Origin of the sequence: Mucilaginibacter sp. UR6-11 (assembly GCF_020880695.1) — a bacterium.
GTDB lineage: Bacteria > Bacteroidota > Bacteroidia > Sphingobacteriales > Sphingobacteriaceae > Mucilaginibacter.
Map to the genome: position 1 here is coordinate 230,686 of NZ_JAJIWO010000006.1, position 57,671 is coordinate 288,356.

General features: G+C 43.5%; 40 protein-coding genes (2 of these 40 only partly in view). 13 read left to right on the plus strand and 27 right to left on the minus strand.

The window, feature by feature from the left end; translation table 11 throughout:
• The 4 genes in view from LJ658_RS15220 to LJ658_RS15235 are tightly spaced (at most 49 nt apart) and all read right to left on the minus strand, a layout consistent with a single transcriptional unit that may run on beyond the window.
• Positions 1–1,176, minus strand: partial view of a UxaA family hydrolase gene (locus LJ658_RS15220; RefSeq protein WP_230547384.1) — the 5' portion only. Its footprint begins 483 nt before the window's first position; 1,176 of the gene's 1,659 nt are visible here — the first part of the coding sequence; its start codon is at positions 1,174–1,176; its stop codon lies beyond the left edge, outside the window.
• A 12-nt stretch (positions 1,177–1,188) separates the two neighbouring features.
• Entirely contained in the window at positions 1,189–2,775 is a 1,587-nt protein-coding gene (locus LJ658_RS15225; protein WP_230547385.1) for an aldehyde dehydrogenase (NADP(+)), read from the minus strand.
• Between the two features lie 18 nt (positions 2,776–2,793).
• On the minus strand, positions 2,794–5,370 hold the full coding sequence (locus LJ658_RS15230) for a GH116 family glycosyl hydrolase (protein ID WP_230547386.1): 2,577 nt from the start codon (positions 5,368–5,370) through the stop codon (positions 2,794–2,796).
• 49 nt (positions 5,371–5,419) lie between these two features.
• Positions 5,420–6,610, minus strand: a complete 1,191-nt coding sequence (locus tag LJ658_RS15235; protein WP_230547387.1) for a glycoside hydrolase family 172 protein — start codon at positions 6,608–6,610, stop codon at positions 5,420–5,422.
• 383 nt (positions 6,611–6,993) lie between these two features.
• On the opposite strand from LJ658_RS15235, the gene LJ658_RS15240 reads away from it, so the two are divergent.
• The 3 genes from LJ658_RS15240 to LJ658_RS15250 are packed head-to-tail and all read left to right on the plus strand — an operon-like array spanning position 6,994 to position 11,849.
• On the plus strand, positions 6,994–9,198 hold the full coding sequence (locus LJ658_RS15240) for a GH92 family glycosyl hydrolase (protein ID WP_230547388.1): 2,205 nt from the start codon (positions 6,994–6,996) through the stop codon (positions 9,196–9,198).
• A 3-nt stretch (positions 9,199–9,201) separates the two neighbouring features.
• A complete protein-coding gene (locus LJ658_RS15245; protein ID WP_230547389.1) occupies positions 9,202–11,451 on the plus strand; it encodes a GH92 family glycosyl hydrolase in 2,250 nt (749 codons plus the stop codon).
• Positions 11,452–11,486: 35 nt separating this feature from the next.
• Positions 11,487–11,849 (plus strand): hypothetical protein, encoded by a 363-nt coding sequence (locus LJ658_RS15250; RefSeq protein WP_230547390.1) that lies wholly within the window; start codon positions 11,487–11,489, stop codon positions 11,847–11,849.
• 28 nt (positions 11,850–11,877) lie between these two features.
• Here LJ658_RS15250 and LJ658_RS15255 read toward each other — a convergent pair whose 3' ends face one another.
• The 5 genes from LJ658_RS15255 to LJ658_RS15275 form a co-directional block, all read right to left on the minus strand.
• The gene (locus LJ658_RS15255; RefSeq protein WP_230547391.1) at positions 11,878–13,035 is read right to left on the minus strand and encodes a glycoside hydrolase family 130 protein; all 1,158 of its coding nucleotides are present in this window, start codon (positions 13,033–13,035) and stop codon (positions 11,878–11,880) included.
• Between the two features lie 14 nt (positions 13,036–13,049).
• Positions 13,050–14,105: a LamG domain-containing protein gene (locus LJ658_RS15260; RefSeq protein ID WP_230547392.1), complete on the minus strand. Its 1,056-nt coding sequence runs from the start codon at positions 14,103–14,105 to the stop codon at positions 13,050–13,052.
• A gap of 24 nt (positions 14,106–14,129) precedes the next feature.
• Entirely contained in the window at positions 14,130–15,632 is a 1,503-nt protein-coding gene (locus LJ658_RS15265) for a RagB/SusD family nutrient uptake outer membrane protein (RefSeq protein WP_230547393.1), read from the minus strand.
• Positions 15,633–15,649: 17 nt separating this feature from the next.
• Positions 15,650–18,937 carry a SusC/RagA family TonB-linked outer membrane protein gene (locus LJ658_RS15270; RefSeq protein ID WP_230547394.1) on the minus strand — a complete coding sequence of 1,096 codons (3,288 nt, stop codon included), beginning with the start codon at positions 18,935–18,937 and terminating at the stop codon, positions 15,650–15,652.
• Positions 18,938–19,214: 277 nt separating this feature from the next.
• Positions 19,215–20,303, minus strand: a complete 1,089-nt coding sequence (locus tag LJ658_RS15275; protein WP_230547395.1) for a FecR family protein — start codon at positions 20,301–20,303, stop codon at positions 19,215–19,217.
• Positions 20,304–20,436: 133 nt separating this feature from the next.
• Between LJ658_RS15275 and LJ658_RS15280 the strand changes: the two genes are divergently transcribed.
• Entirely contained in the window at positions 20,437–21,003 is a 567-nt protein-coding gene (locus LJ658_RS15280; protein ID WP_230547396.1) for an RNA polymerase sigma factor, read from the plus strand.
• Positions 21,004–21,097: 94 nt separating this feature from the next.
• Here LJ658_RS15280 and LJ658_RS15285 read toward each other — a convergent pair whose 3' ends face one another.
• The 3 genes from LJ658_RS15285 to LJ658_RS15295 form a co-directional block, all read right to left on the minus strand.
• Positions 21,098–23,215, minus strand: a complete 2,118-nt coding sequence (locus LJ658_RS15285; RefSeq protein ID WP_230547397.1) for a catalase — start codon at positions 23,213–23,215, stop codon at positions 21,098–21,100.
• Between the two features lie 66 nt (positions 23,216–23,281).
• Complete coding sequence (locus LJ658_RS15290; RefSeq protein ID WP_230547398.1) at positions 23,282–23,764, minus strand: ankyrin repeat domain-containing protein; 483 nt, start codon at positions 23,762–23,764, stop codon at positions 23,282–23,284.
• 139 nt (positions 23,765–23,903) lie between these two features.
• Positions 23,904–24,374 carry an Lrp/AsnC family transcriptional regulator gene (locus LJ658_RS15295; RefSeq protein ID WP_230547399.1) on the minus strand — a complete coding sequence of 157 codons (471 nt, stop codon included), beginning with the start codon at positions 24,372–24,374 and terminating at the stop codon, positions 23,904–23,906.
• Positions 24,375–24,512: 138 nt separating this feature from the next.
• Here LJ658_RS15295 and LJ658_RS15300 point away from each other — a divergent pair, with 138 nt between their 5' ends.
• From LJ658_RS15300 to LJ658_RS15320, 5 genes are read left to right on the plus strand one after another with little or no spacing between them, the layout of a single operon-like run.
• Positions 24,513–25,400 carry a fumarylacetoacetate hydrolase family protein gene (locus LJ658_RS15300; protein WP_230547400.1) on the plus strand — a complete coding sequence of 296 codons (888 nt, stop codon included), beginning with the start codon at positions 24,513–24,515 and terminating at the stop codon, positions 25,398–25,400.
• On the plus strand, positions 25,397–26,011 hold the full coding sequence (locus LJ658_RS15305) for a flavin reductase family protein (protein WP_230547401.1): 615 nt from the start codon (positions 25,397–25,399) through the stop codon (positions 26,009–26,011). Before LJ658_RS15300 ends, LJ658_RS15305 begins: the two co-directional genes overlap by 4 nt.
• A gap of 1 nt (position 26,012) precedes the next feature.
• The gene (locus LJ658_RS15310) at positions 26,013–27,170 is read left to right on the plus strand and encodes a homogentisate 1,2-dioxygenase (protein WP_230547402.1); all 1,158 of its coding nucleotides are present in this window, start codon (positions 26,013–26,015) and stop codon (positions 27,168–27,170) included.
• Positions 27,171–27,177: 7 nt separating this feature from the next.
• Positions 27,178–28,302: a 4-hydroxyphenylpyruvate dioxygenase gene (gene hppD, locus LJ658_RS15315; protein ID WP_230547403.1), complete on the plus strand. Its 1,125-nt coding sequence runs from the start codon at positions 27,178–27,180 to the stop codon at positions 28,300–28,302.
• On the plus strand, positions 28,302–29,981 hold the full coding sequence (locus LJ658_RS15320) for an aromatic amino acid hydroxylase (RefSeq protein ID WP_230547404.1): 1,680 nt from the start codon (positions 28,302–28,304) through the stop codon (positions 29,979–29,981). The genes hppD and LJ658_RS15320 overlap by 1 nt, the downstream gene beginning before the upstream one ends.
• Here the strand turns inward: LJ658_RS15320 and LJ658_RS15325 are convergent.
• On the minus strand, positions 29,937–31,754 hold the full coding sequence (locus LJ658_RS15325; protein WP_230547405.1) for a DNA topoisomerase 3: 1,818 nt from the start codon (positions 31,752–31,754) through the stop codon (positions 29,937–29,939). The two genes, LJ658_RS15320 and LJ658_RS15325, sit on opposite strands and share 45 nt — an antisense overlap.
• A 348-nt stretch (positions 31,755–32,102) precedes the next feature.
• Between LJ658_RS15325 and LJ658_RS15330 the strand changes: the two genes are divergently transcribed.
• Positions 32,103–33,128, plus strand: coding sequence for a beta-ketoacyl-ACP synthase III (locus tag LJ658_RS15330; RefSeq protein ID WP_230547406.1), 1,026 nt, complete (start codon positions 32,103–32,105; stop codon positions 33,126–33,128).
• Between the two features lie 64 nt (positions 33,129–33,192).
• A complete protein-coding gene (locus tag LJ658_RS15335) occupies positions 33,193–35,142 on the plus strand; it encodes an HRDC domain-containing protein (RefSeq protein ID WP_230547407.1) in 1,950 nt (649 codons plus the stop codon).
• Here the strand turns inward: LJ658_RS15335 and LJ658_RS15340 are convergent.
• Both LJ658_RS15340 and LJ658_RS15345 read right to left on the minus strand, forming a co-directional pair.
• Positions 35,139–35,591 carry a cold-shock protein gene (locus tag LJ658_RS15340; RefSeq protein ID WP_230547408.1) on the minus strand — a complete coding sequence of 151 codons (453 nt, stop codon included), beginning with the start codon at positions 35,589–35,591 and terminating at the stop codon, positions 35,139–35,141. The two genes, LJ658_RS15335 and LJ658_RS15340, sit on opposite strands and share 4 nt — an antisense overlap.
• A gap of 2 nt (positions 35,592–35,593) precedes the next feature.
• Positions 35,594–35,785: a cold-shock protein gene (locus LJ658_RS15345; RefSeq protein WP_230547409.1), complete on the minus strand. Its 192-nt coding sequence runs from the start codon at positions 35,783–35,785 to the stop codon at positions 35,594–35,596.
• Positions 35,786–36,134: 349 nt separating this feature from the next.
• On the opposite strand from LJ658_RS15345, the gene LJ658_RS15350 reads away from it, so the two are divergent.
• Positions 36,135–37,499 carry an aspartate kinase gene (locus tag LJ658_RS15350; protein ID WP_230547410.1) on the plus strand — a complete coding sequence of 455 codons (1,365 nt, stop codon included), beginning with the start codon at positions 36,135–36,137 and terminating at the stop codon, positions 37,497–37,499.
• 84 nt (positions 37,500–37,583) lie between these two features.
• Here LJ658_RS15350 and LJ658_RS15355 read toward each other — a convergent pair whose 3' ends face one another.
• The 4 genes from LJ658_RS15355 to LJ658_RS15370 form a co-directional block, all read right to left on the minus strand.
• Positions 37,584–38,651, minus strand: a complete 1,068-nt coding sequence (locus LJ658_RS15355; protein ID WP_230547411.1) for a phosphatidylinositol-specific phospholipase C1-like protein — start codon at positions 38,649–38,651, stop codon at positions 37,584–37,586.
• Positions 38,652–38,721: 70 nt separating this feature from the next.
• Positions 38,722–40,314: a RagB/SusD family nutrient uptake outer membrane protein gene (locus LJ658_RS15360; RefSeq protein WP_230547412.1), complete on the minus strand. Its 1,593-nt coding sequence runs from the start codon at positions 40,312–40,314 to the stop codon at positions 38,722–38,724.
• Positions 40,315–40,326: 12 nt separating this feature from the next.
• A complete protein-coding gene (locus LJ658_RS15365; protein ID WP_230547413.1) occupies positions 40,327–43,323 on the minus strand; it encodes a SusC/RagA family TonB-linked outer membrane protein in 2,997 nt (998 codons plus the stop codon).
• Positions 43,324–43,794: 471 nt separating this feature from the next.
• The gene (locus LJ658_RS15370; RefSeq protein WP_230547414.1) at positions 43,795–44,016 is read right to left on the minus strand and encodes a hypothetical protein; all 222 of its coding nucleotides are present in this window, start codon (positions 44,014–44,016) and stop codon (positions 43,795–43,797) included.
• 134 nt (positions 44,017–44,150) lie between these two features.
• Here LJ658_RS15370 and LJ658_RS15375 point away from each other — a divergent pair, with 134 nt between their 5' ends.
• On the plus strand, positions 44,151–44,486 hold the full coding sequence (locus tag LJ658_RS15375; RefSeq protein ID WP_230547415.1) for a hypothetical protein: 336 nt from the start codon (positions 44,151–44,153) through the stop codon (positions 44,484–44,486).
• A gap of 100 nt (positions 44,487–44,586) precedes the next feature.
• On the opposite strand, the gene LJ658_RS15380 is transcribed toward LJ658_RS15375, so the two are convergent.
• The 8 genes from LJ658_RS15380 to LJ658_RS15415 all read right to left on the minus strand — a co-directional run.
• A complete protein-coding gene (locus LJ658_RS15380; protein ID WP_230547416.1) occupies positions 44,587–44,952 on the minus strand; it encodes a PleD family two-component system response regulator in 366 nt (121 codons plus the stop codon).
• A 30-nt stretch (positions 44,953–44,982) separates the two neighbouring features.
• Positions 44,983–46,185, minus strand: a complete 1,203-nt coding sequence (locus LJ658_RS15385; RefSeq protein ID WP_230547417.1) for a hybrid sensor histidine kinase/response regulator — start codon at positions 46,183–46,185, stop codon at positions 44,983–44,985.
• A gap of 11 nt (positions 46,186–46,196) precedes the next feature.
• Positions 46,197–51,842, minus strand: coding sequence for a HAMP domain-containing protein (locus LJ658_RS15390; protein WP_230547418.1), 5,646 nt, complete (start codon positions 51,840–51,842; stop codon positions 46,197–46,199).
• Between the two features lie 538 nt (positions 51,843–52,380).
• A complete protein-coding gene (locus tag LJ658_RS15395; RefSeq protein ID WP_230547419.1) occupies positions 52,381–53,475 on the minus strand; it encodes a D-TA family PLP-dependent enzyme in 1,095 nt (364 codons plus the stop codon).
• A gap of 33 nt (positions 53,476–53,508) precedes the next feature.
• Positions 53,509–53,676: a hypothetical protein gene (locus LJ658_RS15400; RefSeq protein ID WP_230547420.1), complete on the minus strand. Its 168-nt coding sequence runs from the start codon at positions 53,674–53,676 to the stop codon at positions 53,509–53,511.
• Between the two features lie 97 nt (positions 53,677–53,773).
• Positions 53,774–54,568 (minus strand): DUF4249 family protein, encoded by a 795-nt coding sequence (locus LJ658_RS15405; protein ID WP_230547421.1) that lies wholly within the window; start codon positions 54,566–54,568, stop codon positions 53,774–53,776.
• Positions 54,559–57,324 carry a TonB-dependent receptor gene (locus LJ658_RS15410; RefSeq protein ID WP_230547422.1) on the minus strand — a complete coding sequence of 922 codons (2,766 nt, stop codon included), beginning with the start codon at positions 57,322–57,324 and terminating at the stop codon, positions 54,559–54,561. Before LJ658_RS15410 ends, LJ658_RS15405 begins: the two co-directional genes overlap by 10 nt.
• 104 nt (positions 57,325–57,428) lie before the next feature.
• On the minus strand, positions 57,429–57,671 hold the final stretch of the coding sequence (locus LJ658_RS15415) for a LytTR family DNA-binding domain-containing protein (RefSeq protein WP_230547423.1). It continues 480 nt past the right edge of the window; 243 of the gene's 723 nt are visible here — the last part of the coding sequence; its start codon lies off the right edge, out of view; it ends in the stop codon at positions 57,429–57,431.

Consider the following 57,671-nt stretch of genomic DNA (forward strand, 5'->3'; position numbering starts at 1 on the left):
TCCCGAGCCCAAAGCTTTTGCTTTATCATGATAGGAACGCATAAGGTAGATAAACCTTGACGCTGTCTCGTCGTCAACACAACGGTCGCTTAACTCTTGTTCTACTCCGCATAACTCCGGGAACTCAGCTAAAATAACGGAGCCGCCCAGCTCTACAATCAGATCTGATGCGTGGCCCAAAGAAGGATTGGCAGATATGCCCGAAAACCCGTCGGAACCACCACACTCCAACCCTACACATAATTTGCTTAGCGGCGCCGGCTGGCGGGTAAGCTCATTAGCCTGGATCAACCCGGCGAAGGTTTGTTTTACCGCCAGTTTAAGCAGGTCAGACTCGTTACCTATTTGTTGTTGTTCTAATGTATATAATGGTTTTGAAAAGCCGGGATCGCGCTTAAAAATTTCATCTTTTAGCATATCTATCTGGGCGTTCTGGCAACCCAGGCTCAGCACCGTTGCACCTGCTACGTTGGCATGGGTGATATAACCGGCCAATAAGCCACAAAGGTCGCGGGTATCCTCTTTTATGCCTGCGCATCCTAACGAATGGTTTAAGAATTTAATGCCGTCAACATTAGGGAAGATCTTTTCCTCTTCGGTTGCTACAGCGGCATCGATATCGAGATCAGCCGCCAATATATCGCTGGCTTTTTTTCCTGAGCGATATAATTTTATGAGCTGCTTAACCTGGTCCCGTTCCGCTGAAACATCATTCTGGTAACCCAGCTCTTTTACAAAGGCCTCCTGTATTACCTGCACATTTCTGTTTTCGCAAAACACCAGCGGGATAACCAGCCAATAATTAGCCACCCCAACCGATCCGTCAGCACGATGATAACCCATAAAGGTCCTGTTTTTCCATGCCGAAGTATCGGGTATTAACCAATTGGTTTTACGCTCACCCAACTGATAATCGCCGGAAGCGTGTTTTATATTTTTCGTGGTGATGATCTCGCCGGTTTTAACCGGCAGCATTGCTTTGCCTACCAATACACCATACATGACGATTTCGTCGCCGATATTAAAGTCCTGCAGTGCAAATTTATGTTTGGCGGCAATGTCGTTTAAAAGCGTAACGCTTTTATCGCCTGAGCGTATGATCTCTCCCGCCTTTAAATCACTGAGCGCTACCTCTATATTATCTTTAGGATGTATTTTTAATGTTCTGGCTCGCATATTTATAAATCTTTACGCCACTTTATCTTTTGTTAACTCACCATCAACCTTGCGCCATATTTTAAGCGGATTATCGTTTTGAAGCTCGGCAGGTAATAATTGTTGCGGGAAGTTTTGATAGCACACCGGCCTGACAAAACGATAGATAGCTTGTGAACCAACCGAGGTCGAGCGGCTATCAGTTGTAGCCGGATAAGGGCCGCCATGCTGCATGGCATGCGTTACCTCAACACCGGTAGGTACATTATTGATCATCAACCTTCCCGCCTTTTCCTGCAATATATCAAACAGGTCTTTAAACCCGGCCACGTCATCCTGGTTGGCCCAGATGCTTGTGGTTAGCTGCCCTGGTGTCTGTTCTGCGATTTCAAGCAGCTGATCGGCGTTTTCGGCAATGACATGTAAAGCCACCGGTCCAAAATGTTCCTCAAATAAGGCTTTATCCTTCAAAAAGTCTGCACCCGACACCTTAAAGGCATTCGGCAATGCTTTGTTTTCGCCGTCTGAAACACCTGTGCCCAACGATTTTAATGTCGGTGAGGATTTCAATTTAGAAATGCCCTGGCAATAAGCATCATAAATAGATGCGGTAAGCATTGAACCGCCCGCCGCATCGGCAAGTGAAGCAGCATATTGAGTTAAAAACTGATCGGTATCGGCGCCTTTGATCATCAGTAATATACCAGGGTTGGTACAAAACTGGCCCACGCCTGCTGTATTTGAGGCAACCAGCGATTTAGCAACACCAATGGCGTCTTCTTTTAGCATCCCCGGCAGCAAAAAAACCGGGTTGACGCTGCCCATTTCGGCATAAACCGGTATTGGCTCATCACGTTTAACGGCCAGATCAAATAACGCCCGGCCACCTGCCAATGAACCCGTAAAGCCAACGGCTTTAATTAACGGATGTGTTACCAGCGCTTTACCCGACTCGGTTGTCTGCCCCTGTATTAAAGAGAAAACCCCGTCAGGCATGCCGGTTTTCCTGGCGGCTTCTGCAATGCAATTCCCAACTAATTCAGAAGTTACCGGGTGACCATAATGCGCCTTGTAAACAACCGGGCACCCGGCTGCCAAAGCGGAGATCGTATCGCCGCCGGCTACAGAAAAAGCAAACGGGAAATTACTTGCTCCAAATACTGCGGTGACGCCCAAAGGCCGCAGCATTTGGCAGATATGCGGCTTAGGCAAGGGTTGTCTTTGCGGGTTGGCCCTGTCAATAATTGCATTTACCCATGAGCCTTCTTTTAGCAGATTAACAAATAAATTTATCTGGTTGATGGTACGGTCAACCTCGCCGTTCAGCCTTGGCTGGGGCAGGTGGGTTTCTTTCATCGCTATCGCCACCAGTGCCTCGCGGATGCTGTTAATTTCAGTGGCGATGGTTTCCAGGAACTTAACACGATCGGCCGCGGGCAATATTTTATAAGTTTTAAATGCCGATGTGGCTTTTTTTGCGGCCTCATCTACATTTGCTATCGAACCTTCGTCGAAAGTATACGGGCCCGAATTATCTTCCGTAACTATTGAGCTCTTAAAAGTCCCCGATCCGCCGGTGGTTTTAGCGTATCCTATTATTTGTTTTCCTGTAATTTTCATAAATAATTTTGCGGGCTATTATCCCAATTTCTTCACTGTCCCCGAAACAATAACTTTATTAACCGGGATACTTCCATAAGCAACATCTAAAAATGGCACGCCGGCTTTGAGCGTAACCGTGCCGAACCCCGTAGCGGTTGAAAGGAAGCTTGTAAAATCGCCTATTTTGGAGTCGACATGTAAATCTTTATTCACGGCATCATAACGCACGCCGGTTAAACCTTCCAACATCCCGTAGCTTGACATAGCCCTTGCATACCAATGACCGCATTCATATTCATTAAACGGGTTACGCACCTCGCCATCATAACGGTCGCGGCAGGCACGTACAATTTCCAAACCTTTTTCAACTTCGCCCATCAGCATTAAATGCGATGCAACCTGGTACTCAATCCCTGTCCATACTTCGTTACTGTAAACAAAGGGCAAAGAAAGTTTCCCTCCATTTGGCCATGAACAAAGCAACAGGCCCCCTTCATCGCCAATTGCGTAGGTAGGCCGCTGCGGGTTGGCGTGTTCGCGCAGATTGGCTTTCAGGTTATAACGGTGCACAGCCTTTAAGTGGCTCCTGATTTTTGCCGCGTCCAGCGGGTCGCCTAAACCACACATCCGTGATAGCCAGCCCCCCATTACACCATCTGATAATACCCCGGTACCGTATTGATATTTAGGGCCTTCTTTTTCAAGCAAAGCTGATGCCTCGGGGGTATATTGTGTAGCGAATGATTGCACCTTCGTTGGATCCGGCGCCTGAAGTTCTTTCCACTCTATTTTCTGGAAAAAATATTCGCCATTATATAACGCGCTTTCCATGTAAGCTTTGCCTTTGGCATATAGTGTTTCGTACTTTTGCACATCCTTATTCAGGAATTTACCCATTGTTATTAATGAGTTTAATGCGCCTAAATAAAAACTGGTAGCAAAACCGGTTGGGCCCCAAAACTCTATATCATAAGTATTGTGATGCGGCTCCTGTATAACACCATTACCTTTGGGGTCCCAGGTTTTAACGCAGTAGTCTAAACTGGTTTGTACTTTTGGATAGATTTGTTTCAACCATTCATTATCGCCGCTAATGCGCCACTCACGGTATACTTTCATGATCCCGCCGAGCTGCCCGTCAGATGCTGCATGAAAATTATGGACAACACGCGTAATCGGCAGGTTCGACCTGAACATCTGGTGCCCTTCGGCATTCTGGCTTTCATTAAATTCGGTATCCCGCAGGCTGCGCTCCAATGACGGGAATAAATGCGATACCGCCTGCGCATAGTTCCAAACGTGCGTGCATGATCCGTGGCAGCTGCCCCAGTTGTCGCCGCTGCCTTCCCAACACCAAAACCGGCCGTCATATTGTCTTAATACTGTTGGCGATTTTAAAATGGTAAGATTTGCAGCAATAGCTTCGGTTACCTCGGCGGGCAGTGTACTTTTATAGAATGCATCTGTAAAGAGCTTGGTTTTTTTTCGCAGATCAGCATAATTGCTGTTCCAATAAGCAGCAACTTCCTCTATATTCTTAAACTTACTGCTGTACCACGGTTTATGATATTTTAATAAAGGATCATTATCCACTTTTTGTCTGTCGGCCGGGTCAACATCGCCCATATGCAGCTTAGTGTCAGGCACGTACCAGGCCATCATTAAACGTATGGTCTTTTCTTCGCCGGGCCTTAAAGTAAATGGTACAAACAGCGACGCGCCGGGCGCATCCTTATCCACAGGCGGGGTGTTTTTTGTATCTGCATGCTCTATGGTTTTCCAGGCCATCGTCAGCCCGTCAAACCAGCCTCCTCTAAACCAGCAATGATCAACCACCGTCGCGTTATCATTTGTATAAATGGCGAAGTCGCCTTGCTTCTGCGAATCATCTTTGGTGCCTCCGGCAGACAAAACAAAGCCATTCTTTATTGACTTAACCGAATTTTTTGCACCCGGCTGCTCCATAAAGTTGCGGCTATTGTAAGAGAAAACACATTCTTCTGTTTTGGAGCTTGTATTTTTGAAACGATACTCCAGCCCACCTGCCGGCAGGCTGGCACTATCAGCATCGGTAGGAACAAACGGGCTCCAGCCCTTTATCTCAATATGTAAGGGAACGTCCTTATCGGTCAATGTTATATCAGCGAAAGGGAAATGTGCTGTAAATTCGGCCCTTTCAAAGCGGGGTAACCCCCAGGTTGCGCCCCCGGTACCACCAAGCCCAGAATCGCGCTGGCCAAACTTCTTCCAGGCCGGCACTTTACCTTCTAAAACCTTGGCACTGTTTTTTAATCCTTTTATACTAATGGCTGCAAACATGGCAGGCTCATTAAATACTTCGGGATTATTACGTACCGACATATGGGATATGGCCCCGGTACCTTCCAGGCAAAACATACCGGCCCCAATACCACCGATAGGAAATGCTACCCGGTTTAAATACCGGCCTGTATAAAGCGTATTATATTTACGCTTCGCGTTATCAATAATAGTTGTTTTGGCTTCGGAATTTTCGTTGCCGGATGCCTTAACACTTCCAAAAGGTAAAAACGCAGCGGCTCCCCCTACACCCAAATTCCTGAGGAATATTCGCCTGTCTGATCTGGTTTTCATATAAGGTATATCGGTTTATATTAGTTTGACGGAACTTATTAAACGCTTGTTAATTGATCTCTAATTCATCTTTTGACGGTAGTTTGGGATACTGGCCATGAGGGCCTGCCTGATACCAAAACGCCACAGACACGATATCTGAATGTTGCGGCAAATATCTTCCGCCTGATTTCCAGCCAAGATCCTGTATGGTCACTTTTAAATCACGATCAAAACGGATAGGATCCTGTATGTGCCACCTGTAAAGCCCAAAACGCTGCCTGATCTGGTAATGCCCGTCGCCTTTAATAACCTGCGGCATACCGGTATAAGCGGTAGAAAACTCGGTATAACTAACCTCCTCTACCCCGGCGGCATTTCGTTTACGTGTATCAAAGTCATATGATCCGCAGAAATAATCTTCTGTACCGGTACCAACTATCGTAGCGAAGTTTGAATCGCCGTCCATAAAAAACTTGATCTCGCCTTCGCCCCACCAGCCATTATTATTTACGTCAACACCCATATAAGTGCCCACATACTGGCCTTTGCCTTTAACACCGTCAAGTAAGGTATATACAGAACCGTCGCCCGGTTTAGACTTTCTAAATTGTGCATGAAAATATGCTTCATTATCAGCAACTTTGGTTAAGGTATAATCTACCTGATAATATAAGCTCATGGCACGGTCATCCATATTCTCCATAGTTATCCGACATTTTTTACGAAACGGCATTTTCCAGTAGCAGTTAAACGCACTACCCGGGTTTACCGTTACCGGCAATGAGTTTAGCGGCGAGTAGGCATTCCAGCCCATTCCGAAGAAAGCACCTACCGGAACCTCTATTGATGGTTCGGTTTCATCATCCCAATAAAAACGAAGGATTGACAGGCGCCAGTTACCGGTAGGCGTCATCCAGATATGCTGAATGGCGCCCGGGCCGGTCATCTCGGCAATAGTTATAGTTTCGCCGGGATTAATTATGATATAAGGATTAACTTTCCATCCCTGGCCTAAATCACGCGCAGCGCCTGATGCGTTTGCAACATTACGTTTGCCTTTATCTTTTAGGGGATCGGCCATTCCGCCTTTACCTTTTTCGCCGGTAAAATTTTCAGGGCTTATAGATCTTGATTGTGCATCAGACAGCTTTGATAAATTGCCCAGATTCATATCAAGGCCATTAAATTTTTCATTCTGCTGCGCATAGCAGTTAAAAACCAGCAAAACAGCGGCTAGGATAAAAAGTAACTTTTTCATCGTTTAATTAAGGTTTACAATATTGGTTTATAATATTAATACAAAGAAAGAACAAACACCAATCAAAAACTTTCAATAACTAGCTAATTTTGATATAATATTGGCATTTTGGTTTTAAATAACGGGCGAAGAGCTATAAATCATATCATTTAATTAATTTAAGAAAGACAACATAATACTGTTTAGCGGCAGGTAATTATTGGCGGATTATTGAAAAATAACAGTTGTTACCATTTTGAGTTACCTATAAACGTAAAAACAGAGCTCGGTAAGTTGTATATACAAGATATAATTTTTTTCCTCTATATTTACCCCGGTTGTTCAGCATTAAACCGTGCAGACCAGTAAACCAGTAACCTAATATTCCTATAAAAGAGTATCAAATGAAAAACTTCAACGTGGTTTTCGCCTGTTTGCTGTTAATTAACTGCAGTCTTATCGCGCAGCAAAAAAAATCAAACTTAGTTTATGTTGACCAGGCAATCGGCGGTGTAGGGCTTATACTGGAGCCCACGCGGCCAACCATTCAACTACCCAACCAGTTAATAAGAGTATTCCCAGTCAGGAAGGATGCGCTGGACGATCAGATCTCTTATTTCCCGCTCACTATAGCCTCACACCGGGTTATTTCCCTGTTTAGCTTTATGCCGGTTAGCGGGGCCGACAGGAATTTACTTTGGGACAAAAAACAGGTTTATAATTATGAGGTACTTACACCCTATTATTACAGATCGGAACTGGGTGACGAAGGCAACCTGATCGAATTTTCACCATCAGAAAAAAGCGGATTTTTCAAGATCAGTTTTAAAGATAACAGCAATAACTATTTAAGAATGGGCATTCTTAACGAAAGTGGACAAATAACGGTGGCCGGTAAACGGGTACTAACCGGCACCGAGATTTTTAAAGGAATGAAAGCTTATTTCTATGCAGAAACCGATGCCGATATTTCGGAAGCCGTTACTAAAACAAAAGGCATGTTAATTAAAGCGCCCCAAAAATTAAGCTTTAAATATGCCATATCGTACATCAGCATTGAACAGGCTAAACAAAATTTACGGCTGGAAATACCGGGATGGGATTTCAATAAGGTTAAAACCACAGCTTATCACGAATGGGATAAAGTGATGTCTCAAATCAATGTAGAAGGCGGCACAACGGCGCAAAAGCGGGTGTTCTATACGTCGCTTTACCGCTGTTATGAGCGCATGGTTGATATAAACGAACACGGCCAATATTACAGTGCTTTTGATCACCAGGTACATCAAAGCAATAAGCCTTTTTTTGTAGATAACTGGATCTGGGATACCTATATAGCTTTAGGTCCGTTGCAAATGATCCTGAATCCGGCTAAAGAGGCCGATAAGATCAGTTCCTATATTACCATGTACCAACAAGACGGCTGGATGCCTTCATTTGCGTTAATATTTGGCGATTGGCCGGCCATGACCGGTAATCATGCCGCTTCGTGGATAGCCGATGCCTGGTTTAAGGGAATCAGAAACTTTGACCTGAGAACAGCTTATGCCGGTTTAAGAAAAAACTCCGTCGGGGCTACATTATTACCGTGGAACAACGGACCAGCTACCGCACTTGACTCATTTTACAATAAACACGGCTATATGCCCGGGTTACATTATGGTGAGGCAGAAACGGTGCCGCAGGTTGAAAATGTATGGGAGAAACGCCAGGCTGTATCTGTAACCCTGGAGAATAGTTTTAGCGATTGGAATATAAGCCGGCTTGCCGCCGAACTTAATCTGCCTGAAGATGAGGAATTGTTTATGTCCCGATCTAAAAATTACCGGAACGTATATAGAAAAGACAAGGGCTTTATGTGGGCAAAAGATAAAGATGGTAACTGGATAGATATGGATCCCAAATCAGCCGGAAGGGAATTTTTTACAGAAAATAACGCTTATACCTATAACTGGGTCGTTAAGCACGATTTTAAAGGTTTGTTTAATTTAATGGGCGGCACTAAACAAGCGGAAAACAAACTGGATCAATTATTTAGAGAAGACCTTGGGACCGCAAAATTTATCTTCTGGAAAACGCAGCCTGATGCTTCGGGTTTGGTTGGCCAATTTGTAATGGGTAATGAGCCGAGCTTTCACATCCCCTACCTGTATAATTATATGGGTGCACCGTGGAAGACCCAAAAACGAATTAGAATGCTGTTAAACACCTGGTATACCGACAATCTCTTTGGTATACCCGGCGATGAAGACGGTGGCGGCATGACCTCATTTGTTGTTTTCTCCATGATGGGTTTTTTCCCGGTAACAGCGGGTATACCGGTATATAATATAGGCAGCCCGGTATTTACCAAAGTTACTATCAACCTGCCAAATGGTAAGGTATTTACTATTAATGCGGCTGATAACTCGGCTGATAATAAATATATTCAGAGCGCTACGCTAAACGGCGCCCGGTTAAACAAACCATGGTTTGCACATACCGATTTAGTTAACGGTGCCACTATCAATTTCAAAATGGGTAGCCGGCCCAATCGTAACTGGGGTTCGGCGATAAAAGATGCCCCGCCATCAGACGGCGATTTGCTTTACTTAAATAATAAATGGTAGCTGATGAAAGGACACAATTATTTACCGGCACTTATCATCTTACTGTGCACAGGACCAGTTACTATCGCGCAGCAAAAACCAATATCAAAAGGCATAACCCCGTTAGATTATGTTGATCCGGGTATTGGTGGGTCGGGTATTGTGTTACAGCCTACCCGGCCACTTGTTCACCTGCCTAATTCCATGCTCCGGGTATTCCCGATGAAGCAGGATCAACTGGATGACCAGATCAGTTTTTTTCCGTTGAATGTGGTATCGCACCGTACCGAATATGCGTTTTCTTTTCTGCCGTTAAAAGGCAAACAGAATGATGGTTTTTGGGGAAAGAAGTTTACGATAGCAACTGAAAAAACAACCCCTTATTATTACCAGGCCGAAGATGAAGACAACGGTATGACAGTTAAATTTACCGCGGCGGCAAAAAGCGGCTTTTTTGAGGTCAATTTTAAAGACGTGCATGAAAATTACCTCAAAATCGGGTTAAACGGTAATACCGGCAGCGTCTGGCAGTTGGGTGAAAGAATAATAACCGGTACCGAAAGCATTTCAGGTATAACGGCCTATTTCTATGCCGAAACGGACCGGGATATCGCTAAAATAAATTATCAAAACGAGACCGATAAAAAACACCTGGCTGCCGGATTTAAAAGCCAGTTGGTAAAGTTCAAATATGGCATCTCTTACATCAGTATAGAACAGGCAAAGACAAACCTTGGTATTGAAATACCAGGTTGGGACTTTAACGCAGTTAAAGAAAAAGCAAAAAGTATCTGGAATAAAAAATTAGATCAAATCACCATAAAAGGCGGGACCGCAGCACAAAAACGCACATTCTACACATCGCTTTACCGCACTTATGAGCGGATGGTGGATATCAACGAATACGGCCAATATTACAGCGCTTATGATCACCAGGTACATCAAAGTAATGAGCCATTTTTTGTAGACAACTGGATCTGGGATATGTACATAGCCGAAGAACCTTTGCATACCATTTTAGACCCGAAACAGGAGGTAAAAAAAATAAATTCCTACCTCACCATGTATAAACAAAGCGGATGGATGCCGGCATTTGCCTTAGCCACTGGTGACTGGCCGGCAATGACCGGCAATCATGCAGCTTCATGGATGGCTGACGCCTGGGCAAAAGGATTAAAATTTGACGTTAAAACCGCTTATGAGGGTTTAAAGAAAAACTCGCTTGAAGGAACGCTGTTACCGTGGCGAAACGGCCCGGCAACGGCTATTGATTCATTTTATAATAAACACGGGTACCTCTACTCTACCCACCCGGAAGAGCGCGGAAGCAAAGACGGCGTAGATATGGATAAATGGTGGGAAGGCCGGGGCAATGAAGGCGTTTCTATTACATTAGAATGGAGTATCTGTGATTGGGCCATTGCTCAACTGGCTACACCTGCGGGCTATCCGCAGGACAAATCACTGTTTTTAAAAAGAGCAGGCTATTACGCAAATGTTTATAATGAAAAAGAAGGATTTGTCTGGCCAAAAGATAAGGCAGGTAACTGGATATACCCTTACAACACCAAATTGTTAGGCAGGGAGTATGTTACGGAAAACAACTCTTATACCTATAACTGGACCCCCAAACATGACTTAAAAGGGTTGTTTGAGAAAATGGGGGGCCGGCAAAAGGCCGAGGCTAAGCTGGATCAACTATTTCGTGAGGACCTGGGATTACCGAAATTCCTGTTTTGGTTAAATCAACCTGACGCATCCGGAATGGTTGGGCAATTTGTAATGGGTAATGAACCCAGCTATCATATTCCCTACTTATATAACTATTTGGGCGCACCATGGAAAACGCAAAAACGTATCCGCATGCTTATTGACGCCTGGTACCCGGACAATGTCTTTGGCATACCGGGCGATGAAGACGGTGGTGGTACCACAGCATTTGTTGTATTTTCCATGATGGGATTTTTTCCGGTTACACCAGGTGTTCCGGTTTATAATATCGGCAGCCCGTCTTTTACAGAGGCGACCATTAAACTTCCATCAGGAAAATTATTTACAGTTAAGGCGCTTAACAATACTAAAGCGAATGTTTATATACAAAAAGCAACGCTTAACGGCAAACCGCTGGATAAACCCTGGTTCACTCACGCCGATTTGTTTAAGGGCGGCGTGCTTATATTACAAATGGGCGACAGGCCAAACAAAAACTGGGGAGCCGGGGTTGCCGACGCACCTCCCTCTGCAATTAATGTAAATCCGGAAACATTTGAGTAAAAAAAACAATTGCGCGTTTTATTCATTGTTTAGAAATGATAACAGTAATAGGCATATTTTCAGACACAGAACTTGCAGAGCAGGCCAGCTCTTACCTGTTGGCTAATGAATTTAAAAGTGAAGATGTTGATACCCATACCCAGGGTGACGACGTACCCGAAACAGATCGTATCGGCGCTTTTTTCAGCCATCTTTTTAATGATGAAGAAAAAGCGGGTCATTATGCGTCTTTAGGCCGGAGCGGCTCTATTGTAACTGTTCATGCAGCCTCTGTTCGGGAAGCTCAGGAAGCGGTAGATGTCTTCAATAATCACGGCGCGATTGAAGTAGACCTTGACGAAAACAGGAGCCTGGTGATTGAACAGCCGGTTGAACAAAATTTACGATTGAGGGACTAAACAGCCACTCAATCGCAAATAAATCAGCTTATTTTGTTCCAACAGGGTCTGGCAATGCCGGATGAGCCGGGTCATAAACCGCAACCGCTACCCTTGAATCGGCACAGCCATAATACAGGAACCATTTTTGTTTAAAATAAACCATCCCCTCTATAAAAACCGTTCCGTTTATATACTGGCCGCTTTTTTCGAAAGAAGCCATCGGGCGCAAGAACGGAACATCAAGACGGGTGATTGATTTGGACGGATCCTTTCTGTCAAACAAAGCCTGGCCCGCGCAATATGAATTTGCGGTAAAGCGGGGATCCCTGCCTGCAGCCGGTTTATTCTTTCCGTTGTAGAAAAGAATGATGCCCTTGTCGGTCATTAAAGCCGGCGGACCACATTCAGTTAAATCGCTATCAAAATAGCCGTCCCTTGGCGACATCAATTCTTTCAATTTACCACGGCTATCAACTACGGGGGCCCAGTTAACAAGGTCTGTTGAGGTTGCACCATACACATGATGTTCGCCCCAATAAAGCCAGTACTTGCCGTTAATTTTGACGATCACCTGTTTACCATTAACTACCTTTGTTAATATCGAGGCCGATTTACTGGCGATATTAAAAAATTTTCCGCCGTATGCTTTCCGAAACATAGGTCCGGCTTTTGTCCAATGGATCAAATCACGGCTGGTGGCTGCCCCTAAACGCGGCACATCACGATTCCATTCTGTATAGAAAACAACATACGTCCCTCCTGCTGTTACCGCCACGCGCGGATCTTCGCAGCCTCCGGGCCATTCATATTTTTTAGCCATATCATTTGCCGGATAAAGTACCGGGGCAGGCCTTCTTTTAAAGCGAACGCCATCGCTGCTTTCGGCATAACCCAGGCGGGACGTGCGGAAACCTATGCCTGTACCGTAAAGATCCTCGGCCCGGTACAGAACCACAACTTTACCGTTTTTTATAGCGGCACCGGGATTAAATGTATCATTCGCCTCCCATAGAACCGATTTCCTGCTCACCGGGTCAATAAAGCGGGAGTTAGTATCGGGTGATATGATTGGGTTAACTTTTTCGACGCGTTTAAACCCACCGAAAGCCCAGGACGGCAACCGGTTACTTGTAGATTGCGCAAAGCTATATTGGGTAAATAGCAGGAGGCATAAAACGCCTCCTGCTTTTAAATAATTTTTCATAAGCATCAATAAAATTAATTAGGTTGTTCCATTACGTAGATAGAATGGACTTCTGAAACACTCAATACTTTATTATAAAGCCTCATGTCGTCAATTGCTCCCATAAAATAACTCGCACCATAAAAATACTGCGAACTTGAAGAATCAGTAAAATTATAAGCTGTTTTTGGCATTTCATTACCGATAGCCAAATTGGTAATTACCGGCAACGGTAACGGTGTACCAGGCGAGCTAACTGTTTTTACCACTACCCCATTGATGTAAAACACTACAGTGCCATTGGTATAAGAAACAGCAACATGTGTCCAGGTGCCAATTGGAACTGCCCCCGGGTTATCATCAATATCATGATATCCGGCATCAGTATTTAAAGTGATGAACGGGAAGTTGTTGGATTGGAGTTGAAATTTATAACCATTCCAGCGATCCAGCGAAAAGATGTAATTACCAGCATTAGTGGCTGCAACCTTAACCCACACACTTAAAGTGAAGCTTGCGGGGCGTAAGCTGGCCGCATAAGGGACTTCTACATAGGCACCATTGTTAAAGCTATAAGCTTTATTGGCTGCGCCGGCCCGGTCGGTAGTTAAAACGGGTAAAGTCCCTCCGTCTACAGCTGTAGCAGCCGAGTTACCAACCCAGCCTGTTTTTAATACACCGTCGTGGCCATTACCCGATGCGTCTTTGGTATCGCCATCAAATTTCCAGTAGGCTACCAGGTTATCCGGTGACACTTCCTGAATGATATTTGCTTTAAAGGCTGATTCGGCACGTTTTAAATTTGCCAGGGCATTATTAACTTCCTGCTGGGTAAAACGCCCTGTTTTAACCCCGTTAGCCAGATCTATCGCAGTTTTTAACACTGCTTTAGACCCTATAGAATAATTACCTGCTGCCTTACCTTCAACCGCAGTAGTATATAAATTTTGTGCAGAGTCAATCTGCAAACTAAGGGCCGCTTTATTAGAATTATAGTCGGCCTGACTTTCACTCTTTTTGCAGGACCCTATCAAAAGCATGACCGCGCCTGCCGCAAAGATCATTGCCATATATTTTTTGAGGTTTTTCATTTTTACTATTTTAAAAATTCACAATTATAAACCTAATTTGAAATTGGTGGCCCGTTCACTCTCAGGGATCGGGAAAAACTTATTCTTATCATAATTAAACAATGGACGAGTGCCTAACACCGAATTAGCATAGGTCGATCCATAGCGGATTATATCAAAGAAACGATGAAACTCAAGCGCCAACTCAGAGCGTCTTTCCCTGCGGATAATATCCCGAAGCTGGGTTTGGTCGGTGGTAGTAATGTCGGGCAATAAACCGGCAGGTACAGTACCGAAGCCAGGCAGGCTGTTATCATAAAGAAAACTTTCTCTCGCACGCTTTCTAACCTTGTTCAACGGCGCAAGTGCCTCAGCGCTGCTGCCTGCTTCATTTAATGCTTCGGCTTCAATCAATAAAACCTCTGCAAACCTGATAGCCTGATAGTTAAGATTACCATCGCCTTTTAAAGTCGTTGGAATCTCTGACAATGGCTGGCAATGTTTTTTACTTAAATAACCGGTTGATGTCCATGAAGGGTCAAAAGCGCTGTCAAAGTAAGGATGGCCCGCTCTTGCAATTGAATAATCAAGGCGTGGATCATCGGTACCCGACGGCGATTTCTCGAAATTATTAACCAAACTTTGTGTAGGATAATAAAAGCCGTAACCATTAATTGAACGTGGTGCAAACCAAACATTCAGGTTATTGCCCTGAAAAGGTACTAAGCCTGTTTGATGTTGAATAGAAAACACCCCCTCTGCATTGTTTTTAGTAGCCGCTCTAAAATTATCGGCAAAAACAGGTAACAGGCTGTAAACGTTTAAAGCTTCTACAGCTTTAGCGGTTGAGGCCGCTAATGCCCATTTCTGTTCAAACAGATAGGTTTTAGCCAGTAAAGCCAAAGCAGCGCCCTTTGTAGCGCGACCAAGATCGCCACCTGTCCAGGTTGTAGGCAAAGCGGCCGCTGCTGCTATGCAGTCTTGCTCAACCTGGGCATATATCTGGGCCTGGGTTGAAACGGTTTTTTGTGCTTCGTCCGGCGTTTCAACCTTAAGATGCAACGGGATGTTTCCATAGGCCGCGGTCAGGTTGAAATAATAGTACGCTCTTAAAAACTGCGCCTGGCCCATAACCTGTGTTTTCACAGTTGCTGACAGCCCGGTGCTGCCTGACAAACCATCAATCACCACATTACAGGCAAAAACACCCTGATAATATCTTTTCCAAACAGCCTCAACCGCCGAGTTTGATGGGTTGATATTAAAATCATTGATCAATTGAAAATCAGCCTGATCGCCGGCGCTGCCGCCTTTTATTGCATCATCCGAAGCAACGTCTCCTAATACCCAAATGGCATTTGAAGAGGCATCGGTAAAAGTAAGCGGGCTATATGCGGCATTTACCGCAAGTACCGCATTAGCATCATTGGTAAAAAAATTACCTGTCTGATACTGGCCTAATATGGGCTGGTCAAGTATCTTCTTGCATCCTGCAGCCGAAAAAAACAGGATAGCTATTATATATATTACTCTATTTTTTGCTTTCATCTTTCTATAAATTAAAGTTAGAAACTGGCGTTAATGCCGCCGGTGATAACACGTGCAGACGGATAGGTTCCCCAATCAATACCAACCGCTCTTACACCATCACCCTGGTTATTGCTGTTGCTGTATTGCTCAGGATCAAGCCCGGTGTATTTAGTAAATGTGAGCAGGTTTTGCGCACTCACAAATATCCGCACCGATGATAAGCCAATAGCTTTTAAAGCGCCTTTACCTAGTTTATAGCCCAGCTGCACATTTTTAAGCCTTAAATAAGAGCCGTTTTCTAAAAAGCGGGTTGAAGGTTGCTTATTGTTTGTTGCATCAGACCATGATAATAACGGAATGGTGTTGCTGGTACCCGGGCCGCTCCAACTTTGCGTTGCTACCCTTTCGGTAATGTTAAATGGCCTGTAAAACCCTTCGATATCAGTATTGATCTGATTGTAGATCTTGTTACCGTATACGCCCTGGAAGAACAAACTCAGATCAAATTGCTGATAAGATACATTGGCAGAAAATCCATACGTAAATTTCGGGATAGGACTGCCTACAAACATTTTATCTTTATCATCTATTACCCCGTCGCCATTTGCGTCTTTATACATAACGTCACCCGGCCTTATATTTGGCCCCTGGTAAGCATGTGTAAATACTTGTTGCGCGGTCTGGAAAATACCTTCCTGCTGTAACAGATAAAATTCACCTATAGCATGGCCTTCCTGAGTGCGGGTAGCAAAATAGTTGTTATCAATACGTCCGCCTGCGATTGGAGGCGCACCGGCTAATGAAACAACTTTATTATTAAGTGTTGCAAAATTACCGTTTACAGAAAATGCCCAGTCTTTGTTAAATGTGTGCCGGTAATTTACTTCAAGTTCAAAACCCTGGTCGCGTACTTTGCCGGCATTAATTGTTGGCGCAGCTGCACCGCCAGCGCTTGGTGGCAGTTGAAACGGCAACAATACGTTATTGGTATTTTTAACATAATAATCAGCCGTAACCATCAATGAATTATCGAAGAATCCGAGATCAAGACCCACATCTTCCTGCGTACTTATCTCCCAACGAATCTTAGGGTTACCAATTGAGTTAATTGTATAACCCTGATTCGTACTTCCACCAAAAGGATAATAATAATTACCGTTTAAGGTAGACACATAAGGATAAGCACCTAACCCCTGGGCATTACCTGCCTGGCCAACATCTAACCTTAACTTAAAGGTTGAGATTGGCTTAATGTCTTTCATGAAATCTTCCTGATCAATACGCCATCCCAATGAACCAGAATAAACGGATTGCGACTGTGCATTTGGATCCAATTTAGATGACGCATCCCAACGGTAGTTAAAACTTGCCAGGTATTTATTGTTATACTGATAGTTAACCCTGCCAAATAATGAGGAGTAGGCATAATGAGATTCACCGCCACCGTTTTGTTGACCGGTTAATCCGCCGTTATCCAGATATTGAAAATAAGGGGTTTGGTTTACGTAGCCTGTACGTGAGGCTGAAAGTCCCTGTTGATCTTGTTTAATTATTTCCGTACCTGCCAGGAAAGTAAATTCATGCTTTTGAAGCGTTAGATCATAGGTAGCGGTATTTGTCCAATTATAGTTAAGATCGTTGTTATGAGATTGCGCCAGTGAACTTGGTGAGTTAAAAGAACGGTCGGCTCCATAAGTTTCAAAAAACTGTTTATAGTCGGTCTGTACCAGGTCCAAGCCAATATCTGATCTTATTTTCAAGCCCTTAACCGGCGTTAGCTCTAAAAACGCGTTGCCTAATATGGTATAATTATAATTGTTATCATTTGTTGAAGCGGCTTGTTGCACGGGGTTAATACCATCGCCTAAAAAGTTTCCCAGTTTGGCATCCTGTTTTGGTAAATCCACAAACTGGCCGTTTGGCCCGTAAACCGGCGTACCTGACGTACGGAATAATGCATAACGCACCACACTCGGCGCGGCGCCTGAAAATCCGTCACCGGAGGTGCCAACCAGCCTCGTTTTAGAATAAGCTAAGTTAACATTGGTACCAATTTTAAGATATTTTGTTACATTGCTGTTGATAGCCGTACGTAAATTATACCGGTTAAATGATGAGTTTTGAATTAAACCACCCTGGCTGAAGATATTGCCGGATACGATATAATTTGAATTATCATTACCGCCGCTTACTGATAAGTTGATATTGGTTACCGGTGCAGGCTTCAACACCTCTTTCAACCAGTTTACATCTGATAAGGTACGGGCCAGGCTATCAGAAATGAGTGGTCTGTTGTCATTAGTAGCTGCTGTGTTATACGCCTTAACATATTGGGCCGTGTTAGCCATTTTTATCAGGTTGGTAGCGCTTTGAACTCCCGAATACATACTCAGGTTAAGCTTCGACTTACCTGATGCACCATGTTTGGTCGTAATTATAATCACCCCGCCCGCAGCACGTGCTCCATAAATAGCAGCAGATGAAGCGTCTTTTAGTATGTTAATGCTTTCAATATCGCTGGGCGCTATTTCATTGATCCCGTCTGTTGTTGGCACGCCATCAACAATGTATAATGGCGAAACACCATTAACTGTACCTAAACCGCGAACGTGAACCGAAATGGCGTCACCGGGCGCACCAGTATTTTGCGTTACCGACACACCTGCAGCTTTACCCTGAATAATTTGTTCAACGCCGCCAACAGGCAAACCGTTAAGGTCCTTACTGCTTATCACAGAAACCGCACCGGTAAGGTCCTTTTTCTTTTGTGTGCCGTAACCCACAACTATTACTTCGTTTATACTGCCGCTAAGCTCCTTAAGCACAACTTTTATGCGGGTATTGTTACCAACGGGAATGTCCTGCGGTTGATAGCCGACATAAGAAACCGTCAACGTCGTATTTTCAGGTACAGTAACCGTGAAATTTCCGTTTAAATCGGTAACCGAGAGGCTATTACCACCTTTAATGCCGATGGTGGCGCCAGGTAATGTTTCGCCTTTTTCATCGGTAACCGTACCGGTAACGGTTATATCAGCTACTTGAGGAGCTGATTTTAGGGTTATAACAATCAATTTATCTGACATGACTTTGTAAGCCAGGCCAGTGTTCGATAAAGCATTATCCAGTATTTGAGTAACGGTTAAATCCCTTGCATTTACATTTACTGTTTGATTAGGGATTGCCTGGTTATTATATAGAAAAGAGTAATTGCTCTTTCTTTCCAGGAGGTCAAAAAATTTCTCCAGGTTAACGTTCTTCACGTTAAGATTCAGCTTTTCCTGTGAACGCACCTTGGCACTAACGTGCAATAAGGTTAACATAATAAAAACACACGTTAATTTCACGCAGAGTAGAATTTTTTTGACAATAGTTTGCTTGATGAAAGAACTATAAGTTTTTTTCATACTTTTGGTTTGTTGAGGTTAATAAAATCTAAAAAAGCCTGAGATCCAGCCAGATATTAGGTTAATTGGTACAATAGCCGCAACAGAGGAAGTGTTCCCGCACTTCCTTATTTTTTGGGCTATAAATTGATTAATGTAGCCTATGTCATCGCATTTTCCTTTCTTCTCTTTAAGTTTATTGGCAACTGGTTAATTACCATATATGTATTTGGTTATTATTTATGCTATAATGAAATGACCCGGTAAGTTGCAAAGCGCCCATCACTTCATTAATATCCTGATCTTTAAAACGGCCGGTAAACTGCCTGGCCACATACTTATTGTTATCAAAAATGATATTTACATTATACCAACGCTCCAGGCGACCTGCCAGGTCGGCAAAGGCCTCCCTTTTAAAGGTTAAGTAATTGCTTACCCATGCAGTTTCAGTAATTTCATTGTTCGGAACAAGATTTTTAACAACATCCTCATTTTTGGGGTTAGCAACAGAATCAGCAACGGGCTGATTACTGACTACTATTTTTTGGGCGTTATTCATGACCTTATTTATGGTAACCTTTTCATTAGGTTTTAAAACAATGATGCTTCCCGGCCTGGCTTCATTTAATATCTCAACCTTTCCTCTTATCAGCGTAGTTTCGATAAATGTATCCCCTTTATAGGCTTTCACATTAAAAGCCGTGCCTAAAACAACAACGTTTAATTTCCCAGCATGCACTATGAACGGGTGTTCGGTATCATGTTTGACATCAAAATAGGCTTCGCCAATAAGATTTATTTCGCGTTTACCGCTTTCACTATTAGAATAAGTAATGACAGAACCGGAATTAAGCCATACTACCGAGCCGTCAGGTAATGTTGACCGTATCCGTTTTCCATAACCGACAGCTAATGATTGCGGCTCATTTACATTAACCTTCCTTGATAAATGCATGATCCACGCACCAATAACAAATAACGGAATCAAAGCCGCAGCAATCATCCAGCTTTTAAAACGGCTGTGCGGCAAGGGCTCAAGCGGTTGATTGAACATGGTGCGTTCCATGAATCCATTTTCCTCCATAAACTGATCAAATTTATTCAACCCGCGTTCTAACGCGCGACGTTCGTCAATTGAGGTAACAGCTGAAGCTTCAAGTCTAAGTTTTTTGAGATTTTCAAAATCAACGCGGCGTTCGGGTTCATTAATAAAAATTGATTCCATTTCGGCAAACTCCGCGGCAGAAAGCTCATCCGCAAGTGCTCCAGATATTAAACGCCAAATTCTTTCTTCTGATGCCATATACGTAAAGACACACCAAAAACAAAATACCCCCAAAAGAAAAAACATTTTTTTTTAAAAGCTTTTAAGTAAGTAATTAATATATCGTTAAAATAACGTTACCTTTATTTCACCAATTGTTTATTGCAAACCTATGCAAGTCATCCTTAATGAAAAGTTTGAGCGGTCCGTCCTCAAAGACGAGCTGGTATTTAAGGACCTGTACCGACAATATTTTGTCAGGCTTTACCGGTTTGCCTTTTCGCTAACCCATTGCAAAGAGTCTGCTGAAGAAATTGTGCATGACGTTTTAATCAACCTCTGGAAAAAGCGAAATGATTTCACAGCAATAGCAAACCTTGATACCTATTTATATGTATCAGTGAAAAATCTTTCACTCAACCATTTAAGGAACGAAGCCAAACACGCCCATGCCGCCATCGAGACTGTCTATAACGAAAGTGATCCCATTAGCGTTGACCCCGAAAGCCTATTGATTACTAAAGAGCAAACCGAACGGTTAAATACGGTCATCAATCAGTTACCTCCAAAATGCAGAGCGATATTTAAATTAATTAAGGTCGATGGCTTGAAATATAAAGAGGTCGCCTCTTTAATGAATATATCGGCCAAAACGGTAGAAAATCAGCTGGCCATAGCGGTAAAGAAAATAGCAGAAACTATAAAAAGAGCAAAATCTCACACTATTGAGCGCCAATAGTAAATCTACATCAAAACAGAACGATAAATGTTAATACAGGACCGGCACTGCAAGAAATCCTGCCTGTGCCGGTCCTGATGTAAACTATGCCGTATTAAGCCGGCACTTTATCATTTTTCTCGCGTTCCCAAAAACGGTGTTGCGCAATGGCGTTTATAAAATCTTTTGGTGCCTTACCAACAATAACCCCCGGGGTATTCATTTTTTTAGCGACGTAGGTTTCTTTTAAGAAAGCATCGTTATCTGTCGCAACAGCTTTACAATGAAGATAAGCTTCATTTACAAAATGGATTGCATTGACATTGGTATTAAGCCCCGTTGAGCCAGCAGGCACATAAACTGCGTCAAATAGCACAGATGCAGCCGTAAGGAAACTCATATCCACTTTAATGTCAGATCCTTTGCTATCTTTAATAAACCCGCCGTGCGGAGCTATCAGTTTAATCTGTGCTCCTTCGGCTTCCAGGGTAGCCTTCATTGCCTTCAAAGAATCTCCATTTACACCATCGGTGGCCAATACTGCTATCTGCCGTGTTTTAATGGTGTCCTTAGGCGAATTTGCCATGCTTAGTGCAGGTGATTTACCGATCTGTTTTTTCGGGTTATCCTGGTAATCAGCCGGATTGGCATCAGCGCCAAAGTTGTGGTTCAATGGTTCCTGCGGTTTTGGCACGGACATGCCCAAACCTTCCGCTACTTTAGTAGCCAGAGGATTACTGACCTTACTTAACAAACCGAGCACCCGCTCGCGTATGGCGACAGTTTCGCACTTACCCAGTTCAAAGCGCAAGGCATCAATAATATGATTTTGTTCAGGTTCAGACTGGCTGTTAAAGAACAATGTAGCCTGGCTGAAGAAATCCATAAAACTTTTACTGCGTGCCCTTACTTTACGTGCATCAATCCGCTCTTCGTAGGATGTAAAACCACCTTCAGTAATTTTTGCCTGCTGCGGCGATCCACCACCTGTGGTATTTGGGTGATAGCTTGATTTACCTACGTTGATTTGCTGGCGCATATGGCCATCGCGTTGGTTATTGTGCACAGGGTTTATTGACCGGTTGATAGGAATTTCATGAAAATTAGGGCCGCCTAACCTCGATAATTGCGTATCTGTATAAGAAAACAACCGGCCCTGTAACAATGGGTCGTTGGTAAAATCTATACCGGGAACCAAATGCCCGGGGTGAAAAGCCACCTGCTCTGTCTCTGCAAAGAAATTATCCGGGTTACGGTTAAGCGTCATTTTCCCAATTCGGATCACCGGCACTACTTCCTCAGGGATCAGTTTGGTGGGATCCAGCAAATCAAACGGAAACTTATGTTCATCCTCTTCAGGAATTAATTGTACGCCAAACTCCCATTCAGGAAAAGCGCCGCTTTCAATTGCTTCCCAAAGGTCCTGGCGATGAAAGTCTGAGTTTTTCCCCGATATTTTTTGGGCTTCGTCCCAGGCTACGGCATGCATACCTAATAACGGTTTCCAATGAAACTTAACAAAAGTTGATTTCCCCTCTGAATTGACAAACCGGAAAGTATGGATACCAAATCCTTCCATCATACGCAACGAGCGCGGTATTGCCCTGTCAGACATTGCCCACATAATCATGTGCATCGATTCAGGAGTGAGTGAGATAAAATCCCAAAAAGTATCGTGTGCGGAGGCAGCTTGCGGTATTTCATTATGCGGTTCAGGTTTTACCGCGTGGACCAGATCAGGAAATTTGATCGCATCCTGGATAAAAAATACCGGAATATTATTACCTACCAGGTCAAAATTTCCTTCTTCAGTATAAAATTTTACTGCGAAACCGCGTACGTCACGAGCCAGGTCGGTTGATCCCCTAAAACCAGCCACCGTAGAGAACCGTACAAATACCGGTGTCTTAACCGACGGATCCTGCAAAAAACCCGCCTTAGTGTATTTGGCCATAGATTCATAGACCTGAAAAAAACCGTGCGCCGCCGAACCGCGGGCATGCACAATCCGTTCAGGTATACGTTCATGATCAAAATGGGTGATTTTTTCACGCAGGATAAAATCTTCAAGCAGTGTAGCGCCGCGCTCACCTGCTTTTAGGGAGTTGGTATCATCATTGATCTTAACACCCTGGTCGGTAGTCATAAACTCACCGCTGCTTATTTCTTTATCGGGAGCCAGTTCATCAAGTTTTTTATTGGCCGAGGTTTCGAGGTTGTTTTTTTTAGTCATGGCAGGTTTTAATTTGTCCTTTTAAAACCCGCAGGTGCTAGTATTGTTTCGTTATACTATAAAATATTAACCCATATTTTCACTCAGCATTTCAAGTGCAGTTTGATTTCCTTGTTGGGCTGCCAGGTCCATAACTGAAAGGCCGGCGGTGTTCAGAATAGTTTTATCTGCGCCGCGTGCTAATAATAATTTAACCAGCTCATTCCGGCCAAACATAGCTGCAAACATCAGGGCCGTACCTCCATTTCCATGTTGAAGGTTTAGATGCGCACCATGCTTAATTAATAATTCAGCGATATCAGGATACCCTTTAAAAGCAACACCCATTAATGCGGTGTTGCCGCCGGCGTCAGCGCCGTTGACATCAGCTCCGGCCTCCAGTAATAACCTGGCTGCCTCATATTGATTATTATAGCAGGCAATAATAAGTGGTGTGTAGCCTTTTTCATCACGGTGCTCAAGGTTGGCATTTTGACGAATAAGCTCTGCCAACACTTCAAGTTCTCCCTTACGCGCAGCAGGAATAATAAGTTCGTTAATATCTATCATGGAATTAATTTATAAAGCAACCCATTTCTATTGCCTTTTGTTTCCAACAAAAGCTATTCGCAGAACGGAACTTTATAATTTAATTTGTCTTAGGACGATCCATATAGCCGGTATTTAAAAGAAAAGATCAAAACAGTAACTAAGGATGTATTGGTGAAGCCATTTCTGCTTTGGCTTCACGCATAACAAATGTACTTTCTATAGAGCCAATAGAGAATTTTTCGAAAAGGTTATTCATCAAAAAAACATGATAAGCATCGAGGTCTTTTACTGCAACACGCAGTATAAAATCATATTGACCCGACATATGATAGCATTCTAATACTTCCGGCAATTTTATAATCTCTTTTTCAAAATGGTTAATTATTTCTTTGCTGTGATCTTTTAGATGGACATGGGTAAAAGCAGTGAACCCCCTGCCGATCATTTTAGGATCCAACACGGCGACATATTTTTTTATATAGCCTTTTTCCTGCATCCGGCGGATCCGGTCATTGATAGTGCTGGCACTTTTAAAAAGCTTCGCCCCTATCTCCTTGTTGGTAAGGCGGGCATTATCCTGCAAAATCTGGAGGATGCGAATATCTGTTTGATCAAGTTTATCGAGCATATCGTATATCATTCGGTTTAAGCAAATTTAAATTTAAATTTTCGTTTATTATCCAGTTTTTATATCAAAAACCCGTATATATAACTCATTTTATACCAGTGTACTGTTTTTTGGCCTGCAAAGCCGGAACTTTAAGAAATGAAACTGGTGACCTATAAAACAAATAACCACGAACAGCAAGGACAGCTTGTTGACGAACTGCTGTATAATCTGCAAACCAATGAACAAGTCCATGACTATGAACTTTTAGCGCCCGTTCCGCATCCGCCTTCGTGCCGTGACGCTTATGCGTTTCGTCAACATGTTGAATCGGCCAGGCGCAACCGTGGATTAAGTATGATAGCTGAGTTTGATCAATATCCCATTTTTTACTTCACCAATCATCGGGCTATTTACGGGCCGGGCCCCATTTATTGCATGCCGGATCATTTTAATAAACTTGATTTTGAACTGGAAGTAGCGATTGTTATAGGCAGGCAGGGTCGAAATATTAAAGCTATGGACGCCGATCAATATATAAAGGGCTATACTATAATGAATGACCTGAGCGCCCGTACCTTGCAAATGGAAGAGATGCTTTTAAACCTCGGCCCTGCTAAAGGAAAAGATTTTGCAACAGTGATTGGCCCCTGGCTGGTGACACCCGATGAACTGGAAAAATTTAAAGTGAAGCCTAAACCCGGGCATATCGGCAATAACTATAATCTTGAGATGATCTGCAGGGTTAATAATATAGAGGTATCACGTGGCAATATGGCCGATATGGACTGGACATTTGCTGAAATTATCGAGCGGGCATCGTATGGTGTAAATCTTTATCCGGGTGATGTTATAGGCTCCGGCACGGTAGGTACCGGTTGTTTTTTGGAACTAAATGGTACCGGTTTATTAAACGATCCAAACTATAAAGCACAATGGCTGCAGCCCGGTGACGTGGTTGAAATGACCATCACCGGCTTGGGTACATTAACCAATACAATTATAGCCGAAGATACTGACTGGTCAATTTTAAACTTAAAGAAATGAAAAGTTTTGAAGCCAGTGAATTAACTATCGGACAGGTACATAATTACCTGCAACACGCCATAGCCCCGCGTCCTATTGCGCTGGTATCAACTATTGATCGTGCGGGGAAAGTGAATTTGAGCCCGTTTAGTTTTTTTAATTTATTTAGCGCCAATCCCCCGGTGATAATTTTTTCGCCATCACGAAGGGTTAAAGACAATACCACCAAGCACACTTTAGAGAACCTGTACGAGGTTAGGGAGTGCGTGGTTAATATTGTTGATTACAACCTCGTTTTTAAAGTTAACCAGGCTAGTGCCGAATATGAAAAAGGCGTAAATGAATTCATTGAAGCCGGCTTAACCGAGCTTGCATCAATCCATATAAAACCGCCACGTGTAGCCGAATCGCCGGTGCAGTTGGAATGCACCGTGCAACATATTATGCCATTAGGCAAAGGTCCCGGCGCAGGGAATCTGGTGATAGCCGAAGTGAAAACCATGCATTTCAGAGATGACCTTTTAGATGAATTGGGAAAACCCATGCAAGAAAAATTTGACCAGGTTGCGCGTTTAGGCGGCGACTGGTATTGCCGTACAACAGATCTATTTAAGTTACCAAAACCAATATAATATGCCAAGCTATCATACCTTAGGGAAGATCCCGCACAAAAGGCATACGCAGTTTCGTAAGCCCGATGGAAGTTTATATGCAGAGGAGCTGGTTTCGACAGAAGGCTTTTCAAGCGTTTATTCGCTTGTTTATCATGCTTATCCACCCACGATGGTAAAAGCGCTGGGCGAACCGTATTCAGTAGAGCCGAAAATAGCACGCGAAAAACATTTGAAACATACCAGCCTGATTGGGTTTAATATTAAGCCCGATGATGATTACCTGCAAAGCCGTAAACCGGTATTGGTTAACAGCGACCTGCATATATCATTGGCTGCGCCCAAAAAATCAATGACCGGCTATTTTTATAAAAATAGCCAGGCAGATGAAGTGGTCTTTGTGCATGAAGGTTCAGGTACGTTACATACCGGTTATGGACAGATTAAATTTGGTTATGGCGATTATTTGATCATTCCGAGGGGTACCATCTATCAACTGGAGTTCGACACCGAAGCAAACAGGCTGTTTATTGTTGAAAGCTTCAGCCCCATCAGGCCACCCAAACGTTACCTAAACAGTTCCGGACAGCTGATGGAACATGCGCCTTATTGCGAACGGGATATCCGCAGGCCGGAAAACCTGGAAACCCATGACGAAAAAGGTGACTTTAAAATACTGATCAAAAAACAAGGTTTGATCTACCCGTACATCTACAGCACCCATCCTTTTGATTTTATTGGCTGGGACGGCTTTCATTATCCCTGGGCACTTTCTATTCATGACTTTGAACCAATAACCGGGCGTTTACATCAGCCGCCGCCAGTACATCAAACTTTTGAAGGGAATAACTTTGTGATCTGCTCATTTGTACCGCGTAAGTTCGATTATCATCCTCTTTCAATCCCGGCCCCATATAACCACAGCAACGTGGACAGCGACGAAGTACTGTATTATGTAGCCGGAGATTTTATGAGCCGAAAAAGTGTGGTAAAGGGGCAGATCACCTTGCACCCCGGCGGCATTCCACACGGCCCGGCACCGGGTTCGGTAGAAAAATCAATTGGTAAAGAATCAACAGATGAACTGGCGGTAATGATTGATCCGTTCAGGCCACTGATGCTTACCGAAGATGCGATTAAAATTGAAGACGAAAACTATTATAAAAGCTGGATAGCTTAACAAAATTATGGAAACAGAAACCATCAGTAAACCCAACCAAACGCAAGACTTTTTGCCGTTAAATGGTACCGACTATGTAGAATTTTACGTTGGCAATGCCAAACAGGCGGCGCATTATTATAAAACAGCTTTTGGTTTTCAGGATTTGGCCTATGCCGGACCCGAAACAGGCGTTCGCGACCATGCGTCATATGTTTTGCAGCAAGGTAAAATCAGGCTGGTATTAACCACGCCGCTACATTCTGATCATCCGATCGCCGAACACATTAAAAAACACGGCGATGGCGTAAAGATACTTGCCCTGTGGGTGGATGACGCTTATGACGCCTTTGAGCAAACAACTGCACGTGGCGCAGAACCCTATCAACAGCCCAAAACCATGGTTGACGAGTTTGGCGAGGTACGCACCAGTGGCATTAAATTATACGGCGAGACCGTCCATTTGTTTATCGAACGAAAAAATTACAAAGGGTTATTTTTGCCGGGTTACCGTGCATTAAACACGGCTTATAACCCCACGCCGGCGGGACTATTATACGTTGACCATTGTGTAGGCAATGTAGGCTGGCATAAAATGGATCATTGGGTGCATTTTTACGAGGAAGTAATGGGTTTTAAAAACATCCTGACGTTTGATGACGAAATGATCTCGACAGAATATTCGGCGCTGATGAGTAAAGTAATGAGCAATGGCAATGGCTATGTAAAGTTCCCAATCAATGAGCCAGCCGAAGGTAAAAAGAAATCGCAGATTGAAGAATACCTGGAGTTTTATGAAGACGAGGGTGTACAGCACCTGGCTCTGGCAACCCACGATATTGTACAAACAGTTACAAATTTACAAAGCCGTGGAGTTGAATTTTTGACAGTACCCACCACTTATTATGATGAGCTGGAAGAAAGAGTAGGCAAAATTGATGAGGATATTGAACCCTTAAAGAAACTTGGTATTTTAGTTGATCGTGACGATGAGGGTTATTTATTGCAGATTTTCACTAAACCGGTTGAAGACAGGCCTACCCTGTTTTTTGAAATTATACAACGCAAAGGTGCAAAATCGTTTGGCGCAGGTAATTTTAAAGCGCTATTTGAAGCAATTGAAAGAGAACAGGAACTTCGCGGCAATTTGTAATGAACGACTTTGGAAATAAACAGGTAGCGGCGCTGCCCAGGCATTTGAGGCAGTACATAGTCGAACAGCATTATGACCATTACACGCCCGTGGATCAGGCGGCATGGCGATATGTTATGCGGCAGAATTATGCCTACCTGAAAGATGTGGCTTATTATCCTTATATCCCCGGCCTTAAGGCCGCTGGGTTAACAATTGAGCAAATTCCGCATCTGCAGGAAATGAACGATGCCTTGGGCAAAATTGGCTGGGGGGCGGTTACCGTGGATGGTTTTATCCCCCCCGCTGCTTTTATGGAATATCAGGCATATCGTGTGTTGGTTATCGCTGCAGATATTCGCCAGTTAAACCATATTGAATATACGCCGGCACCCGATATCATTCATGAATCGGCTGGCCACGCCCCTATTATCGCCGATCCCGACTATCACCAATATTTAAGCTATTTTGGTTCGATAGGCGCCAAAGCAATGTATTCGGCACAAGACTACGAACTATATGAGGCTATCCGTGCACTTTCTATCTTAAAGGAAATGCCTGAGGCTGACCCTGCCGAACTAAAAAAGGCAGAAGAACAGGTTGCCTATTGGCAACAAAATATAGGCGAGCCATCAGAAATGGCCCTGTTGAGCAGACTACACTGGTGGACTGTGGAATATGGACTGATAGGCACATTAGAAAACCCCAAGATATATGGCGCCGGTCTTTTGTCATCAATTGGTGAGAGCGCAACCTGCATGCAACCTAACATACGTAAATTATGGTATACACCTGACGCCGTGAATTATGCTTATGACATCACTCAGCCGCAGAAGCAGCTATTTGTGACGCCAACGTTTCAAAACCTTATTGATGTGCTGGAGCAGTTTGCAAATAAAATGGCTTTCAGAATTGGCGGAACCTACGGATTGCAAAAAGCGCTTGAAAGCAACAACACCTGCACCGTTGTTTACAGCTCGGGCCTGCAGGTTTCAGGGACATTGACAGATTTTAATGCCGGCTTCATAAAAATGACCGGGCCAACAGCGCTGGCTGTAGATAATAAACAGCAGCCCGGCCACGGTAAGGAATATCATAAGGAAGGCTTCAGTTCTCCGGTCGGTAAATTTACCGCCGATACATCAATAGAGATCGGGAATACCGTTAAATTAAACTTTGAAAGTGGTATAACAGTAAAGGGGACAATCAGGTCGATATTGCCACAATTGATAACTTTTGAAAATTGCATGGTGAAGTCTGCTGACGGAGATATTTTATTTGATCCCGCCTGGGGAGCTTATGATATGGCGGTTGGAGAAAGTATTATTTCTGTCTTTAGCGGAGCAGCCGATAAAAACACTTTTGACGAGATCGGCTATCACCCCAAAACAACTACTTATCATCTCACTTATTCAAAAAAAATGCTGGCGCTGCATCAGTTATACCGCGAGGTGCGAGATTGCAGGGTACATCAGGCGGGAAAAGGGCGGTTAAAATATATTTTTGAGCAGCTTTGTAATGAGTTTCCGGAAGACTGGCTTTGCGCTTTAGAGATTTTAGAACTGGCCGAATCAGATTTAGCTATTACAATTACCCAATATTTGAAGAAACAAGCTATTGAAAACCCTGAATTAAATAAATTGATCACCGACGGGCTATCCCTCATTGGTAACCAGCATAGTCTTGCCGGCGGCCAGTAATTCGCGGGTAATAGCGCGGGTATAAGTCTTGATCTCTTCCTGAAATTCGGAGACGGAAGCACCTGTGCGTATCTGCTCAAGTCGTTTTTCCCAATTTCCGGTAAGCCCGGCCTGGGCTATCTGCTGGTGCTTAACTATTTCATAAACAGAAAGGCCTGTTTCAGTGGGCACCAGGTTCTTTTTCTCCCGCAGAATATACTTTCGGGTAAGGAGCGTTTCAATGATATTAGCGCGGGTAGCGGGTGTGCCTAACCCGCTTTCTTTCATGGCTTCGCGTAGTTCTTCGTCTTCTATTTCTTTACCTGCAGTTTCTAATGCTTTAAGCAGCGTTGCTTCGTTATAAAGCGGTTTTGGTTTGGTTTGTTTTTCTAACACGCCTTTAGCGGTTACCGGTAAATTTTCTCCCTGGCCCAGTTTTGGCAACGTGGCATTTTCTTCGTCCTTCTTTTCCTCGTCCTTATCATTAAAAACTGCACGCCAGCCCGGGGTTTGGATAACCGTACCGCTGGCGATAAATTTAGAACCGGACATTAAAATAACTTTGGTGATTTCCTTGATACAATCGATATGAAATGCTTCGAGCATACGGCCGGCTATCATGTCATATACCGCTTGTTGGTCGGGCATCAGTTGTCTGGGCGTCTCGCTGGTTGGCAATATAGCATGGTGATCGGTTACCTTTTTAGCGTTAACACCACGCTTATTAAGCTTTGCCGCCGAAAGCAACGTTGCCTGTTTGCCAAAATCTGTATGATCTTTAAATTTGTTAATCAGTGCCGGAACTTCTGCAAAAACGTCATCGCTGATATAACGGCTACCCGTACGCGGATAAGTGATTAGCTTACTTTCATAAAGATTTTGCAACAGGGTTAACGTTTGATCGGCAGTAAAACCTTTGCGCTTGTTGGCTTCCTGTTGCAGGCTGCTCAGGTCGTGCAAAAGCGGGGGCGGCTCCTTACGAGGCTTAGCTTCTACCGATGCAACGTGGGCCAAAGGCTCAACCATTGCTAATATGGCTTCAGCCTCTTCGCGGGTTTTATAATTCTTTTCAGAAATTGCTTTAAATACCTGTTCATTCTTTGACGGCTGGATAACGACCTGGTAATATAGCTGTGGCACAAAGTTTTTATTTTCGAGATAACGGGCGCAAATCATAGCTAATGTCGGCGTTTGCACGCGGCCAAGTGACAGTACACCTTTGTTGCCTGATGCTAAACTCAAAGCCTGGGTCGCATTCATCCCGACTAACCAGTCAGACTGCGAACGACAATGTGCTGAGTTGAACAATGTATCGTAATCACTACCGGGCTTTAAATTGCGAAAACCTTCCTTTATTGCCGCATCTGTTTGTGAACTGATCCAAAGCCGCTTAAATGGCTTTTTGCATTTTAAATAATAATAAATGTATCTAAAGATCAATTCCCCTTCCCGGCCGGCGTCGGTTGCAACGATGATCTCGGTGGCATCGTCAAAAAGTTTTTTGATGATGTCAAGTTGCTTTTTTACACCCGGATCATCAATCATACCGCCACCGTTTTTGCTTTTTACTTTACGGATAGACAACTTAAATTTAGCAGGCAGCATAGGCAGGTTTTGCACGTTCCAGCCATAGTAACCATATTCTTGTGGTGCGGCCAGTTGCAATAAATGTCCAAAAGCCCAGGTAAAAGTGTAGCCTTTACCTTCTATATAACCGTCGTGCTTTGTAGTTGCACCAAATACTTTGGCGATCTCGCGCCCGACAGAGGGTTTCTCAGCAATAATGACTTTCATCTGCGACGAATGTAGTCAAAGCAATGTTTAAGGCTAAATAATATTTTCAACAACTGGTGTCGGACGCAGTAGCCAGAACAGGATATTAACTTTTATAGACAAGTGATGCCCAAAGCAGTATTGAGTTTATTGATGGTTATTGCATAATTTAAAAATCAATTTCCTTAAGTTTTAGCTTTCAAAACGCGGGCTTACCCTTCCGGGCCCGGCAAATCAGCAGCAGCGGACCGGGCCAGCGAAATATGTAAACATTATAAGTCATTTTATGTTGACTTTGTGACGATATATGAGCCAATTAATTTAAAATAAGGTAGGTTTGCGCCTTGATATCAATAACGACGATAATTTGTGAATAAAAGAAGAATAACCGCGGAGATTACCGCAATTGGAGGTTATGTCCCCGAAGATAGATTGACCAATAAAATGCTGGAGACAATGGTAGAAACTTCAGACGAATGGATAACGGACAGGACGGGGATTAAAGAAAGGCGAATTCTCAGCGACCCAACAATGGCAACCTCAGATATGGCAGTGCTGGCTATTGCAAACCTGTTAAAAGATTCGGGTTTGCAGGCTGAAGAAATAGATTGCCTGATCCTGGCCACTTCCACGCCCGATCAGTTACTGGCACCGGCGGCAAGTTTGGTTTGTGAAAAAGCTGGATTAAGCAGCGCATGGGGATTTGATTTAAATGCAGCGTGCAGCGGTTTTTTATATGCGCTTTCAATGGGTGCTAGTTTGATAGAAAGCCAGCGGTATAAAAAAGTGATCGTAGTTGGGGCAGATCAGATGAGTGCCATTGTAAACTACCAGGACCGTAATACTTGTATTTTGTTTGGTGATGGCGCAGGTGCAGTTTTACTTGAACCATCTTCTACAGAAAACGGCATCAAAGATTACCTTTTCAAGACCGACGGTAAAGGGGCCGCCTATCTTTCAGTTCCTGCCGGTGGCGCATTGCAGCCGGCTTCTCCGGAAACATTGATGGAAGGTAAGCATTTCGTACATCAGGATGGTAAAACTGTTTTTAAAGCAGCTATTAAAGGAATGGGCAATGCCTGCCAGGAAGTAATGACGCGTAACGGGTTGATGAGTGATGATATCGATTGGGTGGTCCCACATCAGGCAAATCTCCGCATTATCAACGCGGTCGGTAAGCGTCTAAATTTCCCGCCTGAAAAAGTAAAAGTTAATATTCAGCGTTATGGAAACACAACAGCTGCCACTATACCACTCTGTTTATGGGACTACCAGGCTGATTTTAAGCCGGGCGATGATATCCTGCTAACGGCATTTGGCGCCGGCTTTACCTGGGGTGCCACCTATTTGAAATGGGGAAATCTCAGGCATAATAATGGCCAACCCAAAGGTTAACCTGTTAACATTTCAGCCAAATTAAGAATTATTTATTACTAAAATTATTAGTAATATTATTTATATGATAGACCTGGCTTTTGATTATTTAACGTCCACAAATACGGTGGTTTTTTTAACTGGAAAAGCGGGCACAGGTAAAACCACGTTTTTGCGGCGTGTTCAGCAGGAGTCAAAGAAAAAACTTGCGGTTGTAGCGCCAACAGGCGTTGCGGCAATTAATGTAGGCGGGATGACCATTCATTCGTTATTTCAATTGCCGTTTGGGCCTATTATTCCAGCGGGTAACGCCAGGCCTGAGCTGCATTATAGTGTAGAGAAGAAAGAACTGCTGTCAAGCCTGGAGCTGCTTATCATTGATGAGATCAGTATGGTAAGGCCGGACGTACTGGACCAGCTGGATTTGATACTGCGTAATGTAAAAGATTGTTCCTATCCTTTTGGCGGGGTGCAATTGTTATTGATTGGCGATCTGTCTCAATTAAGTCCCATTATTCGTGATGAAGAATGGTCGGTCCTTAATCGTTATTATACCAGCCCTTATTTTTTTAGCAGCCTGGTGTTGAAAAAAGCACCTTACGTGCGCATTGAACTGGATAAAGTATTCCGGCAAAAAGAACAGGCTTTTGTTGATATCTTAAATGAAGTGAGAAATCAAAGCATCAGTATGGAAAGTCTGGAATTGCTGAACAGCCGTTATATACCGAACTTTAGGCCAACTGCAGACGACCCCTATATTACGCTAACGACACATAATGCGATTACTCAACAAATCAATAATGAATTTATTGAAGCACTGCCGGGTTATGAGTTTGAATTTAAAGCCACGATAAAAGGGGAGTTTCCCCGGGACGCCTACCCGACTGAAACCGAATTGAAATTAAAAATTGGGGCGCAGGTAATGTTTGTTAAGAATGACAGCTCGGCCGGCAAGTTGTTTTATAACGGAAAGTTAGGGATAGTAACCGGTATCGAAACAGACACGGTTACAGTACAAACCGAGGGCCAGGAGATCACAGTCCAGGCGATGGAATGGACGAACATTAAATACCAGCTTACAGGCGATGAGATAAATGAAACAAATGCGGGCAGCTTCTCCCAAATTCCGCTCAAACTGGCTTGGTCTATTACAATTCATAAAAGCCAGGGACTAAGTTTTGACAAAGCCATCATTGATGTCAGTGAAGCTTTTGCTCATGGTCAAACCTATGTCGCTCTCAGTCGTTGCCGGAGCTTGTCCGGAATGGTGTTGCGCAATCCTGTCGCCGCACACAATATTATCGGCGACCCTGCTGTTACGCGATTTAATGAACAGGCGAAATTATTACAACCCAACCGTCGGCAATTGGAAACTGATCAGGAAAACTATCGCTGGTTCCTGCTGACGGAACTCTTTAATTTTAATGGATTAAAAAAACGTACTGAAGGTTTTGAAAATATTATTCCGGAACTCCAGACTGATATTTTAGCTGTAGCCGATAAATTCATTAAACAATTACCACTGGAGCGTACTAAAAAAGCGGCGAGCTATTTTTACGAAAAATTGTCAGTCATGACAGAAAACCTGGGTAGTCAGCTGCCGGCGTTGATCGGCCAATCCAAAGAAACAGCTGCAAAAGCAGATGAACTGATTAATTGGATGATGACACGAATCAAGTTGCTTGATCATTTTGCTAAAAATGATTTTACAACCCAAGCCTACCTTGAAGCTCACAACAAAAAAAGTATGGTCAGCGCTTATCTTAAGAAACTCAACGCGCTACCAAATGAAGAACTCTACACGCAAATACTCGCCTGGCGGACTAGCCTGGCAAACGAGCAAAAAGTTATGCCCAATATGATCCTGTCTGACAGAACCGCAGCTACCATAGCCGAAAAACTACCGGCCACACTTAAAGCGCTAAGCGCCATTAAGGGCATCGGCGCGCAAAAAGCCGCCCAATACGGACTTGAGCTTATCGGTATGGTACGCGTTTACCTTGAACCTGAAAAAGACCAGGGAAGCCTATTTTAATTACTGAGCTTAACTTTTACGGCTGTGGGGCCTTTTAATCCCGGCTCGATCTCGAAAGTCACTTTATTGTTCTCCTTGATCGGTTCGGTTAAGTTATTAACATGCACGAATATACTTTCCTGGGTTTGAAGATCTTTAATAAAGCCATAACCTTTGGCTTCATTAAAAAATCCTACAATGCCAGTTCTGACGATTTCCATTACAATATCTTCCTGCTTGGGTACAGCTATCTGGATATCCGCCGAGTTGACCTTTAATTTACGGGCAGGATCGGGCGGTGTAGAAGTGATATTGCCATGTTCATCGATATAGGCCATCATATCTTCCAAAGTCTTTCCCTTAACAAAAGTTGATTTGCGTTGCTCTGCTTTTTCTCTTTTGTCCTGCGACTTTTTCAGCCGCTTTTTCTCTTTTTCTTTTTTACTGAATGTTGCAGTCGATTTTGCCAAGTTTAAGCTATTTTAACGTTAACTGCACTCGGGCCTTTTTTGCCGTCTTCTACATCATAAGTAACTGAATCGCCTTCGCGAATCTCGTCGATAAGACCGGTTACGTGCGCAAATACTTCTTTGCCGCCCTGATCCGGGGTAATAAAGCCAAAGCCTTTTGTTTCATTAAAAAATTTTACTGTTCCTGTTGCCATGATTTGTTGAATAAGCACGCAAGGTACGATTTATTATTGGTCACTCAGCACATAATCGGCAATCAGTAAGAAAGTAATACGGCCGCGCTTCAAAATATTATCTATTATTTATTTTCTCACAGCGGAAATTTTGGAATAGCGCTTTAATCAATAACCGCAAATCAGCAGCAGTATTATTTGTTTTTTTATGGATCATTCAGTCCCTCCCTGATAAATCCAATCTTTTTATCAAAAGATATGACAACTTTGTTCAGGCAAAAACTGAGATCCCGAATACCGGTCAAAACTATTATGTCGAAAACGATAAGTATCAGGATAACATTTATTAAAAATTAATAGATTCGCGGTTATGTTAACCGTTGAAAAAATTGGCGGCACTTCGATGAGCGCCCTTGCTGAAGTCATCACTAATATAGTTTATTATAACGACCAGCCTTATAACCGGGTGCTTGTGGTATCTGCGTTTTCTGGTGTCACTAATCTTTTATTAGAAAACAAGAAAACCAAAGCACCGGGTATTTATCACAAGCTGGCTAATAATGAACACTATTATGAGGCTGTTAAAGAACTGACCGCTTATTTAAAAGCTTTGAACAAACAGTATCAACCTTTGGGCCTTAATGTACCTGAGGCTGATAATTTCATCGAAAGCCATGTGTCGAAAACGCTTATCTATTTAGAAAGTGCGGTAACGATGCTGGCTTCCGGTTATCTTAACGAGGGCATTTTATTGGCTGTCCGCGAAATCCTGGCTTCTATAGGCGAAACACATTCGGCTTACGTGTTGGCCAGTATACTACAAACCAAAGGACTTAAGGTGGCTTTGGTTGACCTTGCGGGGTTTGATGACCGCAGGCCAATGACTATTACCCAGCGTATTGAAGACGCGTTTAAAAATATCGAACTTAAAAACTGCATCTGTATAGCTACGGGATATACCAAAGGTACCGAAGGCATCATGCGCGAATTTGACCGTGGCTATTCAGAGGTAACTTTCAGCAAAATTGCCGGGGTACTGAAACCACAGGAAGCCATCATCCATAAAGAATATCATTTATCAACTGCCGACCCTGCTTTGGTAGGCCTTGATAACGTAAAACCTGTGGGCAATACCAATTATGATATTGCCGACCAACTCGCCGACGTTGGCATGGAGGCTATACACCCAAAAGCGTCAAAGCCATTGGAAATGGCTGGCATCCATTTGCGAATTAAAAACACCTTTGAGCCCGCACACCCGGGCACCCTCATTACCCGCGAATATGTTTCCACACTAAAACGCGTAGAAGTCATCACCGGAACTGACCAGTTATTGTTAATTGATATTTATGATCCGCTGATGGTCGGCAACGTTGGCAGTGACCTGCAGATCATGCAAATATTTGCAAAGCATAATACCAGCTATACGTTTAAAACTACCAGTGCCAACAGTATTTCTATCGTTATCTGGGAAAATGATTTCAAGCAGGATCTGGTTGACGATTTAAACGAAGGATTTGAAAAAGTAAGCCTGGAGCCGGTAGCAATGGTTTGCCTGCTGGGAACGAATATGGATCAGCCCGGTTTATTGGCCAAAGCGGCGGCCGCCCTGGCGAAAAGTGATATCAATATCATCAGTTCGGGCGTAGCAATGCGAAAAGTTAATATTCAATTCGTCGTAGCACGCACGGATTTTAAGACGGCAATCATCGCACTGAACAAAGCCGTCGGCTAGTTTTAGCATAGTTTCAGCGAGAAATAGAAGAAGCAGACTCCTCTCCCATTTCTCGCTGAAATCTTAGCTTACTATAGAGTACGTTTATAATTTGAATAGCGGGTTTACTTTGAAATAACCGCCATCCGAAAAACTAATTACGTAATCAGATTTAAAGTGGGTTGTTTTCTTATAGTAGTCGGTGCTGATTATTTGTGCCCCTGATTGTTGCGCTGCTTCGAATGATGTTTTATCATTATTACGGGCTTCTTCGGTATCAGAATCTGCCCGGGTGCGGATGATAAAACCTTTTTTTACCAGTGCCTGTATCTGGTGTTCTTCTTTTATTGCATCATTCATGATATGAATGGCAGCTTCGGGCGTACCCGGTTCTGCATCGGCAAATAATACCCGTCCTTTAAGAGATGGGTGACCGGCGATATAAGCAGATCTCTTTTCCCCTTTTTCGTCAAGCACGAAAATAAACTTACCTTTTGCAGCTTTAAGGGTTGGCCAGTTATTATGTAATACGGCTGTTTGGAGTGTTTTATATTTGCCGCGCACATCGTCTGGTGTTATTACATATTGTTTGCCCAAATTATCTAATATTTCTTTATCTAAAGCAGCAAATGTTTTCGCTGTAAATTTCTCCGGAACGGTAAAGTCGGGATTCTTCATAGGTTCATCCTTGGCGTTCATTGTTATAAAAACCGGGTTATGTTCGGGATGTGCTTCACTCCAGGCTTTAAACTCTTGCAGGCATAGTTTAAAAGTTAAACAGTTGCTGCGGTAATCAATATCCTGTATATGAAAAACTTTAAAACCAGGTTCATTCATTACGCCTTTGGTATCATAGGGCTTTTGCCCCGGCACCCAGGATAACCCTTTAGGATGGGCATATTTCCCGCCTCTGCTATCAGCATATACGTCAATCTCCAGTGCGTTTAAGCCTAGTTTAAGCTGATCTGTAAGGCTGATGTGTTCATAGTCTATCTTACTCATCCCTACGGAATCACGCTTTTGCAAAAAGCGAAACAGCTTTGCATCAATAGCCTGTTTGTAACTATTATGAGATCCTATTACTTGTATTTGGTTGAGCTTTAGGTCATCAGTTTTTATGATAACAACTGCCGATATTAAAATACTCAGCAAAAACCCAAAGAGTAATTTCATGATAAAATAATTATTAAAGATTCATCAAAAAGCGTAAAAGACTCACGTCTTTTACGCCTCAATACACTTATTAATTAGGGTAGCCTGGATTTTGAGTTAAGTTAGGGTTTAACTTACGCTCGGTCGCAGGTATTGGATACAATCTCCTGCTTACGTCTTTATTCATATTCAGGTTATCATTTGGCAGCGGATACTCCACTTCAAATTTACCGTAACGGATAAGGTCATTGCGTCGCCATGCTTCCCATGAAAATTCACGTGCACGCTCGTCTAATAGTCCGTCTAAGTCAATACCACTTACGGTTGGTGCACCGGCACGGAGCCGTATTTTGTTCACCAACACATCAGGAGTTTGAAGTTCGCCATTTACAACAGTAGCAGTTGCGCCGCGTAAGATAGCCTCTGCTTTCATCAGCATCACATCAGCCAGGCGCAAAACCGGTACATCATTACCATTTAACCGGGTAGATTGTATAATGGCAGGATCGGGATAATACTTTAAAGAACGCACCCCTTCTGACTGGCTTGCAATAGTATTACCTAAATCCATAGGTTTACCGGGTACCAAAGTTAATTTAGGCTCAATATAGATCTGGGTAGTTGTGCCCGGATAATAAACCGGCTGCGTTGTAAAACCACCGGAACCATCTGGTGCAAACTGGGGGCCTGCCAACCAGGTTTTTGACCGCACATCATTCGGCAAATTAAACCGGTTATAGAATTCAGGCGTAGTACTCATGGCAATACTTAAACCAACGTTGAAACCATACGCCTGCACCAAATAGTAAAAAAAGCCAAACCTGGTAAACTGGTTGCCCGGTATCTGCTGATCATACGGAATAGCAAATATGGTTTCATTAATTTGAGGGCCGTTATTAGGCAAAAATATATCGCGATATTTTAGATCAAGGCTATAGTTATTACCTTTCAATACGCTATCGGCCATGGCCACGGCGCCGGTATAGTTAGCCGTTCCGGTATAAACCTGTGCGTTCAGATACATTTTTTCCAGCAAAGCAAAAACCATAGCTTTAGTTGGCCGGCCATAATATAAGGTAGCATTACTGCTTGTTTTTACAGGCAACAACGGTAATGCTTTTAATAATTCACTTTCGATAAATTGGTACACTTTTGTACGTGGCTGGGTTGAAGGCAAAGTAGTTACCGGGAAATCAGTAATAATAGGAACATTGCCATACAGGTCCATCATGAAATAATAATAGAGCGCACGCATAGCTTTCACTTCAGCTGATGACGCCGCTTTTTTCGCAGCCGTTGACGATGAAGCATCGATAGTACCTAGGATACGGTTACAGATGTTTATCCCGCCAAAGCCCCATTGCCAGATACCTGTAACGTTAGGATGATCAAACGTCCAGGTGTGATAATGTAGTTGCCTGTATTGACCGCCGTCGTCAAAGTTACCATCACGTGCAGGCAGGATAGCCTCGTCAGTTGATAACTCCTGCATGCGCCAGTAAGGCACTGCGTATTGTGATGACAAGTTAGAATAAATAGTACCCAGCAGCGCATTATAATCTGCATCGGTAACAGGGAAATTTGATTTTACGTATTGTGACTCTACAGGTACATCTAATTTTGTACATGAAGATGTGCTGATGATGGCAACTATTGCCGCAAATAATATGATTAGCTTTTTCATTTGTATTATTTATTAAAATGATGCGTTTAAACCAAAACTGAATGTGCGGGTTTTAGGGTAAAAATCCCTGTTGTCAATACCTGGGGTTAAACCGCCGATGTTGATTTCCGGATCAACACCACGATATTTGGTGATGACAAAAATATTATTGCCCGACGCATATAAACGGATGCTTTTAATAGCCTGGATACGTGGCTTAATAGTATATCCTAAAGTTGCATTATCTAAACGCAGGTATGAGCCACTTTCAAGGAAACGGTCTGATATCAGATAAGCGTTGATGTCCTTAAAAGACTCGCCCAGTGTAAACCTCGGGATATTCTGCAATTTTGAGTCCGCCGGATTATTTAAAGCTGCAAGCGTGGCATTCAATATCTGATTACCATATACGCCACGAATCAGGAAGTTAAAATCAAAGTTCTTATAAAAGAAACTATTAGTCCAGCCATAAACTATTTTAGGCTGTGCATTACCGGTTATGCGTTGATCAGTCGTGAGCGGCTGTGCGGCGGTAGTGCTGCCATCTGCTTTTTGATACGTGCTTAAACCCGCTGCATTTTTACCCAAATAATGCCAAAGGTAATAAGTGCCAATCGCATAACCCGGCTCTATGATCTGACTATAATTACCGGATTGTCCCTTCCCACCTAACTGTGCTGTTTGGATATAATTAACTGCAAACTTATCATTTGATAAACTTTCAACCACGTTATCATTATGTGATACGTTTAATGAAGTGCGCCAGGTAAAACTATTTGTTTTAACCGCTACAGCGCTCAATACAACCTCTATACCGCTATTTTTTATTTTACCAACGTTAGCAGTTAAAACAGGATAGGCATATTGGGTTGATGATACTGAATAGTTTGTGATCAGATCGGAAGTTTTCTTGATGTAATAATCAACAGAACCGGTAATACGGTTTTTTAGCAAGCCGAAATCCAAACCAATGTTGGTAGTTGCCGTGCTCTCCCATTTCAGGTCGGTGTTCTCATTACGTACCGGGCCTATAGAGTTAGTGATTACGCCGTTACTTAAAAATTTGCCGCCTGCGCCATATATTAAACGCGCCGTGAACGCATCAAAACCTAAACTGTTACCTGATACACCATAGCCAGCCCTTAATTTCAAGTCGCTGATTACAGGAGCGCTTTCCATAAATTTCTCGCTAATTATTTTCCAACCGGCTGATACCGCTGGGAAATAACCATGGCGCTGGTCTAACCCAAATCCTGACGAACCATCCTCTCTTAACGAAGCTTGCAGCAAATATTTATCAGCATACTGATACTGGGCACGACCATAGTAAGATATGATCCTTAATGTTGATATATAGGCCGGGTTAAATATAACTTGAGAAAGACTTGTTGGATTTGAAAAAGACAAATTATTGTAAGTTAAATTATCATTGGAAAACCCTTGTGTTTGAACGCCAAAACCATCGTTTGTACGGTCTTGTTGATAAGAATAGCCGCCCAACAATTTAATCGAACTAAGGCCAAAGTCCTTATCATAATTTAAGTAAGCTTCTACAACGTTGCTATTGTTGGTATAAGCAGCGCGGTTGGCTACGCCATTTGCACCAACTGCGATGCCTGACTGGCTGTTATAATAGGTATTTACGTTATTTTGATTTTTTTGGGTCGATCCGGTAAGCGTAAATTTCAAACCTTTTGCAATATCAACTTGTGCTATACCGTTAATCAGTGTTTTACTATCATCTGTTTCGATAAAGTTATTGTCGATCAATGACAGCGGATTTAAAGTACCACTACCTGTACGTGTATAGTTTTCTTTATAAGAACCATCCGGATTAAACGGACTTACAGTTGGCAAGTAAAATAAAATACCTGACAGCACCTGACTTTGAACAATATCATAGCTTTTGGTTGCACTGTTAGTTAATGTTAGGCCCAGTTTTAAACGATCGTTAAAAAAACGTTGGTTTATATAGCCTTTATATATGGTACGCTCCAGACTTGTATTTTTCAGGATACCATTGTTTTTCATATAATTCACACTGGCGCCATATTCTGAATTAGCGCCGGCACCACTATATGCCAGGTTATGGCTTTGCGAATAGCCTGTTCTTTCGGCCAATTTTTGCCAGTTGGTATTTGAGCCATCGTCATCTATCGGTTTTGCTAGTGGTGTAACCCCATTATCTGCCAAATATTTACGCAATTCGTCGCCCGTAAGTACATCAATATTTTTTGACACCTTTTCCATTGCCCCGTAAGCACTATAGGTTAACTTGGTTTGGCCCATTTTAGCTTTACGTGTCGTAACCATAATAACCCCATTTGCAGCGCGTGAACCATAAATAGCGGTAGAAGATGCATCCTTTAAAACATCTATGCTTTCTATATCAGCCGGCGCCAACAGGTCAATAGATGCACCGGGAACGCCGTCAATCACATAAAAAGGCTGCTGTGCGGCGCCTTCACGCAACGTCGAAGGGCCTCGTAAAATAGTAGCCGGCGGTTTGTTAGGGTCACCACTTTTGGTAATATTTAAACCGGCAACTTTACCTTGCAATAACTCGGCAGGCGTAGTTAATACGCCTTGATTAAATTCTTCTGCCTTTACAGAAGTAATAGCGCCCGTTACATCTTTACGGCTTGACGTACCATAACCAATTACAACTACGTCTTTTAACTGCTTGGTATCTGTGATGAGAGTAACTTTAATAGTTGTTTTATTACCTACGGTTATTTCTTTAGGTGCAGATCCCAAAAAAGTAAACCTGATAACATCATCAGCACCACTAACACTTACCTGGAAAGCACCATTGTTATCAGTAGTTGTAGCTATTCCAGAACTTTTAACAGTGACGGTTACCCCGGGTAATGTTAAATTATTTTCGTCAGTGACGGTCCCTTTTACTATCCTGCCTTGCTGAAAAGCGAATGCACCTGCCGAGATCAACAACATGCACAATGAGAGCAACACTGCTTTCCGCTTAAAAGAAAAAAAAGATTTTAAAATAATTTGGTAATTTTTTTTCATAAGTTTTGATTAAATTTTATACCCCTGTTTATTGTGAAAAATACCCTCCGTTAAATTAAGGCGAACATATTTTATACAAAATAAGGCTTATGTTATTAGGAAGAAATAAATTAGATATTAACTTATTAACAAAAAAATAAGGAATAAAGGTATTATTCCGTCCGAAACAGATATTATTTTTATTCATAATATCCTTATCTGCAAGATAAAATGGAAGCTTTACCCTTAATTGGGGTCAACGAAAAAGGCCCTCTCCGATGGTGAAGTATGTTACTGCTATGAAACAGATTCGATCGATCCGCCGAAAGTGATCGGCGCCTGAAAACTAGTGAGATTAATCGATCAGTCTCATAGTTACGTTGACATTTCTGGAATTATGGATCGGCTGTAGAAAAACACTACCAACACTTTCCGAATAAATAAGAAGAGGCTGTCCTATATTTTATGGGACAGTCTCTTCTTATTGAGCATCTAGCCCGCGGCTATCGTATGGAGATGATGCAAATCTGTGGTCTTGCGCTGTTTACCAGGTTTGGGTTTCAGGTAATCACTCATATGTTCATCATGTAACTGCCGCGCAGAAGTAGTACGTTTAATATACAACCATGTAATAGCGCCGGCTGCAATTACGCCGGTAACGGCAACAGCTATCCAAAGACCGTTGTTGCTTTCTTTAATAAATGGGTTTTTCATAGTTTGTGTCGATTAACTAAATAGCAACAGACCAAATTCCGTGCCTACATTTTTCTGTTTATCGTACTCCGGTAAAAGTTTACCATACCGCAAACATTCCCGGCGTTTACAACTTATCTTATTAAACTAGAGAGATGGACGACGCAGCATTCGGGGAACAATTTAAGCCTGTTCATGTACCCCCGACTTTTGACGAGGCCGAGAACTTACAAGACCAGGTGATATTTGCATTGGCGGAACTGAACGAGGGCAAAGCCGAACACGTGATCCGTAAACTGGAATCACTCAAACCGGATGCTCCAACAAAGGTGGTAATTGCAAATGCGCACCAGATACTGACAGAATTGTACGAAAAAAGCCTGATTGCAGGAAATGGCGAGGAAGGCGGACTTGTTTACAATTTACATAAAGTGACCCGGGCGAACGACGGCAAGGTTAACCCTACCCTTTTGGTTCCCGGCTTAGATTAAGCTGAGGTACTTGTACACTTGTCGAGTTCATTCATATCCTGTTAAGAAGGTTGTCTCCCGTGGCAAACCTAATAGCAGGGTAACTATATAGCTTAGACCTCTAAAGAACCTGTTGGGCAACTTTTGCCAGTAAATGATCAATACTAAAAGGTTTGGCAACAAAATCGTTGGGAGCTCCCGGCAAATGCATATATTCAACCAGGTCATGCTGACCCGAGATCAGGATGACCGGCAAGTGAGCAGTGGTATCATTTTGTTTAATATGCTGACAGATAGCCCGCCCGTCGACATCTCCGAGCACGATATCCATTAAAACAAGGTTTGGCTGAAAATTGGTAATATCCTCAAATACAGTCTCACCATTTACTGATGTCCTGGTCTCATAACCCGCGTCGGATAGTAATAAAGCTAATATTTCAAGGACGTCATCATCGTCATCCAGGATCAGGATTTTTTTACTTTTCATTTTAAAAACGGTATCATTTTTACTAATATTTTATACCGCAGGGATCGTAAACCTGATGGTCGTACCAACTCCTACATTACTTTGTACTTCTATTTCGCCCCCGTGCTGGGTAACAAAGTCACTAACCAGCAACAGGCCAAGCCCGCTGCCTTGTTCATTATTGGTACCAGACAAGGACCGTTGATCCTTGTTCCGGAATAAACGCTCCTTCATCTCAGCAGTCATACCTATGCCGGAATCTTCCACAAAGATGCAGGCCATCTGCGCATTCCGTTGAGCGTTGAGCCGAACGGTCCCGCCCTCTGGGGTATATTTAATGGCATTAGTGACCAGATTTTGAACAATTGATCGCAGCATTAGTGTGTCCGCCATCACTTCCATGTCTTTGGGGATATGATTGTGCAGCTTAATACTTTTTTGTTGCGCGTTCGCTTTTAACAGTTCCAGTGATTCTTCAATACCATCCGCAAGCCGGATTCTTTCCGGATAAAAGCTGGTTTTCTGGCTTTGCTTTTTGGCCCATTCGATCACCTCGTTAAGCTGGCTGAGCAGTTTATTCGAGGTGCGATGGATGATTTGGGACAGTTGCCTGACCTGACCCGGGCTCAGGCTTTCCGGGTCTTCGCTTAATTTACCGGAAGAAGCCAACAAAGCAGTAAGCGGATTGCGCAGGTCATGTGACATTACAGAAAGGAACTTATCTTTTGACACATTAAGCGCCTGCAATTCCTGATTAATGCTTTCCAGGGCCAGTGTACGTTCGAGCACGCGTTGTTCCAGCTCGTGGTTTAGTTGAACCAGGTCGTCATTAATCGCCTTAAGCTTTTCTTCCTGCTTAGTTAATAGTTGGTTCTTTTGATATAATTCGGCAAACACAGCCACTTTTGATCGCAGTATTTCGGGATTAAAAGGTTTCCGGATAAAATCCACCGCACCGGCCTGATAACCTTTAAACATAGCGGCTTCCTCATAATCATGCGCCGTAATAAAAATAATCGGGATCTGCTTCAGTTTATCCCGTTGATAAATCAGCTCTGCGGTTTCATAGCCATCCATAATGGGCATTTTGACGTCAAGCAGAATTAAGGAAAAATCTTCCTCATGCAATAGTAACCGCAAAGCTTCACGACCGGAATTTGCGCGGGAAAACACATAATTTTCATTTTCCAGCGCCACTTCCATCGCTAACAGGTTATTGTCATTATCGTCAACCAACAATATTTTTACAGGCATTAGTTATTATTTTATTTAATCAGCCATACCCTCATCAGGGATAAAAGCTGGTCGGTTTTAACCGGTTTAGTAATATAATCAGACGCTCCGGAGGAAATACACTTCTGCCGGTCGCCTATCATAGCTTTGGCTGTTACCGCTATAATGGGCAGGTTCTTGTTTCTGGGCTCTTTGCGGATCATTTGGATGGTCTCATAACCATCCATTTCGGGCATCATGATATCCATCAATACAATGTCGATACTTTTGTCTTTATTGAGCAATTCCAGGGCTTCGCGTCCGCTTTCTGCCGTAATCACGTCTATATTAGATCGCTCAAATACAGCCGTAAGCGCAAACAGATTACGTACATCATCATCAACAACCAATACTTTCTTCCCATCCAGTACATCAGTTGTGACTCTGATGCCATCGATCATTTTCAGTTTGCTTTCGCTGATATATTTTTTATCTATATGCAACAGCACCAGGATCTCTTCAAGCAGGTAAATATGAGATGAAGGGGTTTTGGTGATGATTTTATGATTCAGTCGTTTAAGCTGGATCAGTTCATCCTGCGTAAAATCACGCGCCGAATGCAGGATGATAGTTGTTTCCTGCTGTTTGAGCGAGTTAATTCTACCAAGCAGATCCAGACCGTTTGCATCCGGTAACGTAAAGTCCAGGACGATACAGTCAAACAACTCTTTTTTCAGTATGGCCAATCCCTTTTTCGCGGTCGCCGCGCCAAAAACTTCGATGCGGTCATTAGCTAACAGTTCCGAGAGTCGTTGAAGTTCGTTTTCATTATCTTCGATGATCAGTACCCTTTTTTTGCTATGCTCATAAAAGTTAACGATGCCGGCAATCAGTTCATGGAGGGAGGTATTAGACAAAGGCTTCAGGTTGAATGTTTTAGCACCAAACTTCAGAGCCATTTGTTTATTATCCTCGCCCGATATAACGTGTACCGGCACGTGGCGAAGATTAATGTCAGTTTTAAGCAGCTTCAGTATTTTCCAGCCATTTGATTCGGGCATATTTACGTCCAGCGTGATGGCTACCGGATTGTATTTGATAATGCTTTCAAATATTTCCAGGTAGCTAATCGCAACCACAACCTTCAGTTCCAGGTCATGCGCCTTATCAATAAGTATCTTGGTAAAACGGATGTCGTCCTCAATCACCAGCAACACTTTATCTTCAGCCAGGATATTATGACGATCATCATCAATAACCAGTTCAGAGGTATCGATAAGGCTGGCACGCAGGTGAGCTACCGGAGAGCTTTCTTTTACTTTAACCGGCACAGATTTTTCTTCCTTATATTTCAGCGGTAGGTATAAAGTGAATACACTGCCTTTACCCAGTTCGCTGCCTACTGTAATTGTACCACCTAATAATTCAGCAAAACCTTTACTAATGGACAATCCTAAACCTGTACCACCATATTTACGACTGGTAGAGCCTTCGGCCTGTTGAAAGGCCTCAAAAATAATACCCTGAGTATTTTTGGAGATGCCGATGCCTGAATCCTCAATCGAGAAGGCGACGGTTTCCGATCCGGCAAGGGGATTTTCCTGGCCCGAGCCGGGCCGGAAAACATGCAGTTTAACGCGCCCCTTTTCGGTAAACTTAAAGGCGTTGGATAGTAGGTTCTTCAATATCTGGTTGAGGCGCTGCATGTCAGTTTCCATCAGCTCGGGCAGGCCTTCTTCCAGCTCAATCTCGAATTTCAGACTCTTCGCTTCTGAAATAGGTTTAAAGGTTGATTCAGCAAATGAGGCGATTTCTTTAAAGCTAACCGGCATCACGTCGGCCGCAATCACACCTGATTCTATCTTAGACAAATCCAAAATATCGTTAATCAGCTGGATCAGGTCACCACCGCAGGAATGAATGGTTTTGGCAAACATTCGCTGCTTTTCGGTTAGGTTACCTTCCGGATTTTCAAAAAGCTGCTGGGCCAGAATCAATAAACTGTTTAATGGGGTTCGCAGCTCGTGCGACATATTAGCCAAGAACTCTGATTTATATTTTGACGTTAGCGTCAGCTGCTCAGCTTTTTCTTCCAGCGAACGGCCCTTATCATGTAATTCATCATTCGCCCGTCTTAATTCTTCCTGTTGCGCGGAAAGCTCACCGGCAAGTGACTGGGATTGAGACAGTAATTCTTCGGTACGTGTATTAGTTTCGATATTATTTAACACGATACCAATACTCTCTGTCAACTGGTCCAAAAAGTCAATGTGAGTATCGCTGAAATTCTCAAATGACGCGAGTTCAATAACCGCTTTGACATTATTCTCGAACAGTACCGGCAAGATTACCAGGTCAATAGGCGCGGCATTGCCGATACCTGAACTGATTTGCAAATACTCGTTAGGAACATTAGCCAGCCGAATACGTTCTTTGTCGGTCGCGCATTGGCCGATCAATCCTTCACTCATTGAGAATTCCTGATTGATCAGTCTGCGGCTTTTTTGTGCATAGCCTGCAAACAGCTTTAATTTAACTTCATCAGCGCCTTCGGGCTGTTCTAAAATATAAAATGCTCCATAACGGGCGTTTACCAGTTCTGCCAATTCTGACAATACTTTGTTAGCCACAGCGTTCCGGTCGCGTTGCCCTTGTAGCATCTGCGCGAATTTAGCCAGGTTGGATTTTAACCAATCCTGCTCGTGGTTACGCAGGGTGGTGCCTTTAAGGTTGGCGATCATCTGGTTAATGGTATCCTTTAAAGCTTCAAGTTCGCCTTTTGCTTCCACACGGATGGTCCGGGTCAAGTCGCCCTTGGTTACCGCCGATGCTACTTCGGATATGGAACGCACCTGCACGGTTAAGTTTTGCGCCAGCTGGTTTACGTTTTCCGTCAAATCCTTCCAGGTGCCTGATGCGCCCGGCACACTTGCCTGACCACCCAAACGGCCCTGTACACCCACCTCACGGGCCACGGTGGTTACCTCATCGGCAAATACCGCCAGGGTGTCGATCATTTCGTTAATGGTGTCGGTTAACTGCGCCACCTCGCCTAAAGCGTTAATGGATAAACGCTGTTTTAAGTTTCCTTTAGCAATACCGGTCGCAACTTTAGCAATACCGCGGATCTGACCGGTTAAGTTGGACGCCATCTGGTTTACCGAGTCGGTTAAATCCTTCCAGGTACCGCCTACGCCCTTTACGTGTGCCTGTCCGCCCAGTTTACCCTCGGTACCTACCTCACGTGCCACACGCGTTACTTCGGACGCGAACGAGTTCAGCTGGTCCACCATCGTGTTGATGGTGTTCTTCAGATCCATGATCTCGCCCTTTACGTCGATGATTACCGTTTTTGAAAGGTCACCGCTGGCCACCGCTTTGGTTACTTCGGCAATGTTACGCACCTGTGAGGTTAAGTTACTGGACATCTGGTTTACCGAATCCGTTAAATCCTTCCAGGTTCCGGCTACGCCCGGCACAAAAGCCTGGCCGCCCAGGTTACCGTCCGTTCCCACCTCACGCGCCACCCGCGTTACTTCGGATGCGAAACCGCGCAGCTGGTCAACCATGGTATTAATAGTTTCTTTTAGCTGCAGGATCTCGCCGCGCACGTCAACCGTAATTTTTTTGGATAAATCGCCGTTTGCTATCGCGATGGATACATCGGCGATGTTACGGAGCTGGGCCGTTAAGTTACCAGCCATTTTATTTACCGAGTCGGTTAAATCCTTCCAGGTACCATCCACACCCGGTACATTGGCCTGGCCGCCCAATTGCCCTTCCGAACCCACCTCGCGCGCCACCCGCGTTACTTCGGATGCGAAACCACGCAGCTGGTCAACCATGGTATTAATCGTATCTTTCAGCTCCAATAACTCGCCCTTGGCATTTACGGTGATCTTTCGCGAAAGGTCGCCCTTCGCCACCGCCGTAGTTACCTCGGCAATATTACGTACCTGCGAGGTAAGGTTATCCGCCATTTTATTTACTGAGTCCGTTAAATCCTTCCAGGTACCGCCTACACCCGGCACATTGGCCTGGCCACCCAGCTGTCCTTCCGAGCCCACTTCGCGCGCCACCCGGGTTACTTCCGAACCGAACGAATTGAGCTGATCCACCATCGTATTGATGGTGATCTTCAACTCCAGCATTTCGCCCTGTACGTCAACCGTAATTTTTTTAGATAAATCGCCCTTTGCCACCGCGGTGGTTACTTCGGCTATATTACGCACCTGGCCGGTTAAGTTCCCGGCCATCTGGTTTACAGAATCTGTTAAATCTTTCCAGGTACCGCCTACACCCGGCACATTGGCCTGGCCGCCCAGCTGCCCTTCCGAGCCCACCTCACGCGCCACCCGCGTTACTTCGGACGAGAAGGAGTTGAGCTGATCCACCATCGTATTGATCGTATTCTTCAACTCCAGCAACTCGCCTTTGGCATCCACCGTGATCTTCCGGGATAAATCGCCTTTTGCCACCGCAGTGGTTACACCGGCTATGTTACGCACCTGGTCGGTCAAATTACTACCCATCTGGTTTACAGAATCGGTTAGATCCTTCCAAACCCCGCCGACACCTTTTACCCGGGCCTGCCCGCCCAGCTTACCCTCGGTACCTACTTCCAGCGCTACCCGGGTTACTTCGGATGCGAATGAGTTGAGCTGATCCACCATCGTATTGATGGTTTTCTTTAGCTCCAGCATCTCCCCTTTTACGTCCACGGTAATTTTCTTGGATAAGTCACCATTAGCAACCGCTGTAGTTACACCGGCTATATTACGCACCTGCGAGGTAAGGTTACCCGCCATACGGTTTACAGAATCTGTTAAATCCTTCCAGGTACCCGCAACGCCCGGCACCTTGGCCTGGCCGCCCAATTTACCCTCGGTACCCACTTCCAGCGCCACCCGGGTTACTTCGGATGAGAATGAGTTGAGCTGATCCACCATCGTATTGATGGTGTTTTTTAGTTCCAATATCTCGCCCTTGGCTTCCACCGTAATTTTGCGCGAAAGGTCACCCTTGGCCACCGCGGTGGTTACCGCTGCTACGTTTCGAACCTGGGCGGTAAGGTTACCTGCCATTTGGTTTACTGAATCAGTTAATTCGGCCCATACACCTGCTACCCCTTTAATTTTTGCCTGTTCGCCCAGCTTACCTTCTGATCCTACCTGCCGCGCCACGCGCGTTACCTCCATCGAAAATAACTGCAGCTTTGAAAGCATCTGGTTCGATTCCTTGGCTATCCGCAAAAATTCGCCTTTAAGCGGGTGCCCCTTAATCTCCAGCGGGATATGTTTGGAAAGGTCGCCGTTGGCAACCGAATTGATCATGCCGGCAATCTCCAGCGTAGGCGACGTCAGATCCTCGATCAGGTTGTTTAAAGAATTTACGCCACTCGCCCATTCGCCTTTAGCATCTGGTAGTTCAATTCTTTTAGATAAATTTCCTTTTTTTCCGATGGTGATTTCCGCCGAAGATATCTCGGCCACCAGGCGCTGGTTCATTTCGATGATGTCATTCAATACTTCACATATCCGGCCATTTATACCGGCCTGGGTAACCGGCATCCGGACATCCAGTTTCCCGTTTTTGACGAGGGAAAGGACATTCAAAAGTTCTTTTATATCAAGCCGATCTTCGGTGCCATTAATAATAGGGGCATTTTTTTGTTGGGGTTCAAGTAAAGTTGGTTCCATAGAACAAGATTTGCAATAAGTCAAATATTAGGTAGCGAACTTTCCGCCTATGCAAAAAGCTTAAAAGATACTGTTGTAAACGAATTTATATCAATAGTGGTTGCAAAAATCTAAATAGCAATAACAATATGTAGTAAAACTTTGTTTTTGTAATTATTATTTTCTTTATCGTTGCTGTAGCTGCAAAGCGGCAGGAAACCAACAATTCCCGCAGGCAAAATGATGACTTTTATACAGTCTGATTAATGCCCTGTCTTTTTTAAATACACAAATGTTACTGGTTATTAAATGACTTTAACCAAAAGAGAAATCTGATTTGAAATCACATTAACCTTTTCACGTTTGCATAACGTGGCAAAACAGCAATTATTTTTTCATAATTTAAAAAAGAAAGATGTTTCGGATTGAATACGAAAAGGTGTGGTTAATGGAGGGTGCGAGAGTACTCTTCAGTTTATTGAATCATTAGATTGTATTGACAATGATTACCACCAGTTAAATCATTCTCTATCCCGTGGTTTGGGCAGCTACCTGCTGTTTACTTTCGGGCATCAATGGACCATTTTTGAGTGTAATAGCCGTTTTCGATAATATATGCCTCGTTGTACATCGCTACCGTAGGACAAATATGATTAGGCAACGCATATAAAGTGTCCCCTACTTTATATGAATGTCCTTTTGGCGCTTCTAAAACCAGGTGTTCCTCGCTATGGCTGACAGGAACCAATTCCGGCGCGTTCAAAAAAAAAGCCCTTATCGCCAGGGGTTTTTCACAGGCGATAGATTTATAACCCAAATCGACACAGACCTTTGTATCATCGGGCAGAGAAACTATGCGCGTAAGCACCAGCGCGCCAAATTCAAATGATTGTTCGGGAATATGATCGTGGTAGTTTTTGTCCCAAAAAACAAAGGTACCCGGGCTGCATTCTGTATTCGCTCTTTTCGAGTGAATGGCCATGGTAGGTGACCCTCCGGCCACGAGCAAGGGAAATGGATAACCTTTAGCTTCTATGTTTTTTCGCAGTTCTTCAACCGGGGCATAATCTTTTTTGCAATGACCAATGCGGTCATTCATATCTTCATCATTGATATGACCATCATAAGCATGCAATCCTTTGAAGATAATTCCGGGCAGTCTTTGTATTAAGTCAAATAGATCAACCGCCATATTTGGATGGATACCTGTACGATCCATCCCCACATTAAGATCAATAAAAACAGAGATAACTATTCTGCTGACAACCGCCGTTTCCGATATTATTTTTGCCGATAGTTTGTTATCTACCAAGCATGCATAAGCGGTATCGGGATAAGAGTCTATCAATTGTATAAACCTGTCCAACTTCGCTTTTGTAGGCTGATAGGCCAGCAACACATCTTCGGCCCCGGCCCAACCAAGCATCTCGGCTTCGGCAATGGTGGCGCACTTAAATTTGGTAATGCCGCGGTCAATCATTAGCCGGCTTACGCGTACAGATTTATTTGTTTTCACATGCGGACGCAGGATTGACGGTAGCGGCACCATGCTTTTAAGCCTTTCAATATTACCGATCACCCGCTCCGGATAAATCAGCAGGGCCGGAGTATCTATTGAAGCGTTATTATCTATTTCATACCAGGTATCCTGCATGCTTATTATTGGTTATTCAATTAGCCATAGCCTTTACCAAAGATAATAATTCTCCCTGATGATGGCCTCCGCATTTGCCTGCGGGTTGATGGTGCGGCCACGCCAGGTTTCGTAGCCGCCATTTTCAAACTCGTGTCCGGCTGGCATATAGCCGGCATTAAGGTTGCAGGCCGATGGTAAATAATCCTTCAGTGGTGCCATTTGTTCCAGCCATAGTCGTGTTTCGGCAGACATTTCGGCTGAAGCGACCAAACAAATCTCACAGCTTCAGTTTAAGCCAGATTTATTAAATTTTATTTTATTGAACCGAGAAACTCAATGTATCTGTCTGCATGGCAGTAAAAATTCCAAATCCGTTAATAATGTTTGTCGGTATTTGCGTTAAGTTTTGAGATGACGTACGCGTATTATTATCAAGCAGGTTTATATAGTCCTGATTCACGCTGAATAAAATTGCGTTGTAATGCCCAAAGTATGGAAATTCGCGGCCTGTAACGTCATACTGCGACTTGCGATCAGTGTTTATTTGCGAGTTAACAGGGCGCGAAGAATCAAAGCTGTTAACAGGGAAGGCACCGGATACTATTTTAAATGCAAGCACATGATTTAACGAGTCTGGGTTTGACCACGTAAATACATTTAACACAGTGTTGCTGGCATTGCCCGGGCCGCTACTTGACGGAAGGTTTACCCCCACATATTGCGACGCAAAGTTTGACGGCTTGCGCGGCATTGTGGTGGTGGCCGATACTGCGTACCCGTTGTAGTCAAATTGTAAAGTGTAGGTTTTGCCGCTGGCTAAAATACTTTGATCTGCATAGGTATAGTTACCCTTTGCCGTTTCCGTCAGCAGTAATTTTTGACTTCCGGCCGATAAATAGACATTAATTCCGGTTATTGGTGAGCCATAAACTGCCGTATCGGTAAGGTCTTTCTGTTGATATAGTTTTACCAGGATCGGCTGGCCGGGAATCAGGTACGATTCAATAACCGGCAAATCAGTGCCTTTGTTTTCAAGCTTGCTTTTCTGACAGGCACTAAAAAGCACCGTAAAAAAAGCAGAGAGTATAAGTAGTTGTTTTTTTATTTCCATCTTAAGCTAAGAGTTATATTTGGGGTGAAACCCAGGTAAGTTACATCAGTAGTTATAACCTGGTAATTTTGCAACTGATATTCGCGGTACCAGGTGTTTTTATGATTGTAAACGTTGAATAATGACAAGCCGATACTGCCGACTTTATTTCCGTCGATTTTAAGCAGATCGTACGTTGCCGACAGGTCGAGCCGATGATAATCAGGCAAACGCACGGCGTTTTTTGCGCCTACATTAAACGCCGTGATCTTGTTACCGTCAATGCCTGTAATAGTGTAACTTGATAAAGGCACCGTATACGGATGACCTGTGCTGAAAATAAACACTGCCGAAAAATTCCAGCGGTCATAATGATACATGTTGATAGCTTTAAACTCGTGTGTCACATCCTGGTCAGCTGGATAGTAACTATTACCATATGCCGCAAATTTGTTCTGTGCGCTGGCTAAGGTATAGCTGAGCCAGCCGGTATAATAACCCATCTTTTTTTGAAGCAATACCTCAAAGCCTCGTGCATTCCCCGTACCAGTATAAAACGCCTCTTTTAAGGTAGCGTTGCCTGCGCTACCCGGTCCAAATCCTTGTTGATTGATAGTGTATTGCGTAAGGCCATCCAAGGTTTTATAATAACCTTCAATATCAATCAAAAACTGGTCATTTTCATAACTAAAACCGCCCATATAATGCCGGGCCATACCCACAGGTATATTGCTCCCGTTTGATATCACCCAAAAATTCCTATTACCGTTTAATATATCCTGTCTTGTTACCTGATTGGTAAATTGATAAAACTGCCCGGTTGCCGCCTTTATAGTATAATTACTGTTTAGTGTATAACTTGCCGAAAAGCGGGGCTCGGCATACATCTTCCCTGTACTTTGAAACCATGTAGTGCGCACGCCCGGTTGTAAATGTAACTTACTGGTAGGGTCAATCTCGAGTTCAGCATAGCCACCGCCTAAAAGGGTTTTATTGTGCTGATCTATTAATTTACTGGTATCGTTTTGAATATACTGATAATTGATGGCCTGGTGATTGACAAAACCGCCATACAACAATTTCAGGTTATTACTTAATTGCCAGTCCCACTCTGATTTAGCGCCAATATCTTTAAGGTTATTGGTTTCTACTGTTCCGTTGCTAAAGGCTACGTCAACGCCATTAGTTTCGTTTACACCGGAGTTGGTACGATTACGGTCATTAAAATAAGAGGAATAAGTAAGGTATGTATTTGAATGCAAGCTTTTACCCCAGTTTGAAAACCACTTAATACTGCTGGCAAAATTACCGTATTTAGTGTAATCAGTAATTTTGTTATCGCTGACGCTTGAATTAAATGAGGGCAGGTCGCGGCTATTATCTGTTTTGTCTTCGCCCGTATAGAGGCTCCATGACAGGCTGTTATTCGTGTTGATTTTATAAGTGTATCTCAAATCAGCATCATAAAAATGCGATGACGGAGTAACCTGCTGGCCGAAACCGCCCCCGCCCCCAAAACCCCGGGGAGCACCACCACCACCGCCCGGCGGCCCGGCAGCCATTACCGTAGTAGCATTAAATTGCTTAAATATCTTGTCATAAAAAGGGCCCTGATAGGACCGCCTTACAGCTATCAACAAAGAGGACTTATCATTTACCGGCGTCTCAACAAAAGCGTTTAAACTAAGCAGGCTTAGGTCTAACCCAAAAATGGATTGTTTATTATTGCCCTCCTTGCCGGTAATTTCGGTGACACTGGATAGCCGACCGCCATATTTTGCTGAAAAACCACCTTTATATAATTGTACGTCTTTAACGGAATTGGCATTAAACGCGCTAAAGAAACCATAAAGGTGATCAACCTGATACACGGTAAAACCATCAAAAACTACAAGATTTTGATCAGGCGTACCTCCGCGCACATAGGCTCCGGATGATGATTCATTGGTACCACTTACGCCCGGCATCAGCTGGAATGCTTTTAACACGTCCTTTTCGCCCATTACAGGCAGTTTGTCGAGGCTGGCGGGCGTTAGCTGTAAGACACCTACCTTTTTAGCGTCGGTATTCATCACACCACTTTTCTTACCCAAGATATTTATCTCATTGAGTGTATTAAGTGACGGGTACATCTGGATAGACAGATTTCCTTTTATTTTTTCTCCGTCAAGCCTGAAACGCTCCGTTTGGTACCCGGAATAAGTTACCTCAACAACGCAAGTATCAGCAGGAACATTAAATATTACAAACAGCCCATCGGTAGCAGTACTGGTACTCAGTGTTGTATTTAAGATCCGGACGGTGGCTGACGGCAGCGACTCGCCGGTGGTTTGGTCAAACACCTTGCCGTTTACCGGAAAGTTGAATTTTCTGGGTGGCCCTTTAGGCGGTTCAACGCGTTGCAGGTTAGCATTCTTGCCAATAGCCGTCAACGCGTTGAGTTTTTTTAATCGCGACAGATCATCCATATTTTTCAGGATATAAATGATACCATCCGACTCTATCCAATAATGCAAACCATTTCTACCACAAACCTGGTCGAGCACATCTTTTACAGACTCGTTTAAAAAGTGATCAACCACGTGGTACCTGCTTACCGAGTCTCGCTCAAAAACTATATTTAAATGATAATCCTTTGACAGCGTATCAAACATTAAGTCGAGCGAACAGGTAAAGAGTTTGCTGATTAATATTTTCTTTATTGTTTTTTGTGTTTGTTGTGCAAATGCGCCTGATGTTAATGTTGCAAATAGCAGTACGGGTAACAGTTTTCTCATCCTCTAATCAATAGCTTTTCGGCTAAGTTGCAAGATGAAAAAGCCCTTCAAAAATAAATGAGATAAAAGGCGATAAAACGCAGACGAAACCCCAAATTCTGCAGCTATTCTATTTCGCGTCCTATCATTTTATTAATCGTCAAACGATAGTTGTCGCTTAATGGCAACTCAAAATCGGCACTAATTATTTTACCCCGGCGGATATGGGTTATGTAATTTATATTGATAAGATAAGATTTATGTACTCTGAAAAATAGCTGAGACGGTAGCTGCGCTTCGATAGCTTTTAAGCTTATTCTTGAAAGTATTGGTTTTTGGTCGCCCGTAAGAACGATTCTAACGTAATC

Bases quoted from the DNA above. Each gene is read 5' to 3' on its own strand.
- LJ658_RS15410 (WP_230547422.1), bottom strand. From the start codon at position 57,324: ATGAGAAAACTGTTACCCGTACTGCTATTTGCAACATTAACATCAGGC.
- LJ658_RS15250 (WP_230547390.1), top strand. From the start codon at position 11,487: ATGATAACAGTAATAGGCATATTTTCAGACACAGAACTTGCAGAGCAG.
- LJ658_RS15270 (WP_230547394.1), bottom strand. From the start codon at position 18,937: ATGTTAACCTTATTGCACGTTAGTGCCAAGGTGCGTTCACAGGAAAAG.
- LJ658_RS15365 (WP_230547413.1), bottom strand. From the start codon at position 43,323: ATGAAAAAAAATTACCAAATTATTTTAAAATCTTTTTTTTCTTTTAAG.
- LJ658_RS15335 (WP_230547407.1), top strand. From the start codon at position 33,193: ATGATAGACCTGGCTTTTGATTATTTAACGTCCACAAATACGGTGGTT.
- LJ658_RS15265 (WP_230547393.1), bottom strand. From the start codon at position 15,632: ATGAAAGCAAAAAATAGAGTAATATATATAATAGCTATCCTGTTTTTT.
- LJ658_RS15310 (WP_230547402.1), top strand. From the start codon at position 26,013: ATGCCAAGCTATCATACCTTAGGGAAGATCCCGCACAAAAGGCATACG.
- LJ658_RS15375 (WP_230547415.1), top strand. From the start codon at position 44,151: ATGGACGACGCAGCATTCGGGGAACAATTTAAGCCTGTTCATGTACCC.
- LJ658_RS15255 (WP_230547391.1), bottom strand. From the start codon at position 13,035: ATGAAAAATTATTTAAAAGCAGGAGGCGTTTTATGCCTCCTGCTATTT.
- LJ658_RS15405 (WP_230547421.1), bottom strand. From the start codon at position 54,568: ATGGAAATAAAAAAACAACTACTTATACTCTCTGCTTTTTTTACGGTG.
- LJ658_RS15275 (WP_230547395.1), bottom strand. From the start codon at position 20,303: ATGGCATCAGAAGAAAGAATTTGGCGTTTAATATCTGGAGCACTTGCG.
- LJ658_RS15240 (WP_230547388.1), top strand. From the start codon at position 6,994: ATGAAAAACTTCAACGTGGTTTTCGCCTGTTTGCTGTTAATTAACTGC.
- LJ658_RS15235 (WP_230547387.1), bottom strand. From the start codon at position 6,610: ATGAAAAAGTTACTTTTTATCCTAGCCGCTGTTTTGCTGGTTTTTAAC.
- LJ658_RS15290 (WP_230547398.1), bottom strand. From the start codon at position 23,764: ATGATAGATATTAACGAACTTATTATTCCTGCTGCGCGTAAGGGAGAA.
- LJ658_RS15345 (WP_230547409.1), bottom strand. From the start codon at position 35,785: ATGGCAACAGGAACAGTAAAATTTTTTAATGAAACAAAAGGCTTTGGC.
- LJ658_RS15320 (WP_230547404.1), top strand. From the start codon at position 28,302: ATGAACGACTTTGGAAATAAACAGGTAGCGGCGCTGCCCAGGCATTTG.
- LJ658_RS15230 (WP_230547386.1), bottom strand. From the start codon at position 5,370: ATGAAAACCAGATCAGACAGGCGAATATTCCTCAGGAATTTGGGTGTA.
- hppD (WP_230547403.1), top strand. From the start codon at position 27,178: ATGGAAACAGAAACCATCAGTAAACCCAACCAAACGCAAGACTTTTTG.
- LJ658_RS15380 (WP_230547416.1), bottom strand. From the start codon at position 44,952: ATGAAAAGTAAAAAAATCCTGATCCTGGATGACGATGATGACGTCCTT.
- LJ658_RS15385 (WP_230547417.1), bottom strand. From the start codon at position 46,185: ATGCCTGTAAAAATATTGTTGGTTGACGATAATGACAATAACCTGTTA.
- LJ658_RS15225 (WP_230547385.1), bottom strand. From the start codon at position 2,775: ATGAAAATTACAGGAAAACAAATAATAGGATACGCTAAAACCACCGGC.
- LJ658_RS15245 (WP_230547389.1), top strand. From the start codon at position 9,202: ATGAAAGGACACAATTATTTACCGGCACTTATCATCTTACTGTGCACA.
- LJ658_RS15325 (WP_230547405.1), bottom strand. From the start codon at position 31,754: ATGAAAGTCATTATTGCTGAGAAACCCTCTGTCGGGCGCGAGATCGCC.
- LJ658_RS15295 (WP_230547399.1), bottom strand. From the start codon at position 24,374: ATGCTCGATAAACTTGATCAAACAGATATTCGCATCCTCCAGATTTTG.
- LJ658_RS15390 (WP_230547418.1), bottom strand. From the start codon at position 51,842: ATGGAACCAACTTTACTTGAACCCCAACAAAAAAATGCCCCTATTATT.
- LJ658_RS15355 (WP_230547411.1), bottom strand. From the start codon at position 38,651: ATGAAATTACTCTTTGGGTTTTTGCTGAGTATTTTAATATCGGCAGTT.
- LJ658_RS15300 (WP_230547400.1), top strand. From the start codon at position 24,513: ATGAAACTGGTGACCTATAAAACAAATAACCACGAACAGCAAGGACAG.
- LJ658_RS15400 (WP_230547420.1), bottom strand. From the start codon at position 53,676: ATGGCACCACTGAAGGATTATTTACCATCGGCCTGCAACCTTAATGCC.
- LJ658_RS15350 (WP_230547410.1), top strand. From the start codon at position 36,135: ATGTTAACCGTTGAAAAAATTGGCGGCACTTCGATGAGCGCCCTTGCT.
- LJ658_RS15285 (WP_230547397.1), bottom strand. From the start codon at position 23,215: ATGACTAAAAAAAACAACCTCGAAACCTCGGCCAATAAAAAACTTGAT.
- LJ658_RS15395 (WP_230547419.1), bottom strand. From the start codon at position 53,475: ATGCAGGATACCTGGTATGAAATAGATAATAACGCTTCAATAGATACT.
- LJ658_RS15280 (WP_230547396.1), top strand. From the start codon at position 20,437: ATGCAAGTCATCCTTAATGAAAAGTTTGAGCGGTCCGTCCTCAAAGAC.
- LJ658_RS15305 (WP_230547401.1), top strand. From the start codon at position 25,397: ATGAAAAGTTTTGAAGCCAGTGAATTAACTATCGGACAGGTACATAAT.
- LJ658_RS15260 (WP_230547392.1), bottom strand. From the start codon at position 14,105: ATGAAAAACCTCAAAAAATATATGGCAATGATCTTTGCGGCAGGCGCG.
- LJ658_RS15370 (WP_230547414.1), bottom strand. From the start codon at position 44,016: ATGAAAAACCCATTTATTAAAGAAAGCAACAACGGTCTTTGGATAGCT.
- LJ658_RS15360 (WP_230547412.1), bottom strand. From the start codon at position 40,314: ATGAAAAAGCTAATCATATTATTTGCGGCAATAGTTGCCATCATCAGC.